This is a genomic window from Flavobacterium sp. MEB061 (genome assembly GCF_000834715.1).
Taxonomy (GTDB): Bacteria; Bacteroidota; Bacteroidia; order Flavobacteriales; family Flavobacteriaceae; genus Flavobacterium; species Flavobacterium pectinovorum.
In genome coordinates this window covers 1-57,671 of sequence record NZ_JXQR01000014.1, presented here as the reverse complement: position 1 = coordinate 57,671, position 57,671 = coordinate 1, and the positions used below count along the sequence as shown (strand labels likewise).

General features: G+C 33.3%; 53 protein-coding genes and 2 tRNA genes (1 of these 55 running past the window's edge). 26 read left to right on the top strand and 29 right to left on the bottom strand.

Annotation, left to right across the window (positions count from 1 at the left end):
- The 4 genes in view from RT99_RS05785 to RT99_RS05770 are tightly spaced (at most 13 nt apart) and all read right to left on the bottom strand, a layout consistent with a single transcriptional unit that may run on beyond the window.
- On the bottom strand, window positions 1-928 hold the beginning of the coding sequence (locus RT99_RS05785) for a penicillin-binding protein (protein ID WP_042563793.1). It extends 1,085 nt beyond the left edge of the window; the window shows 928 of its 2,013 coding nt (coding positions 1-928); it begins with the start codon at window positions 926-928; its stop codon lies beyond the left edge, outside the window.
- A complete protein-coding gene (locus tag RT99_RS05780) occupies window positions 919-1,266 on the bottom strand; it encodes an FtsL-like putative cell division protein (protein WP_042563792.1) in 348 nt (115 codons plus the stop codon). Before RT99_RS05780 ends, RT99_RS05785 begins: the two co-directional genes overlap by 10 nt.
- Window positions 1,267-1,279: 13 nt before the next feature.
- On the bottom strand, window positions 1,280-2,188 hold the full coding sequence (gene rsmH / locus RT99_RS05775) for a 16S rRNA (cytosine(1402)-N(4))-methyltransferase RsmH (protein ID WP_207384882.1): 909 nt from the start codon (window positions 2,186-2,188) through the stop codon (window positions 1,280-1,282).
- The gene (locus RT99_RS05770; protein ID WP_042563791.1) at window positions 2,163-2,636 is read right to left on the bottom strand and encodes a division/cell wall cluster transcriptional repressor MraZ; all 474 of its coding nucleotides are present in this window, start codon (window positions 2,634-2,636) and stop codon (window positions 2,163-2,165) included. The genes rsmH and RT99_RS05770 overlap by 26 nt, the downstream gene beginning before the upstream one ends.
- Window positions 2,637-3,013: 377 nt before the next feature.
- Between RT99_RS05770 and RT99_RS05765 the strand changes: the two genes are divergently transcribed.
- On the top strand, window positions 3,014-3,778 hold the full coding sequence (locus tag RT99_RS05765) for an alpha/beta fold hydrolase (RefSeq protein WP_042563790.1): 765 nt from the start codon (window positions 3,014-3,016) through the stop codon (window positions 3,776-3,778).
- 42 nt (window positions 3,779-3,820) lie between these two features.
- On the top strand, window positions 3,821-4,441 hold the full coding sequence (gene yihA / locus RT99_RS05760) for a ribosome biogenesis GTP-binding protein YihA/YsxC (protein ID WP_042563789.1): 621 nt from the start codon (window positions 3,821-3,823) through the stop codon (window positions 4,439-4,441).
- Window positions 4,442-4,654: 213 nt separating this feature from the next.
- Here yihA and gldC read toward each other — a convergent pair whose 3' ends face one another.
- Window positions 4,655-4,990 (bottom strand): gliding motility protein GldC, encoded by a 336-nt coding sequence (gene gldC / locus RT99_RS05755; protein WP_042563788.1) that lies wholly within the window; start codon window positions 4,988-4,990, stop codon window positions 4,655-4,657.
- Complete coding sequence (gene gldB / locus RT99_RS05750; protein ID WP_042563787.1) at window positions 4,990-5,946, bottom strand: gliding motility lipoprotein GldB; 957 nt, start codon at window positions 5,944-5,946, stop codon at window positions 4,990-4,992. Before gldB ends, gldC begins: the two co-directional genes overlap by 1 nt.
- A 99-nt stretch (window positions 5,947-6,045) precedes the next feature.
- Here gldB and nadE point away from each other — a divergent pair, with 99 nt between their 5' ends.
- Entirely contained in the window at window positions 6,046-6,852 is an 807-nt protein-coding gene (gene nadE, locus RT99_RS05745) for an NAD(+) synthase (RefSeq protein ID WP_042563786.1), read from the top strand.
- A 94-nt stretch (window positions 6,853-6,946) separates the two neighbouring features.
- A complete protein-coding gene (locus RT99_RS05740; protein ID WP_026730588.1) occupies window positions 6,947-7,576 on the top strand; it encodes a response regulator transcription factor in 630 nt (209 codons plus the stop codon).
- Window positions 7,577-7,679: 103 nt separating this feature from the next.
- Here the strand turns inward: RT99_RS05740 and dnaG are convergent, their stop codons facing one another.
- From dnaG to RT99_RS05715, 5 genes are all read right to left on the bottom strand, one after another.
- The gene (gene dnaG, locus RT99_RS05735) at window positions 7,680-9,737 is read right to left on the bottom strand and encodes a DNA primase (protein WP_042563785.1); all 2,058 of its coding nucleotides are present in this window, start codon (window positions 9,735-9,737) and stop codon (window positions 7,680-7,682) included.
- A 128-nt stretch (window positions 9,738-9,865) separates the two neighbouring features.
- Window positions 9,866-10,918, bottom strand: coding sequence for a hypothetical protein (locus RT99_RS05730; RefSeq protein WP_042563784.1), 1,053 nt, complete (start codon window positions 10,916-10,918; stop codon window positions 9,866-9,868).
- Between the two features lie 192 nt (window positions 10,919-11,110).
- Window positions 11,111-11,839 (bottom strand): hypothetical protein, encoded by a 729-nt coding sequence (locus RT99_RS05725; RefSeq protein ID WP_042563783.1) that lies wholly within the window; start codon window positions 11,837-11,839, stop codon window positions 11,111-11,113.
- Window positions 11,826-12,386 (bottom strand): RNA polymerase sigma factor, encoded by a 561-nt coding sequence (locus tag RT99_RS05720; protein ID WP_042563782.1) that lies wholly within the window; start codon window positions 12,384-12,386, stop codon window positions 11,826-11,828. The genes RT99_RS05725 and RT99_RS05720 overlap by 14 nt, the downstream gene beginning before the upstream one ends.
- Window positions 12,387-12,586: 200 nt before the next feature.
- Window positions 12,587-13,564 (bottom strand): polyprenyl synthetase family protein, encoded by a 978-nt coding sequence (locus RT99_RS05715; RefSeq protein WP_042563781.1) that lies wholly within the window; start codon window positions 13,562-13,564, stop codon window positions 12,587-12,589.
- Window positions 13,565-13,723: 159 nt separating this feature from the next.
- Between RT99_RS05715 and RT99_RS05710 the strand changes: the two genes are divergently transcribed.
- Entirely contained in the window at window positions 13,724-14,584 is an 861-nt protein-coding gene (locus RT99_RS05710; RefSeq protein WP_042563780.1) for a hypothetical protein, read from the top strand.
- Window positions 14,585-14,883: 299 nt separating this feature from the next.
- Here RT99_RS05710 and rlmN read toward each other — a convergent pair whose 3' ends face one another.
- Window positions 14,884-15,936 carry a 23S rRNA (adenine(2503)-C(2))-methyltransferase RlmN gene (gene rlmN, locus RT99_RS05705; RefSeq protein ID WP_042563779.1) on the bottom strand — a complete coding sequence of 351 codons (1,053 nt, stop codon included), beginning with the start codon at window positions 15,934-15,936 and terminating at the stop codon, window positions 14,884-14,886.
- 265 nt (window positions 15,937-16,201) lie between these two features.
- Between rlmN and RT99_RS05700 the strand changes: the two genes are divergently transcribed.
- The 6 genes from RT99_RS05700 to RT99_RS05675 all read left to right on the top strand — a co-directional run bounded on the left by RT99_RS05700 (window position 16,202) and on the right by RT99_RS05675 (window position 20,955).
- Window positions 16,202-16,792, top strand: coding sequence for a YceI family protein (locus RT99_RS05700; protein WP_042563778.1), 591 nt, complete (start codon window positions 16,202-16,204; stop codon window positions 16,790-16,792).
- 249 nt (window positions 16,793-17,041) lie between these two features.
- A complete protein-coding gene (locus RT99_RS05695) occupies window positions 17,042-17,611 on the top strand; it encodes a YceI family protein (RefSeq protein ID WP_242607168.1) in 570 nt (189 codons plus the stop codon).
- Between the two features lie 5 nt (window positions 17,612-17,616).
- A complete protein-coding gene (locus RT99_RS05690) occupies window positions 17,617-19,008 on the top strand; it encodes a hypothetical protein (protein ID WP_042563776.1) in 1,392 nt (463 codons plus the stop codon).
- A gap of 4 nt (window positions 19,009-19,012) precedes the next feature.
- The gene (locus tag RT99_RS05685; protein ID WP_042563775.1) at window positions 19,013-19,561 is read left to right on the top strand and encodes a hypothetical protein; all 549 of its coding nucleotides are present in this window, start codon (window positions 19,013-19,015) and stop codon (window positions 19,559-19,561) included.
- Between the two features lie 241 nt (window positions 19,562-19,802).
- Window positions 19,803-20,201 carry a hypothetical protein gene (locus RT99_RS05680; RefSeq protein ID WP_042563774.1) on the top strand — a complete coding sequence of 133 codons (399 nt, stop codon included), beginning with the start codon at window positions 19,803-19,805 and terminating at the stop codon, window positions 20,199-20,201.
- 112 nt (window positions 20,202-20,313) lie between these two features.
- Entirely contained in the window at window positions 20,314-20,955 is a 642-nt protein-coding gene (locus RT99_RS05675) for an O-methyltransferase (RefSeq protein WP_042564047.1), read from the top strand.
- A 100-nt stretch (window positions 20,956-21,055) separates the two neighbouring features.
- Here the strand turns inward: RT99_RS05675 and RT99_RS05670 are convergent, their stop codons facing one another.
- The 7 genes from RT99_RS05670 to RT99_RS05640 all read right to left on the bottom strand — a co-directional run bounded on the left by RT99_RS05670 (window position 21,056) and on the right by RT99_RS05640 (window position 27,122).
- The gene (locus RT99_RS05670) at window positions 21,056-21,619 is read right to left on the bottom strand and encodes a phosphatase PAP2 family protein (RefSeq protein WP_042563773.1); all 564 of its coding nucleotides are present in this window, start codon (window positions 21,617-21,619) and stop codon (window positions 21,056-21,058) included.
- Window positions 21,619-21,978: a twin-arginine translocase TatA/TatE family subunit gene (locus RT99_RS05665; RefSeq protein WP_042563772.1), complete on the bottom strand. Its 360-nt coding sequence runs from the start codon at window positions 21,976-21,978 to the stop codon at window positions 21,619-21,621. The genes RT99_RS05670 and RT99_RS05665 overlap by 1 nt, the downstream gene beginning before the upstream one ends.
- 105 nt (window positions 21,979-22,083) lie before the next feature.
- Window positions 22,084-24,330 (bottom strand): M1 family metallopeptidase, encoded by a 2,247-nt coding sequence (locus RT99_RS05660; RefSeq protein ID WP_042563771.1) that lies wholly within the window; start codon window positions 24,328-24,330, stop codon window positions 22,084-22,086.
- Between the two features lie 67 nt (window positions 24,331-24,397).
- On the bottom strand, window positions 24,398-24,904 hold the full coding sequence (locus tag RT99_RS05655) for a DUF6702 family protein (RefSeq protein ID WP_042563770.1): 507 nt from the start codon (window positions 24,902-24,904) through the stop codon (window positions 24,398-24,400).
- Window positions 24,901-25,653, bottom strand: a complete 753-nt coding sequence (locus tag RT99_RS05650) for a hypothetical protein (protein WP_042563769.1) — start codon at window positions 25,651-25,653, stop codon at window positions 24,901-24,903. The genes RT99_RS05655 and RT99_RS05650 overlap by 4 nt, the downstream gene beginning before the upstream one ends.
- Window positions 25,643-26,368 carry a carboxypeptidase-like regulatory domain-containing protein gene (locus tag RT99_RS05645; protein WP_042563768.1) on the bottom strand — a complete coding sequence of 242 codons (726 nt, stop codon included), beginning with the start codon at window positions 26,366-26,368 and terminating at the stop codon, window positions 25,643-25,645. Before RT99_RS05645 ends, RT99_RS05650 begins: the two co-directional genes overlap by 11 nt.
- Complete coding sequence (locus tag RT99_RS05640) at window positions 26,355-27,122, bottom strand: carboxypeptidase-like regulatory domain-containing protein (RefSeq protein WP_042563767.1); 768 nt, start codon at window positions 27,120-27,122, stop codon at window positions 26,355-26,357. The genes RT99_RS05645 and RT99_RS05640 overlap by 14 nt, the downstream gene beginning before the upstream one ends.
- A gap of 161 nt (window positions 27,123-27,283) precedes the next feature.
- Here RT99_RS05640 and pepE point away from each other — a divergent pair, with 161 nt between their 5' ends.
- A complete protein-coding gene (gene pepE, locus RT99_RS05635) occupies window positions 27,284-27,991 on the top strand; it encodes a dipeptidase PepE (RefSeq protein WP_042563766.1) in 708 nt (235 codons plus the stop codon).
- A 115-nt stretch (window positions 27,992-28,106) separates the two neighbouring features.
- On the opposite strand, the gene RT99_RS05630 is transcribed toward pepE, so the two are convergent.
- Together RT99_RS05630 and RT99_RS05625 are read right to left on the bottom strand one after the other, a co-directional pair.
- Window positions 28,107-28,179 (bottom strand) — tRNA-Gly (locus RT99_RS05630).
- Between the two features lie 106 nt (window positions 28,180-28,285).
- Window positions 28,286-28,358: transfer RNA gene (locus RT99_RS05625), tRNA-Gly, on the bottom strand.
- Between the two features lie 133 nt (window positions 28,359-28,491).
- Between RT99_RS05625 and RT99_RS05620 the strand changes: the two genes are divergently transcribed.
- Window positions 28,492-28,929 carry a GNAT family N-acetyltransferase gene (locus RT99_RS05620; protein WP_042563765.1) on the top strand — a complete coding sequence of 146 codons (438 nt, stop codon included), beginning with the start codon at window positions 28,492-28,494 and terminating at the stop codon, window positions 28,927-28,929.
- A gap of 1 nt (window position 28,930) precedes the next feature.
- Window positions 28,931-30,523 (top strand): murein L,D-transpeptidase, encoded by a 1,593-nt coding sequence (locus RT99_RS05615; protein ID WP_042563764.1) that lies wholly within the window; start codon window positions 28,931-28,933, stop codon window positions 30,521-30,523.
- Here RT99_RS05615 and RT99_RS05610 read toward each other — a convergent pair.
- The gene (locus tag RT99_RS05610; protein WP_042563763.1) at window positions 30,512-31,234 is read right to left on the bottom strand and encodes a murein L,D-transpeptidase catalytic domain family protein; all 723 of its coding nucleotides are present in this window, start codon (window positions 31,232-31,234) and stop codon (window positions 30,512-30,514) included. The two genes, RT99_RS05615 and RT99_RS05610, sit on opposite strands and share 12 nt — an antisense overlap.
- 294 nt (window positions 31,235-31,528) lie before the next feature.
- On the opposite strand from RT99_RS05610, the gene RT99_RS05605 reads away from it, so the two are divergent.
- Together RT99_RS05605 and gpmI are read left to right on the top strand one after the other, a co-directional pair.
- Window positions 31,529-33,958: a DUF5916 domain-containing protein gene (locus tag RT99_RS05605; protein ID WP_042563762.1), complete on the top strand. Its 2,430-nt coding sequence runs from the start codon at window positions 31,529-31,531 to the stop codon at window positions 33,956-33,958.
- 140 nt (window positions 33,959-34,098) lie between these two features.
- The gene (gpmI, locus tag RT99_RS05600) at window positions 34,099-35,616 is read left to right on the top strand and encodes a 2,3-bisphosphoglycerate-independent phosphoglycerate mutase (protein ID WP_042563761.1); all 1,518 of its coding nucleotides are present in this window, start codon (window positions 34,099-34,101) and stop codon (window positions 35,614-35,616) included.
- Between the two features lie 147 nt (window positions 35,617-35,763).
- Here gpmI and RT99_RS05595 read toward each other — a convergent pair whose 3' ends face one another.
- Window positions 35,764-37,020, bottom strand: coding sequence for a DUF445 domain-containing protein (locus RT99_RS05595; RefSeq protein WP_042563760.1), 1,257 nt, complete (start codon window positions 37,018-37,020; stop codon window positions 35,764-35,766).
- A gap of 286 nt (window positions 37,021-37,306) precedes the next feature.
- On the opposite strand from RT99_RS05595, the gene map reads away from it, so the two are divergent.
- The 6 genes from map (at window position 37,307) to apaG (ending at window position 44,249) form a co-directional block, all read left to right on the top strand.
- On the top strand, window positions 37,307-38,125 hold the full coding sequence (gene map / locus RT99_RS05590; protein ID WP_042564046.1) for a type I methionyl aminopeptidase: 819 nt from the start codon (window positions 37,307-37,309) through the stop codon (window positions 38,123-38,125).
- Window positions 38,126-38,186: 61 nt separating this feature from the next.
- On the top strand, window positions 38,187-38,561 hold the full coding sequence (locus RT99_RS05585; protein ID WP_042564045.1) for a GxxExxY protein: 375 nt from the start codon (window positions 38,187-38,189) through the stop codon (window positions 38,559-38,561).
- Between the two features lie 81 nt (window positions 38,562-38,642).
- Window positions 38,643-39,422 carry a class I SAM-dependent methyltransferase gene (locus RT99_RS05580; protein ID WP_042563759.1) on the top strand — a complete coding sequence of 260 codons (780 nt, stop codon included), beginning with the start codon at window positions 38,643-38,645 and terminating at the stop codon, window positions 39,420-39,422.
- Window positions 39,423-39,532: 110 nt separating this feature from the next.
- On the top strand, window positions 39,533-42,439 hold the full coding sequence (locus tag RT99_RS05575; RefSeq protein WP_042563758.1) for a DEAD/DEAH box helicase: 2,907 nt from the start codon (window positions 39,533-39,535) through the stop codon (window positions 42,437-42,439).
- A gap of 80 nt (window positions 42,440-42,519) precedes the next feature.
- Window positions 42,520-43,782 carry a DUF5103 domain-containing protein gene (locus tag RT99_RS05570; protein WP_042563757.1) on the top strand — a complete coding sequence of 421 codons (1,263 nt, stop codon included), beginning with the start codon at window positions 42,520-42,522 and terminating at the stop codon, window positions 43,780-43,782.
- An 80-nt stretch (window positions 43,783-43,862) separates the two neighbouring features.
- Window positions 43,863-44,249, top strand: coding sequence for a Co2+/Mg2+ efflux protein ApaG (gene apaG, locus RT99_RS05565; protein WP_042563756.1), 387 nt, complete (start codon window positions 43,863-43,865; stop codon window positions 44,247-44,249).
- On the opposite strand, the gene pdeM is transcribed toward apaG, so the two are convergent.
- From pdeM to RT99_RS05545, 4 genes are all read right to left on the bottom strand, one after another.
- Window positions 44,246-44,881 carry a ligase-associated DNA damage response endonuclease PdeM gene (gene pdeM / locus RT99_RS05560; RefSeq protein WP_042563755.1) on the bottom strand — a complete coding sequence of 212 codons (636 nt, stop codon included), beginning with the start codon at window positions 44,879-44,881 and terminating at the stop codon, window positions 44,246-44,248. The two genes, apaG and pdeM, sit on opposite strands and share 4 nt — an antisense overlap.
- Window positions 44,882-45,102: 221 nt before the next feature.
- Window positions 45,103-47,562 (bottom strand): ligase-associated DNA damage response DEXH box helicase, encoded by a 2,460-nt coding sequence (locus tag RT99_RS05555; protein ID WP_042563754.1) that lies wholly within the window; start codon window positions 47,560-47,562, stop codon window positions 45,103-45,105.
- A gap of 173 nt (window positions 47,563-47,735) precedes the next feature.
- Entirely contained in the window at window positions 47,736-49,337 is a 1,602-nt protein-coding gene (locus tag RT99_RS05550) for an ATP-dependent DNA ligase (RefSeq protein WP_042563753.1), read from the bottom strand.
- The gene (locus RT99_RS05545) at window positions 49,334-50,365 is read right to left on the bottom strand and encodes a ligase-associated DNA damage response exonuclease (protein WP_042563752.1); all 1,032 of its coding nucleotides are present in this window, start codon (window positions 50,363-50,365) and stop codon (window positions 49,334-49,336) included. Before RT99_RS05545 ends, RT99_RS05550 begins: the two co-directional genes overlap by 4 nt.
- Before the next feature lie 199 nt (window positions 50,366-50,564).
- Between RT99_RS05545 and pruA the strand changes: the two genes are divergently transcribed.
- On the top strand, window positions 50,565-52,190 hold the full coding sequence (gene pruA, locus RT99_RS05540) for an L-glutamate gamma-semialdehyde dehydrogenase (RefSeq protein ID WP_042563751.1): 1,626 nt from the start codon (window positions 50,565-50,567) through the stop codon (window positions 52,188-52,190).
- A gap of 294 nt (window positions 52,191-52,484) precedes the next feature.
- On the top strand, window positions 52,485-53,216 hold the full coding sequence (locus RT99_RS05535; RefSeq protein ID WP_042563750.1) for a hypothetical protein: 732 nt from the start codon (window positions 52,485-52,487) through the stop codon (window positions 53,214-53,216).
- A gap of 97 nt (window positions 53,217-53,313) precedes the next feature.
- Here RT99_RS05535 and rsmG read toward each other — a convergent pair whose 3' ends face one another.
- Window positions 53,314-53,943, bottom strand: coding sequence for a 16S rRNA (guanine(527)-N(7))-methyltransferase RsmG (gene rsmG, locus RT99_RS05530; protein WP_042563749.1), 630 nt, complete (start codon window positions 53,941-53,943; stop codon window positions 53,314-53,316).
- Between the two features lie 107 nt (window positions 53,944-54,050).
- On the opposite strand from rsmG, the gene RT99_RS05525 reads away from it, so the two are divergent.
- The gene (locus tag RT99_RS05525) at window positions 54,051-55,145 is read left to right on the top strand and encodes an acyl-CoA desaturase (RefSeq protein ID WP_042563748.1); all 1,095 of its coding nucleotides are present in this window, start codon (window positions 54,051-54,053) and stop codon (window positions 55,143-55,145) included.
- Window positions 55,146-55,215: 70 nt separating this feature from the next.
- Window positions 55,216-56,406, top strand: coding sequence for a pyridoxal phosphate-dependent aminotransferase (locus RT99_RS05520; RefSeq protein ID WP_042563747.1), 1,191 nt, complete (start codon window positions 55,216-55,218; stop codon window positions 56,404-56,406).
- A 56-nt stretch (window positions 56,407-56,462) separates the two neighbouring features.
- Here the strand turns inward: RT99_RS05520 and RT99_RS05515 are convergent, their stop codons facing one another.
- Window positions 56,463-57,521 carry a serine hydrolase gene (locus RT99_RS05515; protein ID WP_042563746.1) on the bottom strand — a complete coding sequence of 353 codons (1,059 nt, stop codon included), beginning with the start codon at window positions 57,519-57,521 and terminating at the stop codon, window positions 56,463-56,465.
- Window positions 57,522-57,671 lie beyond the last annotated feature (150 nt).

Here is a 57,671-nt window from a genome sequence, read left to right as displayed (position 1 = left end):
ATTTAAAAGTCGAACCAGGCTCATGAGATTCTGCAACAGCGTAATTTGTGGTTTCATAATACGATCCGTCTTCTGCTCTTCCTAAATTCGAAATTGCTTTTACGTGACCGGTTTCTGTTTCCATAACCACTACACAACCGTGATCTGCTTCGTAATCTTCCAATTGTTTCAACAAAGCGTGGTGCGCGATATCCTGAATAAAAACATCTATTGTCGAGATTACATCGTAACCGTCGATAGGATCAACTTCATTTAAATCACGAATTGGTTTCCACTGCCCTTTTGCAATTTTTTGTTTTAAAATTTTACCGTCTTTTCCGTTCAGGTAACTTTTAAAAGCCCATTCGATTCCTTTACCTACCTCTACTCCTGTCGCGGGATCAATTCGGTCATAACCAATGGTTCTTTCAGCAATTTTTCCTATTGGATGTTTTCTAACTGTTTCCTGCTCGATGATAATTCCGCCTTTAAACGGACCTAAATTAAACAATGGAAATCCTTTTATTTTTACATATTCGGTATAACTCAAATTGCGTCCTATTAAATAGTAGCGATTTTTATTTTCTCTGGCTTTTCTTAATTCTTTTTCATAATAACCTCCCGGTCTATCCAAAACCGTTGCTAATGAATCTGATAACGCTTTTACATACTTTTCAAAAGTTTCTGTTTTTGGCGCTTTTGCATCAAATCTAATTTCATAATTAGGTATAGATGTTGCCAGTAAACTTCCGTCTGCAGAATAGATATTTCCTTTATTGGCCGGAATTATAAAATTCTTAATGGTACGCTGTTTTGCCAGTTTTCTATAGTAATCTCCTTCAACCCATTGAATATTAGTTAATTTAACAACAATAGCAATTGCCATCAAAAAGATGAAAACTGCTACGAGGTAAATTCTGTAGGATATATGTTTATCGTCTACTGCCATATTCTTTTAAAGAAATTTTTTTCTTCTTCTTTTTTAACTTCTATTTTTACAGGAGGAACCGTTGACGGAAAAATTTGCTTTTCCTGCATTTTATCCGATATCGTCGACTCCATTTTTAACTTCATTAATTCTGATCTTCTGTCTACAAATTCTGATCGTAATTCTTTTACTTCATTATTCAGTTTTGCAATTTCAAAAACCTTTTGCTCGTATCGTTGCGTATTGGCAATCATTATTATGGCAAGCAAAATGAGAAAAACAATAAACCGCCAGTTTTTTACCGCGTCATCGTTTAATAGAAATCTTGCTTTTAATATGCTAAATACTCCGCCTTTCATTTTTATACCTTAATTATATCTTTTCAGCAATTCTTAATTTTGCGCTTCTTGCTCTGTTATTAATTTTAATTTCAGCATCATCAGGAACAATTAATTTTCCAATGGTTTTAAAAGGAACTGAGAAGTTTCCAAAAAAATCGCGCTCAGGCTCTCCTTCAAACATTCCATTTTTAATGAATCTTTTTACCAGTCTGTCTTCTAATGAATGATAAGAGATTACTGAAAATCTTCCGCCCGGTTTTAAAATTTCTAACGATTGCTCGATAAATTCTTTTAAAACATCCATTTCCTGATTTACCTCAATTCTAATCGCCTGATAAATCTGCGCTAATATTTTATTTTTAACTCGTTCCGGTAAATATTTTGCCAGAACTTCTTTTAATTCATCTGTTGTTTTAATTGGTCTATGCTCTCTGGCTTCTACAATTGTTCTTGCCAAAACGGGTGCGTTTTTCAACTCCCCATAATCAAAAAAAACACGACGTAAATCCTGTTCTTCATATTCGTTAACCACCCGATAAGCATTTAAATCACTTTTCTGATTCATCCGCATATCCAGATCGGCATCAAATCTGGTTGAGAAACCTCGCTCCGGAACATCAAACTGATGGGACGAAACTCCTAAATCTGCCAAAATTCCATCTACACTTTTTACTCCGTGAAAACGTAAAAATCTTTTTATAAATCTAAAGTTCTCATTAATTAAGGTAAACCTTTCATCCGGTAATGCATTTGCAAGCGCATCTTCATCCTGATCAAAAGCAAACAATTTTCCGTTTGGTCCCAATCGTTTCAAAATTTCTTTTGAATGACCTCCGCCACCAAATGTTACATCTACATATATTCCGTCTGGCTTAATATCTAAACCATCAACTGTAGGATGAAGTAAAACCGGATTATGATATTCCATTGTCGTCGTCATTAATATTTCCCATTACTTCTTCGGCTAAATCTGCAAAATCCATATCTTCGCCGCTTATTGATTTTTCATATAAATCCTTATCCCAAATCTCCACAATATTAACCGCAGATGAAAAAACCACATCTTTTGAAATACTTGAAAAAGCAACCAAATCCTTTGGAACCAATAACCTTCCTAATGCATCAATTTCTACCACTTTAACTCCTGCAGTAAATCTTCGAATAAAATCATTGTTTTTTTTTACAAAACGATTAAGCTTGTTGATTTTTTGCATCATCAAATTCCACTCGTCCATTGGATATAATTCTAAACACGGTTGAAAAACAGAGCGCTTCAAAACGAAACCGTCCTGAAGAGATGAAGCCAATTGCTTTTTTAAAGGTGCAGGCATCATTAGCCTTCCTTTAGCATCGACTTTACACTCGTATGTTCCTACAATTGTGTTCAAGAAAAATTCATTAACATGTTATACAGCAAAAATATAAAAAAAAATACCACATTTTACCACAATCTACCACTTTGTTAATAAGTTTAACCACTTTTACCACAACTCACTTAATTAATAGATAATCAATATGATAGATTATAATTATTGAATTGATAATTCTGTTTAACAATTGCAAAAAATACATAGACTTTCTCTTAAAAATTAGCCATAATATTAATTTTTTAACATTTGGCAATTATTCATTTTTAAACAATAAAACCTGATTTTTAACCACTTATAAATCCTACTGAAATTATCTAGTTAAAAAATGTCACCAAAAATTTATTTTTATTTATTAAACCCTATATTTGTCCAAATTGAAATTGGCATTAGATTAAATGGACAAAAACTACAAAAAAGAAGGCAAATACAGCTATTATGAAGCTGGAGAAGGAACTCCTATCGTAATTTTACACGGCTTAATGGGAGGTCTAAGTAACTTTGATGCTGTAGCAGAATATTTCCCAACAAAAGGATACAAAGTTGTTATCCCTGATTTGCCAATATATACCCAAAGTATTCTAAAAACGAACGTAAAAAGTTTTGCGAAATATGTAAAAGACTTTATCACTTTTAAAGGTTTTGATAAAGTAATTTTATTAGGTAATTCACTTGGAGGACATATTGCTCTTTACCATACAAAATTATATCCCGAAAAAGTCGCAGGTCTTGTAATTACCGGAAGTTCTGGTCTTTACGAAAGCGCAATGGGAGACAGTTATCCAAAAAGAGGTGATTATGAATACATCAGAAAGAAAGCTGAAGATGTTTTTTATGATCCAAAAATTGCTACTCCGGAATTGATAGATGAAGTTTATGCAACCGTAAATGACCGCATTAAATTAATCAAAACCTTAACGATTGCAAAGAGTGCTATTCGCCACAATATGGCCAAAGATTTACCAAAAATGACAGTGGAAACCTGTATTATTTGGGGTAAAAATGATGCTGTAACTCCACCAAATGTGGCCGAAGAATTTGATAAATTATTGCCTAATTCATCTTTATACTGGATAGACAAATGTGGACACGCTGCTATGATGGAACATCCTCAGGAATTTAATGCAATTCTTGAAGAATGGCTCGTTAAAAAGAATTTATAGCACTTAACTTTCGATTTTAAGGAGGTTTTAAAAACAAAACACATGAAAATTACAACCGCCGAATTTATTATCAGTAATTCTGAAGTTGCAAAATGTCCACAGGATTTTTTGCCGGAATATGCTTTTATCGGAAGATCAAATGTTGGTAAATCTTCGTTGATTAACATGATTACCAATCATAAAAATTTAGCAAAAACATCCGGAAGACCTGGAAAAACGCAACTTATAAATCACTTTAAAATTAACAACAATTGGTTTTTAGTCGATTTACCGGGTTATGGTTATGCTAAAGTATCAAAGAAAACAAAATCTGTTTTTCAACAATTTATTACCGATTATTTTGAAACGAGAGAACAGCTTGTATGCGCTTTTGTTTTGATTGATATTCGCCACGAAGCTCAAAATATTGACATTGAATTTATGTCATATATGGGCGAAAGCGAAATTCCGTTTTGCATTATTTTTACTAAAGCAGACAAAATCAGTAAAGTAAAAATAGATTCGCATGTTGCAGCTTACAAAAAACAAATGTTTGCTAATAACTGGGAAGAAATGCCTCGATATTTTGTAACCTCATCTACAGAATCCACAGGAAAAGAAGAACTTTTATCCTATATCGACGAAGTAAATCAGGAGGTTTTTAAGAACAATAGTCAATTTTAAAATTCCAAATTTAGAAATTCCAAATTCCAATAAAAGGAATAATCAAATAGAAAATCCCAAATTCCAATTATAAATTGGAATTTGGGATTTTTTTATTTGGAATTTCAATTCCTTGGGTTATTTTGTCAAACTTTGTGTAAAAAAAAACCTTTGCCTAAACTTTGACAAAGGTTTCCCGTATAGTTTGGAATTTGGAATTTAAAATATTGGGATTTATTTAGTAAGTTCCAGTTTCTCGGCAAAATAATCACAGAAATCTTTCATTGTATCTGCCATCTTTTCGTCGTCTGTGGCACGTTTAAACGTATCTGACATTGCTACTAATGTTTGGTGAAAGAAAATTTTCATTTCATCAACCGGCATATCTTTTGTCCACAAATCAATACGCATTGTTTCTTTAGCTTTGCTATCCCAAATAGATAACATTATTGCTTTTGCTTCTTCAGCTTGTACGCCACCGTCTTGCGCGCTCCATGTTAATTTTTCAGGAACACGGTTTTCGTCTAATTCTATATTGAATTTAATTTCTGAGTTTATTGTATCTGACATTATTTCTTAGGTTTATATTTGGACTTTTCGAAAATTTCTTTAGCATTTGTTTTTAATAATTCCGGCAGCGTTACATTATTATTTCTCATGAACGAACGTACTACTTGCCAGCCAATCCAGGCACCAACTCTTCCGGGAGAATCATTATCTATTTCAAGATAAAATTTAGAAAATGGTGCAGGAGCAATAAATCGGGTATTTAATTTAGGATCTTCACTATACAGCATTTCATTTTCAATAAAATGACGCCACATGTATTCTTCATTTTCTTCACACCATTTTATTTGTTCTGGCGTATAACCCATTTTTTCTGCATCTGTATAGTCTGGTAAAAGCAAATCTTTGGCATACAATTGTTTTCCTTCAAAAATCATTTGAGAAAGCAAAGTTCTATCCGCAGAAGCCGGAATTTTTCTAAAAGAAAAACTAGAAACTACATCAGGCATAATTTGCCTTTCCTCAAAATTCTCTTTCAGGTAATTTGGAAACTCATAAAACTTATGGTTTTTTCCCAAATACAATTCTAATGCAACAATAACCAGACTATCTGCGTAAATTGCTTTTGCATTATAATCCATTTCTCCAATTACCGTAATTACTTTTGGTATTTTAGTTTCAGGAAAATAATATTTTACGTGTTGGAAAAGCGCATTGAATTCTTCACGAACAGGTTCAAAATTGGAATATTTTTTTTCAACTTCTGTGTAAACTTCTCTCCAGATTGGATCCTGCATTTTATTCAGCCACACATTATCATCATTTCCGGCAGGGAAAAAGAAAGGATATTGTTTTTTTACTTTGGCTAAATCCTGAGGTTTTGTTTCAAAAAATACTTTATCGAAACGTTCTACTTTTACATCAACCGGAATTTCCTCAACAGCTTTTTCTACTTTACTTTTTTGATCACAAGACAAAAAAAACAAGCACAGAACCACTACAAAGCGATATAATTTCATTTTATTTTAATTAGATTTGTGTTGCATGAATTTAAGCACAACATGCACTTAAAAATATTTGTGCAAATATACATTCCAGTATCTTAAACTTGACCTATTATGACTAAAAAAAGCACAATTCAAGCAGAAAAAGTAAATACGCATATTGTTGAGTGGTTAAAAAATTACGCTAACAATGCAAAAGTAAATGGTTTTGTAATCGGAATTTCCGGTGGAGTTGACTCTGCTGTAACTTCTACTCTATGTGCCCAGACGGGTTTAAAAGTTCTATGTGTTGAAATGCCTATTCATCAGGCAGAAAGTCAGGTTTCGAGAGGAAGAGAACATATTGACCAATTGAAAAAGCGTTTTCCTAACGTTTCGGATGTAAAAACTGACTTAACATCAACTTTTGAAGCTTTTAAGGCTTCTGTGCCTTCTACAGAAGATTCAACAAAAGTTAATTTATCACTAGCCAACACACGTGCACGTATCCGTATGACGTCATTATATTATTTAGCCGGAATTCACGGCCTATTGGTTGCAGGAACTGGGAACAAGGTAGAAGACTTTGGTGTTGGTTTTTATACTAAATATGGAGACGGTGGAGTCGATTTAAGTCCAATTGCTGACTTAATGAAATCGGATGTTTATGCTCTTGGAGAATTTTTAACAATTCCAGCCTCAATTTTAACAGCAGCGCCTACAGACGGTTTATTTGGCGATAACAGAACCGATGAGGATCAATTGGGAGCAAGTTACGACGAACTTGAATGGGCAATGGAAGCCTCGGAGTCAGGAAAGACGCCAGCTGACTTCACTGGGAGAGAAAAATCTGTCTTTGAAATTTATAAACGTTTAAACACCAGCAACAAGCATAAAATGGATGCCATACCTGTCTGTTTAATACCAAAAACGTTAAAATAAAACTTTTTAACATTTGTCTGCGATTAATTACAGAATTTATTTATTAATTTTACAGCTCCAAAAAACATGATAATAATTCTAAAAAGGTAAAATTATGATTAAAGTATGTCTTGCAGACAATCATCCTGTGACTCACTTTGGCGTGAAATCTTATTTCAAAGACCACGATCAAATTTCAATTGTTGCTAACGTAGGCAATTTTTCAATGGTTAGAGATATTCTTCAGACGAAGGAGATCGATATTCTAATTCTGGATTTAGAATTAGAAGGTCTTTCGAGCATCTTCGAAGTGAAATCTATCCTAAAAAATTTCCCGAAAACAAAAATTGTAATCTTCAGTGATCTCGCTGAACAAATGTATGCTCCAAACGCGATTAAAGCGGGAGTTTCCGGGTACGTGCACAAAACAGAAAAACTTGAAACTTTAGGTCTTTCTATTATTAAAGTACACGAGGGGAAAATTATTATCAACGAAACTGTACGTAAAAACATGGCTCTTATTGCTAAACAAAGCAAAAGCGAACGCTTGTACAGAAAACTTTCGAACCGCGAAATTGAGGTTTTGCGTTACTTAAGCGATGGTAAAAAGAATAATGAAATCTCTAAAATTTTAAACCTGAACGAAAAAACGATCAGTACTTACAAATTGAGATTATTAACTAAATTAAACGTGACTAATTTAGTTGACTTAGTAAATAAAGCTAAGACATTAGAAATTATTTAATGGTGTAAAATTACTCTTGCTGATATCTTCCAAATATCAGTTGAATAATCCAAAAACCGTAAAAAAAAGCTCTATACTATTAAGTATAGAGCTTTTTAAGTTTTTAGTGATAAGGAACTACAACCCTGCCTAATTTTCTTGAAAAATTATTCAGCAGCTTAGAATAATCAACTACCATAGATAAAAGCTCTGAATTATCTTCTTGCGGATCTGACAATAAAGATTGTTTTAATTCCTGTATAATTTTTGAAACCAAATACCAGCGCATCGAGAAAATGGTGTCAGAAACATTTTGTTCTATTGTTACATTTTTATGTTTTGGAAAAATGTTTTGCCCTTCCCAATTGTGAATAGCCACTTTTTCATCTTCCATTAATATATTGGTCACTTCCTGAGCAAATTCCGGTGGTAAATGCATTAAATATTTATCTAAACTAAAACTTTCGTTTTGGTTGTAAAAATCAATCAAACCGTTAAAAATACTTTGGAATAAAGAATTGGAGAGTTCCACCTCATCTTCCTGAAGGCTTAAATATACTTTTTCGTAAACCTTATATTTTCTTTTTTCGCTTACTTCCTTAATAACTCCTTCTTCATCGGCTTTTAAATAAACATCTTCAAAATCTTCGAGTACACTTCCGTAAAGCAATAATATTTCGATTATTTTGCGTTCAAAACCATATAGAATATCTACTTTTTCTGCCTGCTGTGGATATCCCGATTCTCCAGGATAATCATCCGGAGGACCTGTTCTTGGATCATCTGGATCGCCGCCAGAATAACCGGTATTTGGATTTTGGTTTCTAACTACTTCAAAGGGCTTTTGTTGCTGCTTTTGCTTTTTATCAGCATCAGCAATATCTTTTTGAATCAACTGCGCCAGTGTACTTACCAAAACCTGCTCCGAAATATCCATAATTCGGGCACATTCCTGAAGATATACTTCTCGCTGAATACGGTCTGGTATTTTCGAAATACTCGTTACCATATCCCGAATCAAATCTGCTTTTTTGATTGGGTCGTTTTTGGCTTCGTTCATTAAAATCGAAGCTTTAAACTGTATAAAATCTTTGCTGTTTGCTTCTAAATAGGCTACTAAATCATCATGAGAATTTTTTCGTGCAAAACTATCCGGATCTTCCCCATCAGGAAAACCACAAACTCTTACATTCATTCCTTCTTCAAGAATCAAATCGATTCCTCGAATAGACGCGCGCAAACCTGCAGCATCTCCATCAAAAAGCACAGTAATGTTTTTCGTTAAACGATTGACCAAACGAATCTGATCTGGCGTTAAAGCTGTCCCTGAAGAAGCCACAACATTCTCGATTCCGGCCTGATGAAACTGGATTACATCGGTATAACCTTCAACCAAATAGCAATTGTTGAGTTTTGCGATCGATTGTTTGGCCTGAAAAATTCCGTAAAGCACTCTACTTTTATGGTAAATATCACTTTCGGGAGAATTTAAATATTTGGCTGCTTTTTTATCATTGGTTAAAATACGTCCTCCAAATCCCAAAACCCGTCCGGACATACTTTCTATAGGAAACATTACACGACCCTTAAAACGGTCAAAAGGGCGATCTTCTCTGGCAATTGTTAAACCTGTACTTTCCAGAAATTCAAGTTTGTATCCTTTCCCCAAAGCTTCCTTAGTCAATGCATCCCAGGTTTCCGGTGAATATCCTAAACTGAATTTCTTGATGGTTTCGTTGGTAAAACCTCTTTCTTTAAAATAGGAAAGTCCAATTGCTTTTCCTTCTTCTGAATGTAAAAGTGTATTATGAAAATATTCTTTTGCAAATTCTGAAACCAAGTACATACTTTCGCGAACATCCGTAATGGCTTTTTCAGCATCTGTCTGTTCAGTTTCTTCAATTTCAATATTGTATTTTCTGGCTAAATACCGAATGGCTTCCGGGTAGGTAAATTGTGAGTGTTCCATTAAAAATTTAACAGAGTTCCCTCCTTTTCCGGTACTAAAATCTTTCCAGATTCCTTTTGCCGGCGACACCATAAACGACGGAGAGCGCTCATCTGAGAACGGACTCAGACCTTTAAAATTACTTCCGGCGCGTTTTAAATTTACGAAATCACCTATAACCTCCTCTACACGAGCAGTTTCAAAAACAGTATCAATTGTATTTTGTGAGATCAAAACGTAAAATATTTTTAGAATTTAGAGCCTGTAAAAGTACACAAATCAATCTTGAAATTTTATCATTTTTTCATAAAAAAAGCACTTCTTTCAAAGTGCTTTTTTACTAACTAAACTTAACTCAATTTTTAATTTAAATCGAAACGCAATCCTAATGAAATATTTTTTTCGTCAACCAGATTATCCTGAAACAAAGGATTTAAATCATATTTTGCATACAAACTCAACGATTTGTAACCGATGTAAGAACTTAATCCGTAAATAAAATTATTTACATTATAATCGCCTTTTATGGTTGTTTTATATTTTAAATCTTCTTCTTCAAATTTTAAAATTTGTTTCGATTTTACGTTAATTCCGGCATAACCTCCAATTCCGAAACGGAAACTTTTATGTGTTTTAAAATACGCTTTTCCGTTACTTACTGTGGGTTTTGTAAAATCAAATTCTAAATGTACAGGCAATACTAAATACACATTTCTAAATCGGGATTCATTGAGATTTGTCGCATTAACCTCCAAATTTGTCTGATCTTGATTTACTACAAAACTGCGATTGTCTGTTGGGCGAATATTATTATACATTAATGACAGTCCGTATTTTGCATGCAATAAATTATCGTTTTTCAATAATCTTGAATTATAAGTAAAACCCCATTCATAAAAATGCGAACCTATAAAACTGTAATTCGAATCCTGAAGTTTGCCATCGACCATCATATTATTTAATCCCATTGCAAACACAAATTGCGAAGTGGTTCTTTTTTCGCCATGAATAGAATCTTTTACTTTTTTTCTTTCTTCCCAATTTCGGTCATTCCAGTGAATAACCAGCATGTGTTTTTTTGTTGAATCCTGCTCTTGGATTTTCCCATCTACTTTTTGCTGTACCAGGTCATTAAGTTCATTTTGAGCCAAAGTAACTTTTTCTTCGATTATTACGGCTCGGGCTTCAGCCAGTTCTTTCTTGCGTTTATCGGCTTGTTCCTGAGTTATTTTCCCTTCAGACAACTGAACATTTACAGCTTCAACTTCTTCCTTTAAAGCGGCTTTTTCTTCTTTTGTTATCTTTTCTATTTTGTCGGCAATTTGCTTTGCTCTTGATTCAAAAGTTTCCTGTCCCAGCACTTTGCTGACAAATAAGAAAACTAAAATTACGAGGTAAACGGTAAAATTTTTCATGATTGATTTTTTAATTTGATTGTTGATTGATGATGATTAATTGTGAATTGTAAATACTTTTATTCCATTTCCATCGGGTTAAAACCCGACGCTACAATATGGATCGTTCCTCCGGAACTAAAAATATCTATATTCTATTTTCTTTACTCTTTATTCTTTATTCTTTACTCTATTTTCTTTACTCTATTTTCTTTACTTTTCCTGATTTCTATTCGCCAATGCCACTTTTACGGTTTGATAATTTTTATTGACTTTTGTAATTACTTTTTCTCTAAACGAAGTTTCTAATTCTCCATCGACTTGATTAAGTAAATCATTGGCGTTGATTTTTATTTTCGATTTTGGCTTAGCCGAATGTTCTGCCACCACAGTTTTTTCGGCTGTGTTTAGCAATTGATCGACATTTTCATTTTTAGAAGTTTCGACAACTAAAGTTTGATTATTGATTGATTGTTTTTCCTGATTGTTTTTGATGATGACTGAAGACTCCGCTATTTGATTTTTTTCATTTTTTATAAGTTGATATGATTTTTGTTCTGAAACGTTATGATTAATTTTCTTTTCTCTTTTATTTGAAGTTTGAATTGACATTTTCTCTGAAACCGCAATTTCTGTTTTATTAGAATCTATTACATTCAAAGTTGGTTGTACAGCCGAATCTTTCTTAGCATTATCTTCTGTAACTACATTTACTTTTGGAGTTTCAACAACATTTTTCTTCTGATTAAAAAAGAAAGTTTCCACCAATAAAAAACCAACAATACTTGCCGCGATATACAACCATTTATAGTTCTTTTTAGGCTGCTTTTCTTCTGCAATGCTCAACATGGCATCTAATCGATCCCAGGCTTTGTCGCTTGGTTCAATCGTACGTTGGTTTAATTTTTCACGGAAATCCTTTTCAAAATTATTCGGTTCCATTATCTAGTTTTTTTAATGTATTAATTTGTGTCTGCAGCATTTTTCTGGCGTGCGATAATTGCGATTTTGATGTTCCTTCATTTATACCTAACATCTTGGCAATTTCATTGTGTTTGTAACCTTCAATCGCATATAAATTGAAAACCATTTTGTAACCATCTGGCAAAGCATCAATTAAAAACTGAATTTGTTCTATCGAAAACTGGCTGTCAATGGCGTTGAAACTTTCTTCGACATAAATTTCGTCTTCGGTAAATTTTACCTTTTTCTGAACTCTTAAATACGATATGCATTCATTAACCATAATTCGGCGAATCCAGCCTTCAAAACTTCCTTTGTGTTCAAATTTGTTCAGGTTGGTAAATACTTTCATGAAAGCGGTGATCATTACATCTTCTGCCAATTGAATGTCTTTTATATATTGCCGACAAACACTTAGCATTTTTGGAGAAAACCGCCCGTAAATTTGCTGTTGAGCTTGTCGATTATTTTCGACAGCCAACTTTATAATTTCAGTTTCTTCCTGATGTAAATGAATAATTTTCATTAATAAGCGCTCCGGTTTTGTTTTACTAACAGACTTCTATTAGCATAGACGAGTTTGGTTTTGAAATGGTTGCATGGAGTGAAAAAAATCAACAAAAAAATTCCAAATTCCAAAAGAAAATCCCAATATAAAAAACAAAATAAACTGATTTACAACAAAGTAAAACAATTATCTAATTTTCTAATTGACAAATTATCTAATTACTTCTTTCTCTCAATAACGTAATTCACCATCAGAATAAGGGCATCTTTAAACTCAGAATCGGGGTAATTCTCTAATAGTGAAAGTGCTTCCTGCTGGAATTCGATCATTTTATTTTCGGCGTAAGCCAAACCATTATTGTTTTTTACAAAAGCAATAACTTCTTTTACGCGTTTTTTGTCTTTGTTGTGGTTTTTGATGGAGTTTATCAGCCACTTTTTTTCTTGCGGAGTACAAGTATTTAAAACATGAATTAAAGGCAAAGTCATTTTTTGCTCCTTAATATCGATTCCGGTTGGTTTACCGATGGCTTCTTCGCTGTAATCGAATAAGTCGTCTTTGATTTGAAATGCCATTCCGATAAGTTCACCGAATTTGCGCATATTCTCGACCTGAATATCATCTTCAATTACCGATTTTGCACCAAGAGCGCAACAAGCCGCAATAAGTGTAGCGGTTTTTTTTCGGATAATTTCATAATAAACCTCTTCGGTAATATCGAGTCTTCTGGCTTTTTCTATCTGAAGCAATTCTCCTTCGCTCATTTCGCGAACAGCTACAGAAATAATTCTGAGTAAATCGAAATCCCCATTATCTATCGAAAGCAATAATCCTTTCGACAATAAATAATCACCAACCAAAACAGCAATTTTATTTTTCCAAAGTGCATTGATAGAAAAGAATCCGCGGCGGCGATTACTGTCATCAACCACATCATCGTGCACTAAAGTTGCGGTATGAATCAACTCAATAACAGAAGCTCCTCGATATGTTCTTTCATTTACAATACCCCCGGAAACCATTTTTGATGTCAGAAAAACAAACATCGGACGCATTTGTTTTCCTTTTCGATTTACAATATAATATGTAATTCTATTCAGCAACGCAACCTTTGAGGTCATCGATTCATGGAACTTTTTTTCGAAAAGTTCCATTTCGTTAAAAATGGGCTGTTTTATTTGAGAAGTAATGTTCATTTCGACTCCAAATATACTATTTTAAATAAAAAAACGTTGACTATTTTATGTTAGTATATGAACAATTTATGTACTAATTAAAAAATTAACCAAAAAAACATCTAATTCCAATTCCCAATTTGAATTCATTAATTAAAAGTAAAACCTAAACTATTTATTATGAAAACAAAATTTTTATTAATTGGAACTTGTATCACTTTATCATTTTTTATTAGCTGTAATTCTGATGAAAGTGGAAACGACGGAACGAATGCTAAAATTTCAAATGACGAAATTGTTACCAATTCTAAAATTGATGCATCGATAGAGGATGTAACTAATATTGCTGAAGATCAATTTGATGCTCAGCAAAACAGCACTAATAAACCTAGCGGCACAATCAAAAACTTTTTACCAAGCTGCGCCACAATTACTACTGTTTTAACCAATAATATCTGGACAAGAACAGTTGATTTTGGTATTGAAGGCTGTACACTAGACAATGGAAATTCGGTAAAAGGAAAAATGACTGTTTCGTTCTCTAATGACTTTTCTGCATCGACACAAACGATTAGTTATACTTTTGAAGGTTTTTATCACAATGGTAAAAAAATTGAGGGAAGCAAGAGCATTGTTCGGACAAAAAAAGCTACCGATTTGCTTGCAGAAGTGCATCCTGTTTTAACAGCAACAATTGACATGACTGTTACTTTTGATGATGGAAGCGTTTATACCCGAAAAGGAACTTTAACAAAAGAAACTATTTCCGGTTATGATACCTGGTTTAATTGGGATGATAATAAATCTGTTGTAACAGGAAGCGGAACCACGACTTTTCCGAATGGCGATACTTATTCGGCAGAAATTACAACTCCACTGGAATTTAATGCTGCGTGTAAAAAACCATTTGCCGTAAAAGGTGTTTTATCGTTAACTAAAAACGGCGCTAATGCGATTATTGATTATGGAAATGGAGATTGCAACACTTTGGTAACAGTTACTAAAGATGGTGTAACCGAAGAAATAGATTTGAAAAAATAATGCCTTTTTTGCCCAAACAAAAAGCATTAAAAACAGGTTTGATCTTGTCTTTAATGCTTTTTTATTTATATAATTAAATGTGTAGTCCCCAACGGGACATTTTATCGGTTATCGTTTTTTTCTACCAATATGTAATTCCTAACGGAATATTTTGCTGCTATTAAATGATTAGATTGGTATTATTCTGCTTTTTTGTAACTTAATTCTTTCAATAAATATCTCGGAGAGATTACATATTGGTAGAAATTAATTATTACGCGTGTGTTTTGTCCCGTAGGGACTACACAAATATTTCAAAATCAATTATCATTTCCTTCCTTGTTGGCCAATTGTCCACAAGCGGCATCAATATCTTTTCCGCGGCTGCGACGAACTTTTACTACTACTCCAATATTTTCCAAAGCTTTTATGTAGGCCATAATAGATTCTTCCGAAGCTTGTTGAAACTCTCCGTCGTCAATTGGATTGTATTCGATTAAATTAACTTTACAAGGCACATATTTGCAGAATTTAACCAAAGCATCAATCGAAGCTTTATCGTCGTTAATTCCTTTCCAAACCACGTATTCGTATGAAATTTTACTTTTTGTTTTTCTGTACCAATATTCAAGTGCTTCTCGTAAATCTTTTAAAGGAAAATTTTTACTGAAAGGCATAATCTTCGCACGAATTTCATCAATTGCCGAATGCAGGGAAACTGCCAATTTGAACTTCACATCATCATCGGCCATCTTCTTAATCATTTTCGGAATTCCTGATGTCGAAAGCATAATACGCTTTGGCGACATTCCCAGACCTTCCGACGACGTGATCATATCGATTGCTTTAATGACATTATTATAGTTCATTAAAGGCTCACCCATTCCCATAAAAACAATATTCGAAAGGGGATGATTGTGATACAAACGGCTTTCTTTATCGATTGCCATAATCTGGTCGTAAATTTCGCCCGGTTCCAGGTTTCGCATACGCTTTAATCTTGCCGTTGCGCAAAAATTGCAGTCTAAACTACAGCCAACCTGACTTGAAACGCAAGCTGTTGTTCTGGTATCTGTAGGAATCAAAACAGATTCTACCACTAAACCATCATGCAGACGAACGGCATTTTTTACAGTTCCGTCACTGCTGCGCTGCATTGTATCAACCTTAATATGGTTAATTACAAAATTATCTTCGAGCATAGAACGTGTTGTTTTGGCAACATTCGTCATATCCTCAAAACTGTGTGCTCCTTTGCTCCACAACCATTCGTAGACTTGATTTCCGCGAAAAGCTTTGTCATTATTTGCGACAAAAAAATCTCGTAATTGATCTTTTGATAAGGCTCTTATGTCTTTTTTCTCCAATTGCATGGTGCAAAGTTACTGTTTTTTTCTTAAAAAATTCTGACGCTATATTGTCGCTTATTACCTGCAAATACTTGTTTTTGTTTTTGGAACTACACTATTTTCTATTTTACAAATTATAATTATTTAATAAATTTCTAACTATGATTTTTATCATTCTCTGCTTTATGTATTCCGAATAATTTTGGTCTAAGAAATAACAGGAATTTTTAAAGATTAAAAATTCATTGAAGTTTCCTTTATTCCAAAAACAAACTAATACCATATCAAAATGAAAGTAATTAAATCAATTTTATTGACAGTGATTTTTACAACAATGTCATTACAGGTAAACGCACAAAAAAACTATACTATAGCAAGATCAACTTTTGAGGTTGCAGGAACTTCAAATGTACACGATTGGTCAATGAAATCTTCAGAAGGAAATGGAATTGCCAATTTAACAGTTATAGATTATAAATTGGTTGATATAAACAACTTAACTATTACACTATTAGCAGAGAGTATAAAAAGCACTAAAACGAGTATGGATGATGTGGCTTACGAAACCCTGGATACAAAAACATACAAAAACATTAAATATGTTTTAAAATCTGCCACTAAAATAAACGAAACAACCTGGAATTTAACCGGAACATATACAGTTTCAGGAATCAGTAAAGAGTTTAAAACTGTTGTAAACGTAACGTCTATAAATGGCAGCTTTATTTTGAGGGGATCAAACCAGATCACTTTTGCAGATTTTGGAATGTCAGCCCCAACAGCAGCACTTGGTGTAGTTAGAGCCGGAAAAGACCTAACTTTAATTTTCAATCTTATTTTTAGCGAACTAACTATGAAAGGATCTATAACACAAAATTGATTGCTATAATTTAAAACAACAAAACTTAAAAAGAGCTATTTGACAAAAATCAAATAGCTCTTTTTTTATGCATCAATTTTAATAAAAATAAAAACGTTGTAGTTCTTAAATATGAATTTAATAAAATTTTAACAATGATTATTGTCATAAAAATCCCGGAATAACAGGAATAAATTTGAACAAGAAAATAAAACACGTGGTTAAAATTGAATTCAAAAAATTGTCTCACTTCACTAAATAATAGTAAAAATGAAATCAAAAAAAATTAAATTATTCGCCTTTATCATTTCTTTTTTAGGAATGACAACATTTGCAATTGCTCAAAAAAATTATGCATTAGACGGTAAATCAGCATTTTCAGTTTCAGGCACTTCAACATTACATGACTGGGAGATGAAATCAAATTCAGGAACAGGAACAGGGAACTTTACAATAGCGAATTCAAAACTTACTGATATCGAATCTTTATCAATAAATCTTTTAGCAGAAAGCGTTAAAAGCGAGAAAAAAAGCATGGATAAAGTGGCTTATAAAACACTGAAAACTGATACGCAAAAAAACATAAAATATGTTCTTAAATCTGCTCAAAAAGTAAATGAAACAACTTGGGAACTAACAGGAACGTATACTATTGCAGGCGTGAGCAAAATCCTGAAAACTACTGTAAAAACAGCTATCACAAAAGATGTATTAAACATGCAGGGGTCTAACAAAATTACTTTTACAGAATTTGGAATGAAATCTCCAACGGCAATGTTAGGGACTATCACAACCGGTGAAGATTTGACTGTAAAATTCAACTTAAACTTTAATTTATAACCGCCATGAAAAAGATTTATGTATTCATTATTGCATTAGTCAGTACGTTTGCCGTCAATGCACAAGTTAGTTTTGGACATATTCAGAATCAAATTCCACGAAACCAAAAAGGAATTAATCAATTTGATGTTAAAAAAGATACTGTTGCCTTTAATGGTTTAAGTGTAGATATGGGAGCTGCATTCGCGCTTCAACTTCAGGCTTTGAATTCGTTTAATGATCAAAGAGGTTTGGCTACAGCACCGGGTTACAGATTGAATAATCTGGAGAATAATTTTAATTTACCGAATGCTAATTTCACCATTGGAGCTCAGTTATATGATGGTGTTCGTGTCAATTTAGATGTTTATCTGGCTTCAAGACACCACAACGAAACCTGGGTAAAAGGAGGTTATTTGCAAATTGACAAACTGGACTTCATTAAAAAAGATTTCCTGGCTGATTTTATGCAATATACAACGATCAAAATTGGTCAAATGGAGAATAACTATGGTGATGCACATTTTAGAAGATCAGATAACGGAAATGCCTTCATGAATCCGTTTGTTGGAAACAACATTATGGATGCGTTCATCACAGAAATGGGAGCAGAAGTTTATTATAACAGATCTGGTTTTGTAAGCATGATTGGAATCACCAATTCTAAACTAAATCAAAATGTTGCAGAGATTGTACCAACAACTCCAACGACTGCAAAACCAGATTCTAATACTACTATAAGCCCATCTATACTTGCGAAATTAGGCTGGGATAAACAAATCAACGAAGATTTGAGAATTAGACTTACAGGATCTTATTACCATACTGCAAATTCTAGTGGAAATTTATACGCTTCAGACAGAGCAGGAAGCCGTTTTTATGGTGTAATGAGTCATGCTGATTATAATATTATTGATCCCGCAACCGGAAATGTTGTTACAGCTGTAGCAAACAATTTTGATCCGACTGCTAATAAAGATACAGGAAGATTTAATCCCGGATACGGAAACTGGGCAACATCATACATGGTAAACCCTTTTATAAAATATAAAGGACTTGAATTTTTTGGAACTTTAGAATTTACTTCAGGAGGTGATTTTAAAGGTACCGACGACACTCGTAAAGTAAACCAATATGTTGGGGATTTAGTTTACCGTTTTGGTGAAGGAGAAAGATTTTATATAGGCGGAAAATATAATTTAGTTGATGGAAAATTAGCCAACGCAAATACTCAGAGTATTCAAATAAATAGATTTGAAGCGGCGGCGGGCTGGTTTATGACTAAAAATGTTTTGGCAAAATTAGAATATGTGGATCAAAACTATAAAAACTTCTCTCAATTTAACGGAGCAACTCCTAACGATCTTTTTGGCGGCAGTTTTAAAGGATTAATGTTCGAAGCAGTAATTTTATTCTAATGAAATGAAACGCCTGTTTTTAAATTTAATCTTGGGTTTAGTATTTTTTTCATTCTTAGGAAGTACTAAACCCGCTTTTTCAGGTGATCCTCTTTTAATGATTAATAAAATCAAAATAGAAATTACAGGAGTATCTACCGTTGGCAAATACAATTGTTCAAATACATTTTCTAAAACAGATACTGTTTATTTGAATTCTAAAAACAACAACTTCAATACCGAAATCAAAATGACAGATTTTGATTGTGGCAACAAAATAATGACTAAAGATTTACAGGGAACTGTAAAAGCAAAAAAATTTCCTAACAGCACTGTTTTTCTTACCGACATTAAACCTTGTGGAAAAAATTACAAATGCAATCTCACTTTTTTAATCACTAATAAAACACTTAAATACAAAGATTTTATTCTGTATAATGCTGAAGATAAAATTCACGGATCTTTAAACTTAAATTTTTCTGATATAGAACTTGTACCGCCCGTAAAAATGGCCGGTTTAATAAAAGTGAAAGATGAAATTGTGATTAATTTTAGTTTATACAAAACACCTTAAACAATAAAGCAAAATTATTGATCACATTGAATTGTACTTTTTACTTCCTACTATTCTTTAAAACCGATTTCAAAGGAATTTTTAAAATCTAAGTTTCAAAAACAAAAAATTTGGCACGAGAATTGTCTTGCTCTTAGCAGAAAAATAATCTTACGAAGAGCGCTTAATTTTAAAATTTGTATTTTTATTTTTTCAGCTTTATAACCTTTATATTTTATCAACTTTTAAAAATGAATTAATCATGAAAAAACAAATTTTAAGCTTAGCTGTTATTGCTCTATTGGCATTTTCCGTACAATCTTGCGGAGATAAAGAATTAAAACCTAAGGAAGACAATCTGACTCTTGGAAACAAAGTTGATTCTTTAACTACAGATATTGAAGAAGTAAAAGACAGTGCCGTTATTAAAGCCGAAGATGCTGCTGCAAAAGCAAAAGCAGCTTCAGAAAACGCTGTTCAGGATGTGAAAGATGCAACTAAAAAAACAGCTAATGAAGTTGAAACTGCTGCAAAGAAAACTGCTGCAGACGTAAAGGAAGCATCTAAAAAAGCTGCAGATAAAGCAGAAGCTGCTGCAAAAGCTGCCAAAGACGGAACAGTAAAAACTGCTAAAGACGTTAATGAAGCATTGAAAAAATAATTTCCTTTGAAATCAAACTTAGAACCATTCGTTACGGCGAATGGTTTTTTTTATGAAAAAAAGTGAGCCGATATTTTTTGTATTTTTGTCTTTAAATAAGAACTACAACAAAATGCATTTTATATCACAAGAACTAGAAGATTATATTGAACAACATTCTGAAAACGAACCGGAATTGTTAGCAAAACTAAATAAAGAAACCTACCAGAAAATACTTTTGCCAAGAATGTTAAGCGGACATTTTCAGGGTCGCGTTTTAAGTATGTTGTCTAAATTGATTCGTCCGGTAAATATCCTGGAAATAGGGACTTATACCGGTTATGCAGCTTTGTGTTTGTGCGAAGGAATGCAGGAAAACGGACAATTACATACTATCGATATTAAAGAAGAATTAGTCGATTTTCAGCGTAAATATTTTGATGCTTCGCCTTGGGGAAAACAAATTTTTCAGCATTTAGGAGAAGCTATAGATATTATTCCAACTTTGGATGTAAAATTTGATTTGGTTTTTATTGATGCCGATAAGGAAAATTACCTGAATTACTGGGAAATGATTGTTCCGAAAATGAATAAAGGCGGCATTATTTTATCTGATAATGTTTTATGGAGCGGAAAAATCCTCGAACCGGTTCACCCAAATGATGTAAGTACAAAAGTACTTTTAGAATACAATTTACTTTTGAAAAACGATCCAAGAGTGGAGACCGTTTTACTTCCAATTCGCGATGGATTAACGGTGAGCAGAGTACTTTAGAAAAGTTGCTAAGGTTCTGAGATACTAAGATCCTGAGTTTTCTTTAGAATGGAAAGACTTAGATCCTTAGTATCTCAGAAACTTAGAATCTTTAAAAAAATTATCCCGGAAAATATTGCGGTTTTAGTCGTTTATAAACCAAATAAAGCAACGATCCAAAAAGTGCTCCGAAGAAATACCCCGTAAGAATGTCTCCCGGATAATGCAATCCTAAATAGATTCGGCTATAAGCGAAAATTAAAGGCCATAAAAACAATAATCCGAAATACTTGAAATGGCGTTTTAAAATCCAGAACAAAAAGGTAGCAACCGCCATTGTATTTGCAGCATGTCCTGAGAAAAAACTATATGAATTACGAATCTGAACGGCACGAATAACACCTTTAAGATCAGGATTGTTACACGGACGCAAGCGCGCAAAAGTATGTTTAAAAAGATTTGTGGTCTGATCTGTAAAAGCGATCAAAACCGCAATAAAAAGCAATATATATAAAGTCTGCTTTACTCCTATTTTTTTGTAGATCAGAAAGAAAAGAAATAAAAAGAATGGTGTCCAATACAATTGATTGGTAATAATAAGCCAGAAGCCGTCAAATTTTTCAGAACCTAAACTATTAAGATATACCAATAAATTGATATCAAATTCTTTTATTTTTTCAAGCATTATTTTTGGCGTTTTACTGGTCCTGAGATTGTTTCTATGTCTTCTTTTACTTTGTCGATTTCTGCAGCAGTATCCCCTAACAAATTAGTAGATACACTAGTCGTATCGCCTAATAAATTAGTTTTTGCCTCGTTAATCTGCGCATTGATATTACCGGTGATATTCGTCAAAGTTTGAGAATCAAAACCATTGGCTTCTGCTCCTTTATGAATTTCACTTTTAATATCGTTGGTTGCGTTTTTTAACTGCGCCATTGCTTTACCCATAGTACGGGCAATTTCCGGCACTTTATCAGAACCAAAAAGCATTAAAACTATAAATAGTATGAAAACTAATTCTCCTCCTCCTATACCAAACATAACTTTTATTTTTGTGTGTCACAAAGATATTAAATTTTGTAGCTCATGAACTTTAAAATTTCCTTAAAAAAAAAGACTCTTTTCAGAGTCTTTTTAATTGTATGCTTAATCAAATTTTGATTTTTCTTCTACTTTTGGCCAGGAGTTGTTGGTTACATCAATATCTGCAGTCATCAATTTTGGATCTATCTGAATGCTTTTTATTGCTTTTTCTGTAGCGTAAACTTTTTTGGCAGTATCATTGCTTTTTCTCCAGATTTGAGCCGGATATTGGAAGTTTTGTTTCGAACCATCTTCATAAGTAATCTCCACAAGAATTGGCATAATCATTCCGCCTGGTTTGTTAAACTCAACTTCGTAGAAATATTTAGGTGATTTTAAACTTGCTTTTTCTTCTGCTGTAAAAGTTTGGTCAACATAATCAGATAATAATTTTACATCATCTACTTTCAATGCTTTTTTCTTCGAAGCATTTACCTCAGCGTTATCACTGGCTACTAAATATACAAACGGTCCTTTATCAAAACCAAAACGTCCTTTTCTAACTTTTACATCTTTAAGATCAGCTGTTGGAGTATCAGAAACGTAATATTGTTTCACCTCTTTAATTCCGATATCTACGAAATCAGTAGAGTAAAACCATCCTCTAAAAAACCAGTCCAAATCTACTGCAGAAGCATCTTCCATAGTTCTAAAGAAGTCTTCCGGAGTTGGATGCTTGAATTTCCATCTGTTTGCGTATGTTTTAAAAGCATAATCAAACAATTCTTTACCCATAACTACTTCTCTTAAAATATTAAGACCTGTAGCCGGTTTTCCGTATGCGTTATTTCCAAATTGGTGAATAGTTTCTGAGTTAGACATAATTGGCTCTAAAAACTTTTGGTCTCCACTCATGTAAGGAACAATATTTTTTGCAGGTCCGCGTCTTGAAGGGAAATTTGGATCTAATTCCTGCTCTGCCAAATATTCTAAAAATGAATTCAAACCTTCATCCATCCAAGTCCATTGACGCTCATCTGAATTTACAATCATTGGGAAGAAAGTGTGTCCAACTTCGTGAATTACAACACCAATCATTCCGTTTTTAACTTCTTTACTTGTTACTCCGTTTTCGTCAGGACGACCAAAATTCCAGCAAATCATTGGATATTCCATACCCTGATCTTCTGCAGAAACTGAAACCGCTTTTGGATAAGGATAATCAAAAGTATGAGAGGAATAGCTTTTCAAAGTATGCGCCACTGTCATTGTTGAAGTTTCTCCCCAAAGCGGATTTGCTTCTTTAGGATAAACAGACTCTGCCATAACGACTTTGCCGCCTAATTGTACAGCCATTGCATCGTAAATAAACTTTCTTGACGAAGCAATACCAAAATCACGTACGTTTTTAGCACTAAATTTCCAGGTTTTTTTCTTTTCAGAGAACCCCTTTTCAGCCGCTTCAGCCTCCGCTTGTGTTACAATTACAACAGGTTTATCAAATGATTTTTGAGCTTGTTCGTAACGTTTTACCTGTTCTGCAGTAAAAACTTCAGCTCTGTTTGTCAATTCTCCTGTTGCATCAATTACGTGATCTGCAGGAACTGTGATATTTACGTCAAAATTTCCAAAAGGAAGAGCAAACTCTCCGCTTCCCCAAAACTGCATGTTTTGCCATCCTTCAACGTCGTTATAAACAGCCATTCTTGGATAAAACTGCGCAATTACATACAATTTGTTTCCATCTTTTTCGAACAATTCATAACCAGAACGTCCACCTTCTTTTCTATAATTATTGATGTTATACCACCATTTTATGGCTAATGAAATTTTTTCACCCGGTTTTAAAGGAGTTGCCAGGTTAATACGCATCATCGTTTCGTTGATCGTATATGACATTGGATTTCCTTTAGCATCTTTTACCTGTTCGATATTAAAACCACGCTCTAAATCTTTTTTCAAATATTTGCTTGAAAAACCATCAAGCGGCAAAACCTGATTGATTTTTTCGCTTTCAGCCAAAGTCGACTGCGTATTGGCTTTTGCCTGATTTTGATCTAACTGAATCCATAAATATTCTAAACTATCCGGAGAATTGTTTGAATACGTAATAACCTCAGATCCTGTTATTTTTGATTTTTTATCATCTAATTCGATATCAATTTTATAATCTGCCTGTTGTTGGTAGTATGCAGGACCCGGCGCTCCGGAAGCTGTACGAAACATATTAGGCGTAGCTAATAAATCATACATCTGGCTGAACTTATTCGTATCGTATTTTCCTTGTTGTTTTGGAGCAACGACCGAAGTTGATTTTTCCTGAGCCATTAATAAAGCAGGAAAAATTAATAATAATGAAAGTTTTTTCATAAAAATGTAATAGGTAGTTTTGTCAGGGTGTGAAAATAATAATTATAATGGTAATTTTACTTATCCATTAATACTTTAACACTTCTTTCCTTGAAGATTCTGTAAAGAGAACACTCTTTTTAGTACCAAAAGCTGAAATATGTGTAATATTCTGCTGTTCAGCATTCCAATCAACTAAAATTGTATTCGAAATCTCAATTGTTTTAAACTTGTCAATATCTTTTATTCTGGAGTAACAAACCAAAACATCGCCGGCTTCGACTTCTTTAGACAAAAAAGTAATTGCTTTTAACTGTCCGTTTATTTTTATTGTGAAATTTTCTGAAAGGTATTTTTTCAAAAGATCTAAATCTTCCTGCGTTTCCTTCTCTGTTCCAACGAATGTTTTTTTATGGTATTTTTTTTCCATACCATTATTCAAATCATCAATAAAAATACGCGACGTAATTTGAATCATTTTTTTCTCAGCCACATAATTGACCTGATAAACGCCCATGTAAAACTTATGAAACGCAAAAGATGATAACGATATAAACAAGATTCCAATTAAGAAATAAACTAACTTTTTTTTCATTTCTGTTTCATTTCCACTTTTTTGAACTCCTTATTTTTATTAATCATAAAGTCCATTAATTCAAATTTTTCTTCTGGCTTTAAATATTTCTTAGATTCTGCATCATTAGAACAATACATTAAAAACAAGTCAATCTCATCTTCTTTTAACCCTAGTGTTTTAGTAAAAAAGTCGGGAGTAAAATTACCTTTAGAATATTCAACAAATGCAATATCACTTATCACTTCTTCCTTTACATCTTCATCTTTACGAAACAGCTTTTTTACGTCTTTAAATATTCTAACAAAATCAGTTCCGTATTTAATAGTCTGATCAGAATACATTGCTTTATTTTCAGGACTTGATAATTTATCATCTTCAAACTGCATATCAACAATTCCCTGCGATCCGCCTTGCAAAGATTTAACTTTTAATTCTTTATGAACCAAAACTTCTTTCAGCTCTATATTTACCAAATCCAGAGGTACCGTAAAAAGTACTTCTGCACAATCTTTCTCTGTCAACACCACTTTTTTAGATTGAAATGCAATTCCGGTAAAGAGCAAAGTGTCTTTAGGCCTTGCCATAATATCAAACAATCCATTTAAACCAATAAAAGTTCTAACATTGGCATTTATATTCATTACATACCCACTTTCTATGGTAAGTGACTTATTGGTAACTTGTCCATGTAATGGTTTCCTTGAGTTTTGTCCAAGCGCAATCTGACAAAATAAGCACACAACGAGTATTCTTAGGCTATTTTTCATTTTCGAGAATTTTTAGATATTTTCCGGCTAATTCAGTTATTAAAAACATACTCATTGTTTTGTTTTTACTATTCAAAGATACGGCAAATTCAGAATCTTCTATGCAATATAATTGAAATCCTTTAATATCTTCTACCGAAATTTTCAATCTTTCTGTATAATATTTCTCATCAAAAAGGTATTCTATTTTTCTAAAAAGCGCTTCTTTTTTCTCGACTTGCACTTCTTTTTTCAACATTGAAGTTCTCCCCGAAATTGCATTTAACAAAGCATCACCCGGAGTCGATGTTGCTGTGTACACTTTTCTTTCTGCAGGCGTATATTTTTTTTGTCCTGCCGAAATAATACCGAGATTTTCGGCATTAATATTTGCATTTTCGTTTACAACAACTTCTTTCAATTCAATTTCCTTAGCAACCATTTTTATCTGAAGCAGATTAGATTTTAAATCTTCAATTGTAATTCTTCGTTTAAAAGGCTCCAAATTAACTGATGAAAAAACCAACACATCGCCTTCTTTAGCAACAATCGAAAACATTCCGCTTGCATCAGAAACCGCTGTAACCTGCGTTTCATTATTGATAATATTAACTCCTTCAACAGAAGTTGATTGTTCGAATATTTGACCAAGAATTTCTTTGGCACCAGTAGTTTGCCCAAACGAAATTTGAGTTATCCAGAGAAAAAATATGAATAAGGTTTTATTTGTTTTCAACAGCAAGTATTTCTTTATATTTTACAGCTAATTCTCCTAAAAGAAATTCTGTCGAAGTTTTATTTTTAGAATTTAAAATTGTCGTAAACTTATCGTTTTCAACAGCATAATATTCAAATCCTTTTACATATTCATTTGGAATTTTTAGTCGGTTTACAAAATGATCCAGACTAAACATCTTCTCTAAAAGTTTCATAAAAAACTCTTTTTTCTCTACTGCAACTTCCTTTTTCAGCATTGCCGTGCGCCCTGATAAAAAATTCAATAACGGATCTGCAGAAATTGAACCTCCGGCAAGCGAACTCGTACTTGCAGTTGCATTTAATGCTGTAGCAGTGTGTAATTTTCTTTCCGCCTCAGTATATGTTTTTTGTCCTGCGGGTATAATTCCTAATGCCACAGCATTTATATTATCGTATCTTCTTATAATAACTTCCTGCAATTGATGCATTACAATATTAAGTTTTACTATAAAATTAAGTTCCGAAAAATTTTCAGGAGTAACTAAAACTCTCTTTTCTTTAAATTGAATAGAGGAAAAAACAAGTTCATCTCCTGCTTTCGCCAAAATCGAAAAAGCTCCTTCAGCATTTGTAGTTGTCATGACTTCTGTTTGCGCATTCACTACATAAACACCTTCCAAATCATTTGTATTAGAAACAATTTTTCCGCTTATTATAATGCGCTCTTCATTTTGAGTCCACGCAGTCTGACTCAAAACAACACATAAAACACATAAAACTTTGTTGATCAAAATGAAAAAATTAAAATTATTCTTAAAAGTGTAAAAATATCTTAATGTACTCCAAATTTAGTATTAACGGCTTGGTAAAAATATGTTAATTAAACTTTGAATTTTAAGTCTAAAAAAGGAGTTTTTAATATCTTTAACAGCACAATCTGAGATTAAATTTTATGAAAAATATTATTATTGCCAGCACTTCTACTTTGCACGAAGGGAGTTATTTAGAGTATTTATTACCTACTTTGCAAATTCATTTTAAAAACTGCAAAAGCATTTTATTTATTCCATATGCGCGTCCGGGAGGAATTTCACATGACGAATATACCGCAAAAGCTGCTCTGGCATTTTCAAAAATTAACATAGCTGTAAAAGGAATTCATGAATTTGAAAACGCAGAAGACGCCATAAAAAACGCAGAAGGAATATTTACCGGAGGCGGAAATACTTTTTTACTGGTAACAAAACTATACTACCATAATGTGATGCAGATTCTCTCTGAAACTGTAAAAAACGGAACTCCATATTTAGGAACAAGCGCCGGAAGTAATATTTGCGGATTATCGATGCAGACTACGAACGATATGCCAATTGTTTATCCGCCAAGTTTCCAGACCTTAGGATTAATTCCTTTCAACTTAAACCCACATTACTTAGATGCCGATTTACAATCGAAACATATGGGCGAAACGCGTGAAACCAGAATCAAAGAATTTCATGCCTTTAATTCAATTCCGGTTTTAGGATTAAGAGAAGGAAGCTGGCTTGAAGTAAAAGGAGATAAAATTACTTTAAAAGGAAATTTAAAAGCCCGTTTGTTTCTGCAAAACCAAACTCCTCAGGAATTAGAAGCCGAAAATGATTTGAGCAATTTAAAATAAAGTTTTTTTTACCATTAAGATATTAAGTTTATTAAGTTTTGAGCTTAATTTATCTTAATATCTTAATGGCAAAAAACAAAAAAGCCTCAAACTAATAGTTTAAGGCTTTTTGAAGAGCGAAAGACGAGGCTCGAACTCGCGACAACCAGCTTGGAAGGCTGGAGCTCTACCAACTGAGCTACTTTCGCATTAACAGGGTGCAAATATAAACAATTAAATCATTTTAAAAAATAAAAATCAAAAATTATTCAACTTTGATAAAAAAACCGAAATAATAAAATTTCGGTTTTTTAGAGCGAAAGACGAGGCTCGAACTCGCGACAACCAGCTTGGAAGGCTGGAGCTCTACCAACTGAGCTACTTTCGCATTACTGGTGCAAATATAAAAAATAAGTTCAGTTCAAAACAAGCTTTTTTGCAAAAAAATTAATTAAAAAACAACGATTCCTTATAACCTATTTAAAACTAAAAAGTTATACTTTTATTATTTTTTACACATTATGACTATTATCAAAGAAATTCCATCAAAAGACACTTATATCGTTCGCCAACCAGTACTCAGAAAAGGAAAACCTATCAAAAGCTGCATCTTTGAAGGAGACGATTTAAATACTACACATCATTTTGGGTTATTCGAAAACGACGACTTAATAGGTATTATTTCATTATTCTCCCAAACCAACACTATATTTGCCAACAAAAATCAAGCTCAGATTCGAGGCATGGCTATTTTGGAAAATCATCAAAAAAAAGGATTTGGTGAAGCTCTCGTAAAACATTGCGAAGATTATTGCAAGACTCAAAACGTTGATTTAATTTGGTTTAATGCCAGAACAGCTGCTGTTGGGTTTTACAAAAAAATGAATTACCAAATAATTGGCCAGCCTTTTGATATAAAAGATGTCGGCGAACACTATTTAATGTTTAAAAAATTATAAAATGAATAAACTCTACTTTCTGATTGTAATATGTTTTTTTATTAACTGCAAAAAAGAGGAACCAAAAGTTATTCGTGTAAAAAAAACTCCTCCACCGGCAATTATACTTACTGACGAAAGAAAAGTAGCTGTCGATACTGCATTAATAAATGTTTTTAAAAGTGAAACTCTGAAACAATTTTACATTGCTTCAGAAAATAAAAGCGTTTGGGGAAACCTTAAAAAAAGAACTTACGTTTTATCCCAATTAAAAAAAGCGGAAGAATTAGGTTTAAATCCCGAAGATTACAAAGCCGCAACACTCGAAAAATTTGAGAAAAGAATCAGTTCTTTAAATGATAAAGAATTGGCTACTTATGACATATTACTGACTTATAATTTTGAATTATACTTAACTCATTTATATAAAGGAAAACTCGATCCTAAAAAATTATATACTGATTGGGATTTGGAAGAAAAAACATTTGATCCAAATAACACTCTTATTAAAGCTTTTAATAAAAACAAATTAGATAGCATTGTTGATAATATTCAACCAAAACATCAAACCTATAAAGAGCTTTTAAAAGCACTTGAAATCATCAATACTTATCCGGAAGAAGAAGTTACAGACACTATAAGATCTGCGGATAAAATGACATTGAATGACACTAACAATGCTTTAATAGATATTAAAAAGAAACTTTTATTCTGGGAAGATCTGACCGGAAAAGACAGTCTGACTAATAAATACGATAAAAAAACATTTGAAGCTGTAAAAAGATTTCAGGAAAGGCACGGTTTAGCCGCCGATGGCGTTATTGGTGCAGGAACCCTGAGTGCTTTAAACTTTACTAAAGAAAAAAGAAAACAACAAATTATTGCCAATCTCGAAAGATGGAGATGGTATAATAATGATTTTGCTGAAAATTATTTTATCATTAATATTCCTAATTACAGTTTGAATGTTATTGAAAATCAAGACACCACTTTGGTTCGAAATATTGTTGTAGGAACAAGCAAAAGAAAAACACCTATTATTACATCAAAGCTAAAAACGGTCGTTTTTAACCCAACATGGACAGTTCCTCCCACTATCCTAAAAGAAGACATTATCCCTGAGATGAAAAAGAACAGGAACTATTTAGCCAAAAAAAGAATCACCATATTTGATTCTGCCGGGCGCGAAGTTGATCCTAAGGCATGGAATGAGGACAAACCTAATAGTTACCGTTATGTACAAAGTCCGGGTTATAACAACTCTTTGGGATTAATGAAAATTTTATTTCCAAATCACCATAGCGTTTATTTACATGATACCAATCATCGTAATTATTTTGGAAGAAACAATCGTTCTTTAAGTTCAGGATGTGTGCGTATTGAAAATCCATTAGAATTGGCAGAACATATTTTGAATGATACCATTGCAACAAACTGGCCAAAAGAAAAAATCGATTCTATTATTGAAACCAAGAAGACAATAAACATCAGAATCACAAAAAAATACGCTTTATACCAATGGTATTGGACAGCATGGAGCAAAAAAAATCAGCTCATTTTCAGAGCTGATATTTATAATCTTGATTCGGATTTGTATAGTAAACTAAGAAATTAGTTTTTCTTCCATTGTAAAACTTCTTGAAGGATGGTAGATATACAAACACGATTTATCTTTTATTGTTTGGATGATTTCATTTGTTAATTCAAATGGAATCGCCGGACAACCCTGACTTCTGCCTAATCTTTTGTTATTTCTGATAAAAGATTCAGAAACATAATCGGCTCCGTGCATAACAACCGCTCTTTCACGGGCATTATCGTTTACACCTTTTTCTAACCCGTCTAATTTTAATGAAGCACCATGTTTTCCCTGGTAAATTTCGCCAGTTGCATAAAACCCTAAACTGCTTTTAAAAGATGAGTTTGAGTTTGAAAATGCCGAAGCAAATTCTTCTCCTGTATTTCTTCCGTGGGCAACCAAAGAATGAAATAAGATTTTATTTGAATCTAAATCAATTACCCAAAGGCGTTTGATGTTTGATGACAAACTAAAATCAATCAGCGTTAAAATATCTTTTTTGATAATTCCTTTTTCTTTCAATAAGTAAAAGCCTTTTAATGCTTCAGAAAAAGTTTTAAGTTCTGGTAACTCAAAATGGTTAGAATTTAATGTATTATAAACATTTTCAATTTTAGCATCTACAGACAGTTTTTCAACTTTTGCAATGCTTCTGGCAGTTACTTCTTTTAATTCTGGAGTGTTTTTTGTGTCTTTTCCAAAAGACAATAGCAAAAACACCAACAAGGGATAAATTTTGTAAATCATTGAAATTCTTTAGGTTAATAATAAATTTGGGTTCAGCAAAAGTATAAAAAAAATATAGCGCACAAAATAAATCACTGTAAATCAGGCCTGTTTTGTTTAAAATTTAACAGATAGAAAAGAAAATTTTAGCATATCGACGGAAAAAACTTATTTTTACTGATTATTTTAGATTTAAATATGTAATCATAAACTTACATCTGTTGAAAAGATATAATTATTGAATATTAAAGTGTAACAATTAACAAAAACGACTGTCTATTTACAGGCAATCATATTCGTTATTTTTATTCAAAAATGAAAAAAATATTTTTTTTAAGTTTTTTACTATCAACATGCTTCGTTTTTAGCCAAAAGAAAACTTTACAGGCACAGCCTATTTCCCAATCTGTTGTGATTGATGGAAAATTAGACGAAGTCGCATGGGAAAATGTTCCTGTAGCTACAGACTTTGTTATGTTTGAACCTGATAATGGCAAACCTATTCCTAATACTAAAAGATCTGAAATCAAGGTTTTATACAATAATGACGCCCTTTATATTGGTGCAATGCTATATGATGATGAGCCAGATAAGATTTTAAAAGAAATCTCTCAACGTGATAATTTTGGAACTGCAGATATTTTTGGTGTTTTCATTAATGGTTTTAACGATGGTCAGCAAAATTTTGAGTTTTTTGTTTCTGCTTCTGACGTACAAGGCGATTGTATTATGACAGATGCAAATGGTGAAGATTTTACCTGGGATGCGGTCTGGATTAGCAAAGCCAGATTAAGCGATAAAGGCTGGATTGTTGAAATTAAAATTCCGTATGCAGCTTTGCGTTTTTCTGCAGAAAATAAACAAACGTGGGGAATTAATTTTTTCAGGGAAATAAAAAGAGAACGTAAAAAATATACCTGGAATTTAATCGATACCAAAATTGGCACTTTTACTCAGCAAAACGGTAACCTGAAAGGAATTGAAAACATCAAACCTCCTACCCGATTGTTTTTTATGCCTTACGCTTCTTATTATTTAAATGCCGGTGAGGGACAAAAAACGTACGGAACAATGAAAGGCGGAATGGATATTAAATATGGTATAAACGATGCTTTTACACTCGATGCCATTTTAATTCCTGATTTTGGACAAACAAAATACGATGATCAAATTCTGAATTTGGGTCCGTTTGAGCAGCAATTTAACGAAAACAGAGCCTTTTTTACCGAAGGAACTGATTTGTTCAACAAAGGAAATATGTTTTATTCGAGAAGAATTGGAGGAGCACCGTCCATTGATCCGGATTTAAATGATGATGAAAAAATCATCGAAAATGTTCAGAACGTAAATCTTATAAATGCGCTAAAAGTTTCGGGAAGAACTAAAAATGGTCTTGGAATCGGGGTTTTAAACGCTGTTACCGAAAAAACATTTGCTGTAATACAAGATACAATAACCGGCGCAACGAGACGCGAAGTTGTAGAACCTTTGACAAATTATAATGTTTTGGTTTTAGATCAGCGCTTTCGCAAAAATTCATCAGTAACCTTAATCAATACCAATGTTTCCAGAAATACACATTACAGAGACGCCAACGTAACCGGTCTGGCGTGGGATTTAAATACAAAAGCGAATACCTATAATTTATCCGGAAATGTAAAATACAGTTTAATTAATGCCGAAGAAGATAAAAAAGGAATTTATTCAACTATTGGCTTTGCCGAAACAAGCGGAAATTATCGTTACAGTTTTGGTTCTGATTTTGTTTCTAAAGATTTCGATCCGAATGATTTGGGAATTAATTTCTATACTAATTATTACAACTTTTACGGAAATGCCAATTACAGAATTCTAAACCCGACAAAGCTTTTTAATAGTTTCAAGATTAACCTGAATATGTATTCAGAATTTAATAAAGAATCCGGAAAAGTACAAGACAATAGCATCAATGCAAATGTGAACCTGACAACCGTAAAAAATAATTATTACGGAACAGGAATTACGTTTTATCCTTTAGAATCATACGATTATTATGAGCCAAGGGCAGACAACAGATATGTCGCGCTTCCGCAAAGGATAGAATGGTGGGGCAGTATCTCGACGAATTACAATTATAAATTTGCCTTAGATTTAAATCCTACTTTATTACTTTTTAATCAATCAGGGCGACTGAATTATGGCATTGACATTGGCCCAAGATATCGTTTTAATGATAAACTATTGTTGACATACACTTTTAGCTATTTAAGAAAAGACAACAACAAAGGGTATATCGACAGTGTGGATGAAGATGATAATGAAAGCACACCTAAAGCTATTGTTTTTGCAAATAGAAATGTAATTACCTACGCTAACACTTTAAGTGGAAAATATGCCATAAACAGTGCGATGACGCTTAATTTAGCCGTTCGCCAATATTGGTCGTATGCAGAAAACAAAGATATTCTTGAACTGGAACAAGACGGAACTTTATCTCCACATCCGCAATATACCGAAAACAAAAATTCGAGTTTTTATTCCTGGAATGCTGATCTTTCTTATTCCTGGTGGTTTGCTCCAGGTAGTCAGGTTTCGGTTTTATACCGAAACAGCGCAGCTAATTTTGAACGTACAATTGACAAAGAATTCAAATCGAATGTAGCCGACTTATTAACTAATACGGCATTAAAACATGTTTTTTCTGTAAGCGTAAAATACTTTATTGACTATAATGCGGTCAAAAATAAAATTAGAAAGCGAGCGTAGTCTGAATTAATTTTAAAAAATAAAGACTTATATAATTAATTTAATATTTTTCATAACAATTCATTTTATTAAACATAAATTATGACATTGCTTTCTTGCTCATTTTATAAATGGTTTATCTTTGTAAAAAACTAAAAATGATGAACAAAAAAGTAATACTTATGATTTTAGACGGTTGGGGAAAATCTCCTGACCCTAAAGTATCTGCAATAGACAATGCAAACGTTCCTTTTATAAACAGTCTTTACCGAAATTACCCAAGTGCACAACTTAGAACTGATGGTCTAAACGTAGGTTTACCAGAAGGTCAAATGGGAAACAGTGAAGTAGGTCACATGAATCTTGGTGCCGGAAGAATCGTATATCAGGATTTAGCCAAAATAAATCTGGCAGTAGCACACAAAACGCTTGCAAAAGAGCAAGTATTGGTTGATGCTTTTAAATATGCCAAAGAAAACAATAAAAAAGTTCACTTTTTAGGATTAGTTTCTGATGGAGGTGTTCACTCTCACACTTCACATTTACGCGGATTAATTGACGCTTCTCAGGAATATGGTTTAGATAATGTTTTTATCCATGCTTTTACAGATGGTCGTGATGTTGACCCAAAATCGGGAGCTAAATACATTCATGATTTAGAAGAATATATTAAAGAAACTCCTGTAAAAATTGCTTCAATCATTGGTCGTTATTATGCAATGGATCGTGACAAACGCTGGGAAAGAGTTAAACTTGCTTACGATTTATTAGTAAATGCAAAAGGAACTCATTCTCAAAATGCAGTTGCCAGCGTTCTTGACAGTTATGCAAATCACGTTACCGATGAGTTTATCGAACCAATTGTTATGGTTGATGAGAAAGAAAATCCATTGGCTACGATTATCGAAGGCGATGTTGTCATTTTCTTCAATTTTAGAACAGACAGAGGTCGTGAGCTTACAGAAGCGCTTTCTCAACAAGATTTTCACGAGCAAAACATGCACAAAATAAACTTGTACTATGTTACGCTTACCAACTACGACGAAACATACCAAAATGTAAAAGTTGTTTACAATAAAGATAATATTACTGAAACTCTTGGTGAGGTTTTAGAAAAAGCTGGTAAAAAGCAAATTCGTATTGCCGAAACCGAGAAATATCCACATGTAACTTTCTTCTTTTCCGGCGGAAGAGAAACTCCATTTGAAGGAGAAAGCAGAATTTTAAGAAACTCTCCAAAAGTGGCGACTTACGATTTACAGCCAGAAATGAGTGCTTTCGAATTGAAAGACGCGCTTATTCCTGAATTAAACAAAGGCGAAGTTGATTTTGTTTGTTTAAATTTTGCAAACGGTGATATGGTTGGTCATACCGGAATCATGAGCGCTGCAATTCTTGCTTGTGAAGCTGTTGATGCCTGCGTAAAAGGTGTTATCGAAGCAGCTCTTGCAAACGATTATACTACAATTGTAATTGCAGATCACGGAAATTGCGAAACTATGATTAATCCTGACGGAAGTCCAAATACTGCACACACAACAAACCCAGTGCCTATTATTTTGGTTGACAAACAATTAAAAAACATAAACGATGGTGTTTTAGGCGACATCGCTCCTACTATTTTAGAATTAATGGGCGTTCAGCAACCAGCAGCAATGACTTGTCATTCGTTGTTGTAGAAAACATCTTAGGTTAAATTTTTAAACCATATAAGTTATATAAGTTCATTTAAAAAACTTACTATACTTATATGGTTTTATTTTTCCAAAAAAAACAAATCACGCTGATTTATATTTACTTATATAACTTATATGGTTTAAAAAGCATCACACTATAAAAAAGTGATAAATCTGTTCTACGCCATAAATCACAAGTCCGATCATTCCTCCTACCAACGTTCCGTTGATTCTGATGTATTGGAGATCTTTACCGATTTCCAGTTCTAATTTTTCAGAAACTTCCTTTCCGTCCCAGCTTTTTACCGTAGAGGAAATTAAATCGCCTATCACTTTTTTATTATTTAAAAGCACTGATAATAAATCAATTTTGATAAAATTATTGATTTTGTCGATCATTATTGGATCATCTTTTATTCCGGTTCCGAAACCCTGAATTAAATTTGAGATACTATTTTTGATGGAAGATTGATCCCCTTTTTCCAAATCATTAGTAATAGACAATTTTATCTCATCCCAAATTCCGTTTACATAATCCTGAACTTCTTTTTTGCCAGCAAAACCAAGAATTAAATTATTGATTTTCACTCGCATTTCTTCTGAATTTTTTACCTGATCCAGAAAATTATAAACATATTCGTCTATTTTAATTCTCACGGTGCTGTCGGGATTTTTGGCTTCATCTAAAAATTCGGCCAAACCATTAAAAATTCCTTCTGAAATGCTTTTATCGGCTAAGCCAAAACTCAAAAATGGCGTTGATTCTTTTACTTTTTTGCGAATCAAATCTTTATTATTTGCCAATTCGGTGCTCATAACTTCCATCAAATTGGTTAGCAATTGATCTTTAACGTTTCCTTTCTGCAAAGGTTCTAACGCCAACGCGACCCAATCTCCAAAATTAATTCCTTCCAATTTTTCCTTAAACTGAACCTGAATTAATCGTTTTACATCTTCATCTTTTATAGTTTTTAAAACACCCGGAATAATATTTACAACAACCAAATTAGCAATTTTATTGGCATTTTCTCCCTGTGAAAGCCAATCTGAAGCTTTAGTTGCAAAATTGAATTCTTCTATTTTAATTTCCAGTTTTTCACGATCCAGAAATTCTTCGGAAACAAAACTGCCCAGATTTTCGCCAATTTCATTTTTCTTTGTTGGAATAATCGCCGTATGCCAAATCGGGATTCCCATCGGATGACGAAATAAAGCCACAACTGCAAACCAATCTGCGATTCCACCCACCATTGCTGCTTCGCTAAACGCCTGCAATATCGGAATCTTAAAATAAATCGCAATTATAAATAAAAGGACCGCAAAACCTAAAAGTGCCAAAGCGTTTCCTTTCATTTTTCGTAAAGCTTTTTCTTTGGATATATTTTCCTGGACTATCGGAGTTTTCATGATTTAAACGTTTTTACTACTAATTTACGGTTTTTCTGTCAAATATTAAATTGAAAGGCTTTGAGTTTTTAAGAAATTAATGAGAATTAAAAAGGTTTGCCGCGAATTTCACTAATTTTCACTAATTAATTTTTGTGTGAATTTTAAAAACGATGAATTCCTAAAATTCAATTTTTGTATTAATTTTTAATTTGTGCTAATTCGTGAAATTCGTGGCGAAAAAAACAATTCGTGGCGAAAAATTTATATTAAAATTGTACTTTTGCGAACTGAAAATCTGAAAAATATGATTATCCAAAAAAGTAGAGAAGAAATTGAATTAATGCGCGAAAGTGCTTTGATCGTATCTAAAACATTAGGAATGATTGCTTCTGAAATTAAAGAAGGAGTCACCACATTATATCTTGACAAGTTAGCCGAAGAATTTATTCGTGATCATGGCGCAGTTCCTAGTTTTTTGGGATTGTATGATTTTCCGAATTCGCTTTGCATGAGTCCAAACGCACAGGTTGTACACGGAATTCCAAATAATACACCTTTGAAAAATGGTGATGTTATATCCGTAGATTGTGGTGCATTCAAAAACGGTTATCACGGTGATCACGCTTACAGTTTTGAAATTGGTGAAGTTGCTCCGGAAGTTAAAAAACTTCTGAAAATCACTAAGGAATCTCTATATGTTGGGATTCGTGAATTTAAAGCAGGAAATCGCGTTGAAGATGTTGGAAATGCGATTCAAAAATATACTGAAGCTCACGGTTACGGTGTTGTTCGCGAATTAGTTGGGCACGGTGTTGGACAGAAAATGCACGAAGAACCGGAAATGCCAAACTACGGAAAACGCGGCCGCGGAAAACTTTTTGTAGAAGGAATGGTCGTTGCTATCGAGCCAATGATCAATATGGGAACAAGAAACATCAAACAACTTAAAGACGGCTGGACTATATTAACTGCTGATGGAAAACCAAGTGCGCATTTCGAACATGACGTTGCCTTAATTGACGGAAAACCAGAATTATTATCGACTTTTCAATACATCTATAAAGCGTTAGGAATTGAGAGTAATGAAGAAGATGATTTTAGACAAGTGCCGCTTATATTATAACACGAATTTCACATATTTGCACGAATTAATATATTGCTGAAAATTTCACTGATTGATGATGATGAATGAGTTATATTTAAAAGAAGAGTCCTATAAAATTATTGGGATTTGTATGGAAGTCCATAAAATTTTAGGAAAAGGACATAGTGAAAAAGTGTATGGTGATGCATTAGAATATGAATTTCAAAGAAATGAAATCCCTTACAACAGAGAATTAAAATATAATATCGCTTATAAGGATATAATACTGTCGAGTTATTACTTTGCAGATTTTGTGATTTTCAATGAAATCATTTTAGAATTAAAAGCAATTGCAGCACTGTCAACAAGCGAAATTAAACAAACATTAAATTATCTGGCTGCATCAAAAAACAAACTAGGTTTACTAGTAAATTTTGGAGAGGATAGCCTTAAATATAAAAGAATAGTACTTTAACCCAAATCAAGGTTCGTGAAATTTCACCACAAACATTAATCCGTGTTAATTTGTGAAATTCGTGTTCAAATCTATTAAACTGTGAAAAAACTTTTTAAACTAATACTTAATACAATCCCGCGCCCATTATTAATTCGTTTGAGTTATGTGGCGCGTCCGATTTTGGCTTTATCATTAAAAGGAGATAAATTTACCGATCCTATTGACGGGAAAAGTTTTAAATCGTTTTTACCTTACGGATACGGAAAACAACGTAACAATGTACTTTCGCCAAGTACTCTTTCATTAGAAAGACACCGCTTACTTTGGTTGTATTTAAACGATCAGACTGATTTTTTTACAGCACCAAAAAAAGTATTGCATTTTGCTCCGGAACAGGCTTTTTACAAAAGATTCCGCAAGCAGAAAAATCTTGATTACACCACAACCGATTTGTTTTCGCCTTTGGCAGATGTAAAAGCAGATATTTGTAATTTACCTTTTAAAGACAACGAATACGATGTGATTTTGTGTAATCACGTTTTAGAACATATTCCGGATGACACAAAAGCGATGCAGGAATTATTTCGCGTATTAAAACCAGGCGGAATGGCTGTTTTACAGATTCCTCAGGATTTATCGAGAGAAAAAACCTTTGCTGATGATACAATTACCGATCAAAAAGAACGTGCTAAAATATTTGGACAATATGATCACGTTCGTATTTACGGACGCGATTATTTCGACAAATTAAGAAGTATCGGCTTTATCGTAATAGAAGAAGATTATACGAATAAAATTGCCCCAGAATTGGTAGAAAAATATTGTTTGGCAAAAGGAGAAATTATTCCTCTTTGTTTCAAACAGGAAATTAAACAGTAGATTTTTCACCATATAATTGATTTATAGTTCATTTAAAAAGTTTTCAAAATAGCAATATTTGAAAACTTTTTAAATTTTAGCTCAAACCCTAATACAACCCAACCCTAATTTTGAAACCTTCAAAATCATTTCAATTTTGTTTTGACGTCAGTTTTGACAAAAACCTGAACACTTATCTTCCAACTTCTTATGTCGTTGAAGGTATGAATGACATTAAATATTTAGACAAAAAAGCAACTTCCGGAATTCTTAAAAGCTTCGGAATTATATTTGATGATTTAGATTCTAATTCAAAAAAAATACTGACAGCTTGCGAATCATTAAAGCCTGAGTTTATTTTCAAAAAGTTCAGCGCAAAAATCAAGTCGGCAAAAACAATTGCTGATTTACAGAAAGACTCTAAAATTGAATTTGCGATTCGCCAGCATTTGCAATTAAATCTGGATTGCTTTTATACTTTAATTGTAAAAGAGCAATTTCCGCTGTCTATCAATATGAGCGCTGAAAAAGATTTTTTTCGTTCAAGAGTCAATATTGACCCCCGCTCTTTCGAACCTCAAATTCAATTTGACAAACACGACGCCGGCATTACTTATAGTTTATCTTTAAAAGAAAACGAAACTACCTTTTTACCCATGAATAGTAGCGTAGATGTTCTTTTAGACGAGCCGGGCTGGTTAATTATCGATAAGAAATTAGGACAGTTAAAAGATCTCAATTCTAAAAAACTTTCGCCTTTTTTAACTAAAAAATCAATCGAAATACCTTCAAAATTAGTTGATAATTACTTTAAAAATTTCATTCCAGAAATTGCTAAAAAAATTGATATCCAGGCAACCGGTTTTGAAATTGAACTTCGTGATACCATTATTTCATGCACAATTCAGCCTGTTTACGATTTCTTCAAAAACTGTTATTATCTCAATTTATTTTTTGATTATAATGGCTATTCATTTGATTCAGGCAAAACGAAAAAAACACATTCGTTTGTTGATTTCAGCATTATAAATGAACCTAAAATAATTCAGTTTAAACGAAGTGCCGATGAGATTTTATATACAAATAAATTAGTTGAAATTGGTTTAACAAAAATCAAAAACGAATTATTGGGATTGAATTCTGAAACAGAAATTAGTGATCCTTACACCAATATTCAATTTGTTATTGATCGTAAAGAAGAACTTGAAAATCTGGGATTTACAATTCAGAATTTAAAACTCGAAAGCAAAGAAATCATTACAGAAAACCATACGGTTACAGCTTCAAAAGAAACAACCGGAGATTGGTTTGACATTAAAATAATCATTACAGTTGGAACTTATACGATTAACTTCAGTGAAATAATTCCTAATATAAAAAGTAAAGAAAGACTGTTTTTATTGCCAGACGGAAATTATTTTTTGATTCCCTTAGAATGGTTCAGTAAATATAGTTCGCTGGCAAAACTGGCGAAAACAGAAGACGGAAATCTTCTTTTGCGTAAAAGTAATTTTACTGCTTTGGATGCAATACCGGAAATCAAAAATGACATTGAACCCATTTACGAAGCTGAATATGTAGCTTCTGATTTGCTAAAAGCTACTTTGAGACCCTATCAAATTGATGGTGTAAAATGGCTTTTGGGTCATTTTAACTCAAATCTTGGTGCTTGTCTGGCTGATGATATGGGACTTGGTAAGACTTTACAAACCCTGGCCGTTCTGGTTGCTGTTCAGGAACAATTGGGTTTTACAACAAAAACCACGAATTTTGATTTGTTTCAAAATGAAACTACCGTACAAAGAGAACCATTAAAAACACTGATTGTTTTACCTTCTTCATTGGTTTTTAACTGGTACAATGAAGCTGCGAAATTTACACCGCACTTTTCGAAAATGCAATATGTGGGTAACGACAGAAAATTATTAGCAAGCAGATTAGATTCTTGTGATTTAATTTTTACAAGTTATAGCATTGTGCATCGCGATATTTCAATTTTAGAAAAATACAATTTTCGCTATTTAATTTTAGACGAAAGTCAATACATTAAAAACAAGAATTCTAAAATTTTTAAAGCGATTAATAAAATAAAGACTTATAATAAAATTGCGTTGAGTGGTACGCCGATAGAAAATTCGCTTGATGATTTATGGTCGCAAATGGAATTTATAAATCCAGAAATTTTAGGCAGTTATAATTTTTTCGCAGAAAATTTTAAAATTCCGATTGAGAAAAAGCAAGACGAAAACAGTTTATCTGAATTAAAAAACCTGATTCAGCCTTACATATTAAGAAGAACCAAAGAACAGGTTTTAAAAGACTTACCAGAATTAACAGAACAGATTTATTACTGTGACATGGATCCTGAACAGGAAAAATTATACGAGCAGGAAAAATCAAAAGCTCGTAATTTTTTATTGAAAACAGACGGATCAAGTCCTGACAAAATTAGCATTATCAATACGTTGATGAAGTTAAGACAGTTGAGTAATCATCCAAAAATGGTCGATCAGGAATCTGAAATTGATTCCGGAAAATATATTGCGGTTACTAATTATCTCGAAACTTTAGTAAAAGAGAAACAAAAAACGATCATTTTTAGTTCGTTTGTTACTAATTTGAATTTTTACACGACTTGGTGTAAAGAAAATAAAATAACATTCTGTGAAATTACGGGTGAAACTCCGGCAAGTAAAAGAGAACAGCAAGTAAAACTTTTTCAGGAAAAAGAAGAGCCTCTATTGTTTTTTATTTCGCTTAAAGCGGGCGGCGTTGGTTTAAATATTACCAAAGCTTCTTATGTTTTATTTCTTGATCCGTGGTGGAACCCTTTTGCTGAAAAACAAGGAGTTGGACGAGCACACAGGATTGGACAATTAAATAAGGTAAATGTTATTCGCTTCATTTCAAAAAATACGGTAGAAGAAAAAATAATCAAATTGCAGGAAAACAAAAAGCTGTTATCGGATTCCCTTTTAGAAGAAAGTTTTGTTAACGATGAAATCGAAGTTAATCTGGATTACATTTTGGGTTCTTGATAAATTGTTTTTAAAACCAATAAAACGTACTATTTTTCGTTATATAAATTGTTATATTTACAATCTTACAACGCAATAAGATGTCAAAATTTTTGTTTCAGAACTTTCTTTTGTTTTTCATTTTTACTTTCGCGACAGCGCAGGAAGTACAAACAGAAGTAATTCCTCCTTATAATATAAAAACAGTTTCGTTTGTTCAAAACGGAAATAATGTTGTGCCAATATTTGAATTAGGCTCCACGTTTGAATTGCAATTTGATGATTTATTTGGTAACGAAGCCAATTATTATTTTGATATTACGCATTGCGATTACAACTGGAAACCAACCGATATTCCTAAAACAGATTTCATTCGTGGTTTTGATAATCAAAGAATTACAGATTATGTAAATTCTTTTAACACGCTTCAGGTTTATTCACATTACCGGCTTGCTTTTCCTAATCAGTTTACAACGCAATTACGACTTTCAGGAAATTATATTTTAAAAATTCTGAACGAAGATAAAGAAGTGGTTTTCTCGAGAAAATTTATTTTATATGAAGAACATTCGACTGTTGCGGCCCAGGTAAAAAGAAGCCGAAACCTCAGCAATATAGACTATATGCAAAATCTTGAATTTACGATACTTTCTAATGATATTGCTTTTCAAACGCCTTTGCAAAATGTGAGGGTGCTTTTGCTGCAAAATGGAGATTTTAATACCGCAATTAAAAACATTCCTCCTCAATATACTATTGGCAATCAGTTAGTTTATAAATATGGACAGGAAACTTTGTTTTGGGGTGGAAATGAATTTTTATATTTTGAAAATAAAGACATTCGGGCCGCTAATAATAATGTAGGGAAAGTAGGATCTAATAATGATATTTATAACTCTTATTTGTATACCAATGCCGCAAGAGCCAATCAAATTTATACCAATTATGAAGATGTAAACGGTAATTTTGTAGTTAAAAACATCAACGGTTCTAACAATGAAATTGAAGCCGATTATGCCTGGGTTTATTTTACACTTTCTGCACCAACATTCAGATCAAATAATAAGGATATTTATGTTACCGGAATGTTTAATAATTACAGCTTATCGGCAGAAAATAAAATGGATTACAACCAGGATAAGGGAGTTTTTGAAAAAGCAATTATGATCAAACAGGGTTTTACCAATTTTCAATATAAAATCGCCGATAAAAAAGGCATTGTTGATTATGAAAATGCTATTGATGGCAACTTCTATCAAACCGAAAATGAATACACAATATTGGTATATTATAAGCAAAGTTCTGATCGATATGAAAGAGTTATCGGAAAGGGGAATGCTAACTCTATCAATATCACCAATTAAAACATTGTTAAAGGATTTCGGGTAAACGAATTTTTTTCGTAAGTTTGCCACTATAACACTCACATATATACGACGTTAGTATGGTTTCTCAGATTACAAGAGGCATAAAAATATCTGTTTTAACTAGTTTTGAAGGTACTTACTTCAAGAACTACAAGATTCATTTTGCCTTTAGTTATGTAATTACAATCGAAAATCATAGTAAAGATTCGGTTCAGTTAACTTCTCGTCACTGGGAAATTTTCGACTCTCTTAACGATCTAGAAGTTGTTGATGGTGAAGGAGTTATCGGTAAAAAACCAGTTTTAAAACCTGGTGAAAATCACACTTATAGCTCTGGTTGTTTGCTTTCATCTCCATACGGAGCCATGAAAGGTCATTTTAATATGATCAATTTTACCACAACAAAAACATTCAAAGTAATTGTTCCTACTTTTAGAATGTGCGCTCCTTTTGCACTGAATTAATTTATTGCAACTTCTATTATTCCCTCTTTTGTAATCGCATAAACTTTGTCTTTTTCTGTTGGAATTAGATATGAATTTCCTGTAAATTCTCCAAAAGCCGGAAAAATCAACTGATTTGGTTTGTGAAAAAAGCAAGATAAACTTAAAAATTGTCGCCCTAATCCTCGTAATTGTATTCCGGGATGAATGTGTCCGCAAAAATTAAAGAAGTTTTCTTTTTCTGTGGGATGATGGGTTAATAAAAAATTGCCTATTTCTAATTCATTAAAAATTTCAATATTTAAATCTGAATAGTTTTGTTTAGAAATAATATCGTGATTTCCTTCCACCAAAATTATTTTCTGCGAATGTTCTTTAGTCCATTGCACAAAAAGATCCCATTCGTTATTGATTTTACTATGAAACAAATCGCCCAAAAAAACGATTGTTTTTGGATTAAATAATTCTAAAACTGTTTTTAATCGGGTAAAATTTTCAAAAATGGCATTGTTTGGAATTCCGATTCCGTGTTTTCTAAAATGTGCCACTTTTCCTAAATGCACATCTGAGATTAAAAGTATTTTTTCTTTTTCCCAAAAAACAGCACCAGATTGATGCAGAATGAAATCCTGATTGTTTATTATTATGTTCATTTACGCTGTTGTAATTATTTTTAACACATAGAACCATAGCATTTGGAATGTTTTGAAAAGAAGTTTCCCTTTTTATATCAACATATAGCTATGTGAAAAACGAGTTTTCTTAAATAATATTTCTTAGTTAAATAGAATCTATGTTTCTGTGTTAAATTAGATTTTTAGAATCAGCCAAAAAAGTGTGATTCAAGAGGTTTTATCCAAAAATCAGTCCAAAATTATTTCATGTAACTGGCTGTCATTTTTTTAATTCTTTCTGACAATGTTTCACTTGATAATTTTTCCCGAAGTCGGTCTGTAATTATTGGAAAACTAAAAGGTGTTGGTTTTTTGCATTGTTTCCATTCGATAGTTTGCCCGTTAATTCGTTCTAAAGCCTGAATCAAACGTCCTTCTTCTAACTGATGTTCGAATGTTTCGATATAAGCTTGCTGGAGCAATAAATTGTCGGGTTCATAATCTCTGAAAACTTCAAAAAGCAATTGCGAACCGCTTTGCAAATGTTTAGTTTTAACTGGTTTTCCGGGCATTCCGGTAAATACCAAACCGGCAATTACAGAAATATCCCTGAATTTTCGTCGTGCCATTTCTGTCGAATTCAAACTTTTTTGTAAATCGTGATGTACGTATTCTGTTGAAAATAAATTATTATCAAAAACACTTTCCATATCAATTTCCTGATCAGAAAGTAATTCAAATCCATAATCATTATAAGCTAATGAAAAAGTGATTGGCGACAATAAGCTGATGCGATACGAAATAATACTAGCCAAAGCTTCGTGTACAAATCGGCCTTCAAAAGGATAAAAAACAGCATGAAACCCCTCACGGGTTTTAAAGGTTTCTATTAAAAATTGATTGGTATCCGGAACGATGCTTTCTTTTCTTTGTCTTGCAAAAAGAGGCTGCAATGCAATTAGTTCCGGCGTTAACTTATCAGTATTTGCGGTATATAATTCTTCTCTCAATAATTCACTCATTTGTACCGATAAAGCCATACGGCCACCCATCCAGCTTACTACTCTTGATGCTTTTTTAGGATCTGCTTTTCGCACTAAAACCTGCATATTTTTTACGCGGAATAATTCAAGTCTTTTTCCGGCAAACGTAAAGACATCTCCAGGCTGTAGTTTTGAGGCAAACCATTCCTCAATAGAACCTATATAGCCTCCGCTTAAAAACTTAACATTTAACGACGCATCGCCAACAATAGTTCCAATCTGCATTCTGTGATGCATAGCAATCATTCGGCTGTGGATTTTAAAGCGTCCGTCTTCTTCAACTTCAACTTTTTTGAATTCGTCATACGCTTGTAAACTCTGGCTTCCATTGGTAATAAAATTCAGAATCCAGTTCCAGTTTTCTTTTGTCATGTTTTGATAACAAAAGGTATTTTTGACTTCTTCAAAAATTTCATCGGGATAAAATCCATCAGAAACTGCCAACGTATTTAAGTATTGCACCAAAACATCCCAACTGTTCAAGTACGGAATCCGATCTTCGACAATTGTTTTTTCAGCTGCTTTTTTTAATGCCGATGCTTCAATTAACTCTATAGCGTGCGTGGCAAGAAAATAAATCACACTTTCTTTCCCGGGCTGATGTCCGCTTCGTCCGGCTCTCTGCAGAAAACGCGCAACGCCTTTTGGTCCGCCAACCTGTATAATAGTTTCAACAGGTGCAAAATCAACACCCAAATCCAGACTTGATGTACAAACTACTACTTTTAAGTCTTCATTTCGAATCGCATTTTCAACCCACAATCTGGTTTCTCTACTTATGCTTCCGTGGTGCATGGCCATATCTCCGGCAAATTCAGGATATTTTTCTAATATCGCCTGAAACCACATTTCGCAGGCAGAACGTACATTGGTAAAAATTAAAGTCGTTTTACTTCTTCTGATGATTTTCGCAACCTCATCAATTAAGTGCAAACCCATATGACCTCGCCACGGGTAACTGTCCATTTTTTCAGGCAGAATCGAAAGCACTTTTATTTTCTTATTGATGTTGGCCTTTATTAAAACTGAATTTTGATAGGCTTCAGAATTTAATCCTAATAAAACCTGTTGTGCTAATTCAAGATTTCCAATTGTAGCTGAAATTCCCCAAATACGCATTTTGGGCGCCACTATTTTTAATCTTGACAAAGCCAATTCCATTTGAACACCACGTTTTGTGCCTAATAATTCGTGCCATTCATCAACCACAATAGAGGAACAATTGGCAAAAGTTTTCGCAAATTCTTTTGATGCAAGAAGCAATTGTAAACTTTCAGGCGTTGTTATCAGCAAATCCGGCATTTTTTTGCTTTGCTTCGCTCTTTCACTTTGAGAAGTGTCTCCAGAGCGGATTCCGACTGTTAATGGCAACTCTAAATCTTCGACAATTCGTTCTGCTGCTTGTTTTATTTCTACCGAAAGTGCTCGCAAAGGTGTAATCCAAATAGCTTTTAATCCCGGTTTATGTTTTGTTTTATAATTCGGGTTTTTCTTCATGTAATCAAGAACTATCGGAAACCATAAAGCATAGGTTTTTCCGCTTCCGGTTGGTGCGTTTAATAAACCGTTTTTGCCTTGTAAAAAAGCCGTCCAGGTTTGAGTTTGAAACGGAAATGATTTCCAACCCTGATCCTGAAACCAATTTTCTGCAATAGCGTATAATTCTTCTCGATTCATTATGATATTTGATTTATAGTGCAAGTAATTTTAACACATAGAAACATAGTTTTTTGAAAACGCATAAAGTCGTTTCACTTGCATTAATGGACATAGCTATGTGTGGAAACTTGTTTCTTTTGTATTCTTTTTATACACATTTTAACCTATGTTTCTATATGTTAAATTTTTTTTTACGAAATCATACTTTTTAAGTCTTCAATCGAATTTGCTTCGTCAATTTTTTTGTCGTGTCGCCATCTCAAGATTCTTGGAAAACGTGTTGCAACGCCGCTTTTGTGTCTTTTTGAAAGTGCGATTCCCTCAAAACCAATTTCGAAAACCAATTGTGGCGTAACGCTTCGAACCGGACCAAAACGTTCTAATGTATTTTTCTTTATAAAATCATCTACTCTTCTAAATTCAGCATCGGTTAAACCGGAATAGGCTTTTGCAAATGTCACCAGTTCTTTTTCCCCATTATCATTGGTTTGCCAGAGCGCAAAAGTATAATCGGTAAATAAGTTCGATCTTCGCCCGTGACCTCGCATGGCGTAGGTTAAAACGGCATCGATTACCAAAGGTTCAATTTTCCATTTCCACCAATCGCCTTTTTTTCTTCCCACCAAATACGCCGAATCATTTCGTTTTAACATCAAACCTTCGCTTTTCATTTCGCGGGCACGCATTCTTTCATTTGTCACATCTTCCCAGGAATGGAGCAAAACCCTTTCTGATAATTGAAAAGAAGCCGTTTTATCTTTAATTGAATCGTATAATTGTTCTAATAATAATCTTCTTTCGGCATAAGGCAAATGGCGAATATCCTGCCCTTCCCATTCTAAAATATCGTAGGCTTTTAAAATTACGGGGACTTTTTCGAGTAAACTTGCTGAAATGGCTTTACGTCCGATTCTGGTTTGCAAATCATTAAAAGTTCCGATTTCACCTTCTGGAAAAGCTAAAATTTCGGCATCAATTACGGTTCCATCCGGAATTAAACCAACGAAAGATTTAAACTCAGGATATTTATCCGTAACCAACTCCTCACCTCTTGACCAGACATAAATTTCGCTTTCGCGGATGATGGTTTGCGACCTGATTCCATCCCATTTATGTTCTATAGACCAATCTTCGGGATTTCCCAAATTCTCAACTTCTCCTTCAATCGGATATGCTAGATAAAACGGATAGGGTTTTGATAAATAATCACTGTTTTGTTCATCCAAAATCAATTCCTGAAAAGTGATCGTATTCGGATCCCAATTTCCCATTAATTTATACGCCAAAGCATCTTCATCAACATCTTCTGCTTTAGAAAGTGCTCTTGTCATTAATTTTTGGCTTACGCCGATTCTAAAACTTCCGGTGATTAATTTGGTAAAAACAAAGCGTTCGTAATAATTGAGCGCGAGCCAGTTTTGCTGCAAATATTCTTTTTTATCAGGATCTGATTTCTTTTTTAAAGCGATGATTTCCTGAAGATATTCAGTTAAACTTTTGTCTGAATGTTCTTTTGTGGTTGGAATTATTAAGGCAATGGTTTCGGCTAAATCTCCCACGATATGATAACTTTCTTCAAAAAGCCATAGCGGAATATTAGCGATTTCATTTGCCCAATTTCGCAATAAAGTGGTATTGACAGGTCTCGGCGGACGACGATGTGAAAGAATGGCAATGGTCCAAACTTTATCTTCCGGTGATGCATTTTTAAAATACATCGTCAGCGCATCGACTTTTACATTCGTTTTATTCGAACTATCAAGGACTTTTATGAGTTGGGCGAAATTTTTCATTCTCGAATTTCTTTTTCGGTTTCAACTTCTCTTTCCATTTCTGCCGTTTCGCCTTCATATTGGGTTTTCTCGGTTCTGGCGTCGTATCCTATTTCTCTTAAATATTTAGAAAAAATATCGGTATAACCATGCGTGCAAATTACTTTTTCTGCGCCTGTTGCTTTTATGCTATCCAAAAGAGAATACCAATCGCAGTGATCACTCAAAACAAAACCTTTATCAATCGCACGTCGGCGTCTGGCTCCGCGAAAAGCCATCCACCCACTTGCTGAACCTGTAACGAAAGGTGTCATTTTCCTGATCCACGTACTTCCGTGTGCGCTTGGCGGTGCGAGTACAATGTTGCCTAATAAATCTTCTTTCTTAGTTTCATAAGTCACCAATTTTGTTGGCGGAAGATCAATTAACGGACGAACTACGTTGGTCATATTTTCGATAGCGCCGTGTGTATAAATGGTTCCGAGATCTGTATCTAAGTATTTTAAAAGTCGTTGTGCTTTTCCTAAAGAATATCCGAACAAAATCGAAGTTTTTTCTTCTGCTTTATTTTCTGCCCACCAATTGTTGATTTCTGTAATCACTTCGGCTTGCGGAGTCCAGTTAAAAGCGGGTAATCCAAAAGTGCATTCGGTTATAAAAGTGTGGCATTTCACCACTTCATACGGAACAGATATTCCGTCATCTTCAGTTTTATAATCTCCTGTAAAAACCCAAACTTCGCCTTTATGTTCTACTCGAATTTGTGCGCTTCCAATAATATGTCCGGCGGGATGAAAAGAAAATTTCACATTATTGATTACAAAGGTTTCGTTCCAGTCTTTTCCCGTAACATTTATTTCGCCCAAACGATGGCGAATAATTGGAATATTGGTATGATGTGTAATATAATTTTGATGCCCCCAGCGTGCATGATCAGAATGTCCGTGTGTAATAATGGCGTTTTTCACCGGTCGCCACGGGTCGAGATAAACATCGGCCTGCTGGCAATAAATTCCATTATCATTAAAAGCTAAAAGGGGAATTTTCATTTCGTTACTATTTAAATATTTTAAAAATATTTGGCGTATTTGTATCAAATTTAATTATTAAACAGCTGATGCTCTTTACAATTTAGCCCGATTTGTTTATTTAATTACAACTTTTAATATTGTGTTATGATATAATCAAAATATCCTTTGTACTTTTGTGAAAATTTAAATAATTCGTAATTTTAAATACTTACAACCCATGTTAAAAGGATTCTTTCATGTACCAAAAGCGGTAAACGAACCAGTAAAAGGTTACGCACCGAACTCACCAGAAAAAGCAGCTGTTCAGGCAGCATACACTTCAATGTGGAACTCTAAAATCGATGTTCCATTATACATTGGTAGTGAAGAAATCAAAACCGGAAATACAAAAACTATTTCAGCACCTCACGATCACAAACATATCGTAGGAACGTATCATTTAGCTGAAAAACAACATATCGAAAAAGCAATTGCAAATGCGCTTGAATCAAGAAAAGCATGGGCAAATATGGCATGGGAACAACGTGCTGCTATTTTCTTAAAAGCTGCTGAACTTATTGCAGGTCCATACAGAGCGCGTATCAACGCTGCTACTATGATTGGACAATCTAAAAACATTCATCAGGCAGAAATTGATGCTTCTTGCGAATTGATCGACTTTTTACGTTACAACGTAGAATTTATGACTCAAATATACAACGATCAGCCAAAATCTGATTCTACAGTTTGGAACCGTTTAGAATACAGACCTCTTGAAGGTTTTGTTTACGCGATTACTCCATTCAACTTTACTGCTATTGCTGCAAATCTTCCTGCAAGTGCTGCTATGATGGGTAACGTTGTTATTTGGAAACCAAGTGACAGCCAAGTATTTTCGGCAAAAGTTATTATTGATGTTTTCAAAGAAGCAGGTGTTCCTGATGGCGTTATCAACGTTGTTTTTGGAGATGCCTTAATGATTACTGATACTGTTTTGGCAAGTCGTGATTTCGCCGGAGTTCACTTTACAGGATCTACTCATGTATTTAAAGATATCTGGGCAAAAATTGGCGCCAATATTAACAATTATAAAACTTACCCAAGAATCGTTGGTGAAACTGGTGGTAAAGATTTTATCATTGCGCACCCAAGTGCTAACGTAAAACAAGTTGCAACAGGAATTACTCGTGGAGCATTTGAATTTCAAGGGCAAAAATGTTCTGCAGCTTCAAGAGCTTATATTCCGCAAAGTTTATGGCCAGCTGTAAAAGAACAATTAATTGCTGATGCAAAATCAATGAAAATGGGTTCTCCGGAAGATTTCGGAAACTTTATTACAGCAGTTATTCACGAAGGTTCTTTTGATAAATTGGCGAGTTATATCGATCAGGCTAAAAAAGATGCTGATGCTGAAATCATCATTGGAGGAAACTACGATAAATCTGTAGGATACTTTATTGAGCCAACCGTTATTGTAACTACAAATCCAAAATATACTACAATGGAAACCGAATTATTCGGACCAGTTATTACTATATATGTTTACGAAGATGCAAAATGGGAAGAAACTTTAGAATTAGTTGATACTACTTCTGAATATGCTTTAACAGGAGCTGTATTTAGCCAGGATCGTTATGCTATTGAAGTAGCAACTACGAAATTGCAAAATGCTGCAGGTAACTTCTACATTAATGATAAACCAACCGGGGCAGTTGTAGGAATGCAGCCTTTTGGTGGAGCAAGAGCTTCCGGAACTAACGATAAAGCTGGTTCTGCATTGAACTTATTACGTTGGGCTTCTCCTAGAACTATTAAAGAAACTTTTGTAACTCCTGAAGATTACAGATACCCATTTTTAGGATAATACATTAGATCATCTAATTTATATAACCCACAGTTGTCTTTTGATAATTGTGGGTTTCTTTTTTAAACAACTCATTTTTAAATAATTGTAAAATTTGTAGTACTTTTCTTATGTTACTAGAAATCAGTCACTTACCTTCTAAAAAATCCTAATTTATCATTCAAAAAACTTATAGTATCAGGTTAAAAATAAGCTAACATATAATTTTGTCAAAGTTTTAAATCACAAAGAAACAAATAGAAGAAACAGTTTTACTGATATAAAACATGACACTAATTCTAAATTAAAAAGCTTATGAAAAATTTAAAAAATGTTCCTGAAATCATTGTAAAATCAAAATGTATTGGTCACCCAATTAATTTTAAATGGACAAAAAAGAAAATAGATGCGATTTTAGATCCTTTGGAAGGAAATGAAGAACTAGAAATTGCATTAACCCAAATTAACCATAAAGCTGCTATAGGTTTAACAGCAGCTCTTTTAGAATGGGTAAATTGGCGCTTTACAGGATATACAAAAGCAGCAAATGATATCGACAGACGTATCGAAGCACTTTGGGCTTCAATTGTTAATCCTGAATATTCAAGTCCTCTTGATTTTGATACAGATTTAAACATTCCTGCAACAAATTCTGTAAACGGACCAATTTGGGTTGCTCTTATGAATGTAAAAATGGTAGATGTAAGATATAGAAAAGGATCATACTATCTTCAAAACGAACTTGTTGGTTTAGTTTTACTTGCACGTCATATTTCTCCAAAAAAGAAAGTATTTGATAAATGGTTTAGTAGTAGAATAATAGAATTAGCCCGTTTGCTTCCTTGCCAATATAGTGATGAGAATCTTGACGAAACAGACGAAGCAATTTATGATTCATCAAATGAACCTGTAATTTGCAGAGAGTTTTTCTTCGATCCTAAATTCAAATATTCTCCTGAAGCAGCAACACAATCTCTTAATGAGTTTATAGATCATTTAGATCAAAAAAGAAATTCATTTTTACAAATACAAGAAATGGCTTATTAGTTTAAATAATTTCAATTAAAAAAAACCGAATCTAAAATTTTAGATTCGGTTTTTTTTAATTGAAGATTTTCAAAGCTGAAACTTTTGAAACAAAATTTTAAGGTTGAAACTTCAATGGCAAATGCACGACTTTTTTAGTCTCAAAAAACTCATCTTCAAAAATATCTGCCAAATCATATAATGTTGCTTTTGGAAAATCTTTTAATTCTTCTGCCAAATCTCCACCTTTAAGATATAAAATTCCGTTTTTCAATGCATGCTTGTGTTGCTTTTTGATTTTATCTTTTATCCAAGAAACAAAATCCGGCATATTGGTAACGGCACGACTTACAATAAAATCGAAATCTCCTTTTACCAATTCGGCACGCTTTTGTTCTGCTTTTACATTTTTCAATTCTAAAGCATCAACAACGCCCTGAACGACTTTTATTTTCTTGGCTATAACATCGATTAAATAAAAACGGGTTTCAGGAAAAAGAATCGCTAACGGAATCCCTGGAAATCCTCCACCGGTTCCAACATCAAGAACAGTTGCTCCAGGTTCAAACTTCATGATTTTTGCAATTCCAAGTGAGTGCAAAATATGTTTTGTATATAAGGCATCAATATCTTTTCGCGAAATAACATTGATTTTTTCGTTCCAATCGTGGTATAAAAAGTCTAATTTTTGAAATTGTTCGATTTGAATGTCGGTCAAATCAGGAAAATATTTCAATATCTCATCCATTGCTCTAATTTTTTAACAAAAGTACTACTTTACGATTGAAATATTTAACTCAATTTTGCAAATTGAAAATTTATAATAATTACCTTTGAAAACTATTTAAATTAATTATGAATAACACTGCGCCTACATTTGCTAAGCAAGACAATCTGAAGTTCTTCAGAACACTTAACTCACGAGTAAACAATTACTTCAAAGAGAACAACATTCAGAAAACCGGAAACTGGAAGCTGCACTTAAAAGCCATTATTCTGTTTGCCGTTTTTTTAACGCCATACTTTTTGATATTAACTCTTGACATGCCTTTTTGGGCACAATTGTTATTAAACATTCTTATGGGAGTTGGAATGGCTGGAATAGGTATGAACGTAATGCACGATGGAAACCATGGGTCTTACTCTTCTAAATCCTGGATCAATAAAATTATGGGCGGAAGCATTTATGTTTTGGCCGGAAATGTACACAATTGGCAAGTACAACACAATGTACTTCATCATACGTATACTAATATTCACGGTCATGATGAAGATCTTGATGCCGGAAGAATTATTCGTTTTACAAAAAATGCTGAATGGCACAAATTTCATAAATTTCAACATTATTATTCTTTTTTCTTATACGGACTTTTGACTTTCAATTGGGCTTTAACGACTGATTTTAAACAAATGAAAAACTATCTGAAGAGAAAATTATCATACGGAACACCGCAAAGTCCGGCTAAATTATGGACCGTTTTAGTAATAACAAAAATAATTTATGTTTTAATCTGGATGGTTTTACCAATGGTTTTAGGTGTAACATGGTGGAAAGTTGTTATTGGCTTTTTCGTAATGCATTATGTTGCGGGATTAATTTTAAGTGTCGTTTTTCAATTAGCACACGTAATTGAGGAAACTTCAAATCCGGTTCCAAATGAAAACGGCGAAATGGAAAATACATGGGCCATTCACCAATTATATACAACGGCTAATTTTGCTCCAAAAAACAAAATAATCAACTGGTTTACCGGTGGTTTAAATCATCAGATAGAGCATCATATTTTTCCAAATATCAGTCACATTCACTACGGAAAAATTGCTGAAATTGTAAAACAAACTGCAAAAGAATGCAACTTGCCTTATCATGAATTCAGAACCATGAGAGGAGCTGTTATAGCACATTACAAGCACTTAAAAGATCTTGGAATGAAACCGGAACTAGCATAAAAATCAAAAATCTATTAATAATTAACCTTCCTTAATTAAGTTGAAATTAAGGACATTCAAAATTTTTATAATGAATCATATTCTTTCAGACAGAATTAACAACTTAGCGACATCACAAACCTTAGCAATGGCTGCTTTAGCACGTGAATTAAAATCGCAGGGAAAAGACATTATCAGTTTAAGTTTAGGTGAGCCAGACTTTAATACGCCAGATTTTATTAAAGAAGCTGTTAAAAAAGCAGTTGACGAAAATTACAGCACCTATTCTCCGGTAGAAGGTTATTTAGAATTGAGAGAAGCTATTTGCAGAAAATTCAAAAGAGATAATAATTTAGAGTACAAACCAACTCAAATTGTAGTTTCTACAGGAGCAAAACAATCTTTATATAATATTGCACAAGTAATGTTAAATGATGGTGACGAGGTTATTTTACCGGCACCTTACTGGGTTTCTTATTTCGAAATTGTAAAATTGTCTGGCGGAGTTCCTGTTGAGGTTCCAACGTCTGTAGATACTGATTTTAAAATTACACCAGCACAATTAGAAGCTGCCATTACACCAAAAACAAAAATGATGTGGTTCAGTTCTCCTTGTAACCCATCTGGATCTGTGTACAGCAGAGAAGAGTTAACAGCTCTTGCAAAAGTTTTAGAAAAACACCCAAATATATATGTTGTTGCCGATGAAATTTATGAGCACATTAATTTCTCAGGAACTTTCTGCAGTATCGGTTCAATTCCTGGAATGTTTGAAAGAACAATTACTGTAAACGGAGTAGCAAAAGCATTTGCTATGACAGGATACAGAATTGGTTACATCGGTGCGCCGGAATTCATTGCAAAAGCGTGTACAAAAATTCAGGGACAAGTAACTTCAGGAGCAAACTCTGTGGCGCAACGTGCTACAATTACTGCTGTTGATGCAGATGCTAGCGTATTAAACCACATGGTTAAGGCTTTTCACGAACGCAGAGATTTGGTTGTTGGTTTATTAAAAGAAATTCCGGGAGTAAAAATCAACGTTCCTGAAGGAGCATTTTATGTTTTCCCAGACGTTTCTTCTTTCTTCGGAAAAACATTAAAAGGAACAGAAATTAAAGATGCAAACGATTTATCAATGTATCTTTTAGGTGAAGCAAACGTAGCAACCGTAACAGGAGACGCTTTTGGAAATCCAAACTGTATCCGTTTCTCTTACGCAACAAGTAACGACATATTAAAAGAAGCTTTACGCAGAATCAAAGAAGCTTTGGCTGTGTAATTCTTATAATTAATTATACAAAAAGGGTGCTTCACAGCACCCTTTTTTATTACCCGTTATTGCAATACTAAAGCAGCAATATCTCTCGTAAGCGCGGTTGGCGAATTACAATCGCAATTGCTCAATCCTATTACATAAACCTGTTCACTAGGTTCATAAACTCCCATTGATTTAAAACCGAAAATACTGCCTCCGTGCTCACGTACCAATTTCCCGTTTAAATCTTTTATATGCCAGCCATATCCATAATCAATTTTACTGCCATCCTTTAAAGTATAATTTGCAAACGCTTTTTCAGCAATTTTTGAACTAATTAATTTATTAGAATCAATTGCATTTTGCCATTTTAACATATCATCTACATTAGACATAATTGAACCAGAGGCATATGGTATTGAAAAACTAATATAATTTGCATTCACAACTCCGTCCCTGTTACGATAACCAGAAACCCTGTTTTTTATTATTTTATCATGACTTGCATAATAACTGTTGTTCATCCCGATTTTTTCGAAAATATGATTCCGTATAAAATCTTCATAAGTTTGACCAGATACAATTTCAAGAATATATCCTAAAACAACATATCCTGAATTACAATACTTAAACTGTTCTCCTGGTTTAAAATCAATAGGCTCATTTTTAAAAAAATCAACCAATTCTTTTGGAGACAAATCCTCTCTGGCAATATTTTTTATAGCTTTCATGCTCGTAAAATCTTTAATTCCAGAAGTGTGTATCAATAAATGATGTATCGTAATAACATTTCCATTGGTTGGGTAATCCGGAATAAATTTCGTGATATCATCATCCAGCTTAATCTTGCCTTGTTCAACCAGCATTAGGATTGAAACAGCCGTGAATTGTTTGGTCATAGATCCAATTTCAAAAACAAACTCAGGCTGCATTTTAATATTGATTTCTAAATTTGCCTTTCCAACAGCTTTCCTGTAAACCACTTTTCCTTTCTTAGCAACTAAAAAAACTGCTCCCGGACCGTCGGGTTTAAATTTCTCGTTTACCAGCTTATCTATTTTAGATTCTAAATTTTGACTAAAAGCAGCCGAATAAAATATTAGAAAAAACACCATGTACACTTTAAAAATTGATTTCATATTTACTATTAATTAATGATTGATCTACTTTTGACGACATCATGATCTGCTTGGTTACAAAAACAATAGCACTCAAATATTTTGGGCGTGTCCCTCCGGGTCGGGCTATTCGCTGCAAGTCCTCGCACTTCCTTCGTCAGGCTGTGGGCT

Excerpts from the sequence above, each read along its gene's own strand:
- RT99_RS05780 (WP_042563792.1), bottom strand. The coding sequence starts at position 1,266 with ATGAAAGGCGGAGTATTTAGCATATTAAAAGCAAGATTTCTATTAAAC.
- rsmH (WP_207384882.1), bottom strand. The coding sequence starts at position 2,188 with ATGACGACGACAATGGAATATCATAATCCGGTTTTACTTCATCCTACA.
- RT99_RS05765 (WP_042563790.1), top strand. The coding sequence starts at position 3,014 with ATGGACAAAAACTACAAAAAAGAAGGCAAATACAGCTATTATGAAGCT.
- yihA (WP_042563789.1), top strand. The coding sequence starts at position 3,821 with ATGAAAATTACAACCGCCGAATTTATTATCAGTAATTCTGAAGTTGCA.
- gldC (WP_042563788.1), bottom strand. The coding sequence starts at position 4,990 with ATGTCAGATACAATAAACTCAGAAATTAAATTCAATATAGAATTAGAC.
- gldB (WP_042563787.1), bottom strand. The coding sequence starts at position 5,946 with ATGAAATTATATCGCTTTGTAGTGGTTCTGTGCTTGTTTTTTTTGTCT.
- nadE (WP_042563786.1), top strand. The coding sequence starts at position 6,046 with ATGACTAAAAAAAGCACAATTCAAGCAGAAAAAGTAAATACGCATATT.
- RT99_RS05740 (WP_026730588.1), top strand. The coding sequence starts at position 6,947 with ATGATTAAAGTATGTCTTGCAGACAATCATCCTGTGACTCACTTTGGC.
- RT99_RS05730 (WP_042563784.1), bottom strand. The coding sequence starts at position 10,918 with ATGAAAAATTTTACCGTTTACCTCGTAATTTTAGTTTTCTTATTTGTC.
- RT99_RS05725 (WP_042563783.1), bottom strand. The coding sequence starts at position 11,839 with ATGGAACCGAATAATTTTGAAAAGGATTTCCGTGAAAAATTAAACCAA.
- RT99_RS05720 (WP_042563782.1), bottom strand. The coding sequence starts at position 12,386 with ATGAAAATTATTCATTTACATCAGGAAGAAACTGAAATTATAAAGTTG.
- RT99_RS05715 (WP_042563781.1), bottom strand. The coding sequence starts at position 13,564 with ATGAACATTACTTCTCAAATAAAACAGCCCATTTTTAACGAAATGGAA.
- RT99_RS05710 (WP_042563780.1), top strand. The coding sequence starts at position 13,724 with ATGAAAACAAAATTTTTATTAATTGGAACTTGTATCACTTTATCATTT.
- rlmN (WP_042563779.1), bottom strand. The coding sequence starts at position 15,936 with ATGCAATTGGAGAAAAAAGACATAAGAGCCTTATCAAAAGATCAATTA.
- RT99_RS05700 (WP_042563778.1), top strand. The coding sequence starts at position 16,202 with ATGAAAGTAATTAAATCAATTTTATTGACAGTGATTTTTACAACAATG.
- RT99_RS05695 (WP_242607168.1), top strand. The coding sequence starts at position 17,042 with ATGAAATCAAAAAAAATTAAATTATTCGCCTTTATCATTTCTTTTTTA.
- RT99_RS05690 (WP_042563776.1), top strand. The coding sequence starts at position 17,617 with ATGAAAAAGATTTATGTATTCATTATTGCATTAGTCAGTACGTTTGCC.
- RT99_RS05685 (WP_042563775.1), top strand. The coding sequence starts at position 19,013 with ATGAAACGCCTGTTTTTAAATTTAATCTTGGGTTTAGTATTTTTTTCA.
- RT99_RS05680 (WP_042563774.1), top strand. The coding sequence starts at position 19,803 with ATGAAAAAACAAATTTTAAGCTTAGCTGTTATTGCTCTATTGGCATTT.
- RT99_RS05675 (WP_042564047.1), top strand. The coding sequence starts at position 20,314 with ATGCATTTTATATCACAAGAACTAGAAGATTATATTGAACAACATTCT.
- RT99_RS05670 (WP_042563773.1), bottom strand. The coding sequence starts at position 21,619 with ATGCTTGAAAAAATAAAAGAATTTGATATCAATTTATTGGTATATCTT.
- RT99_RS05665 (WP_042563772.1), bottom strand. The coding sequence starts at position 21,978 with ATGTTTGGTATAGGAGGAGGAGAATTAGTTTTCATACTATTTATAGTT.
- RT99_RS05660 (WP_042563771.1), bottom strand. The coding sequence starts at position 24,330 with ATGAAAAAACTTTCATTATTATTAATTTTTCCTGCTTTATTAATGGCT.
- RT99_RS05655 (WP_042563770.1), bottom strand. The coding sequence starts at position 24,904 with ATGAAAAAAAAGTTAGTTTATTTCTTAATTGGAATCTTGTTTATATCG.
- RT99_RS05650 (WP_042563769.1), bottom strand. The coding sequence starts at position 25,653 with ATGAAAAATAGCCTAAGAATACTCGTTGTGTGCTTATTTTGTCAGATT.
- pepE (WP_042563766.1), top strand. The coding sequence starts at position 27,284 with ATGAAAAATATTATTATTGCCAGCACTTCTACTTTGCACGAAGGGAGT.
- RT99_RS05620 (WP_042563765.1), top strand. The coding sequence starts at position 28,492 with ATGACTATTATCAAAGAAATTCCATCAAAAGACACTTATATCGTTCGC.
- RT99_RS05615 (WP_042563764.1), top strand. The coding sequence starts at position 28,931 with ATGAATAAACTCTACTTTCTGATTGTAATATGTTTTTTTATTAACTGC.
- RT99_RS05610 (WP_042563763.1), bottom strand. The coding sequence starts at position 31,234 with ATGATTTACAAAATTTATCCCTTGTTGGTGTTTTTGCTATTGTCTTTT.
- RT99_RS05605 (WP_042563762.1), top strand. The coding sequence starts at position 31,529 with ATGAAAAAAATATTTTTTTTAAGTTTTTTACTATCAACATGCTTCGTT.
- gpmI (WP_042563761.1), top strand. The coding sequence starts at position 34,099 with ATGAACAAAAAAGTAATACTTATGATTTTAGACGGTTGGGGAAAATCT.
- RT99_RS05595 (WP_042563760.1), bottom strand. The coding sequence starts at position 37,020 with ATGAAAACTCCGATAGTCCAGGAAAATATATCCAAAGAAAAAGCTTTA.
- map (WP_042564046.1), top strand. The coding sequence starts at position 37,307 with ATGATTATCCAAAAAAGTAGAGAAGAAATTGAATTAATGCGCGAAAGT.
- RT99_RS05585 (WP_042564045.1), top strand. The coding sequence starts at position 38,187 with ATGAATGAGTTATATTTAAAAGAAGAGTCCTATAAAATTATTGGGATT.
- RT99_RS05570 (WP_042563757.1), top strand. The coding sequence starts at position 42,520 with ATGTCAAAATTTTTGTTTCAGAACTTTCTTTTGTTTTTCATTTTTACT.
- apaG (WP_042563756.1), top strand. The coding sequence starts at position 43,863 with ATGGTTTCTCAGATTACAAGAGGCATAAAAATATCTGTTTTAACTAGT.
- pdeM (WP_042563755.1), bottom strand. The coding sequence starts at position 44,881 with ATGAACATAATAATAAACAATCAGGATTTCATTCTGCATCAATCTGGT.
- RT99_RS05555 (WP_042563754.1), bottom strand. The coding sequence starts at position 47,562 with ATGAATCGAGAAGAATTATACGCTATTGCAGAAAATTGGTTTCAGGAT.
- RT99_RS05550 (WP_042563753.1), bottom strand. The coding sequence starts at position 49,337 with ATGAAAAATTTCGCCCAACTCATAAAAGTCCTTGATAGTTCGAATAAA.
- RT99_RS05545 (WP_042563752.1), bottom strand. The coding sequence starts at position 50,365 with ATGAAAATTCCCCTTTTAGCTTTTAATGATAATGGAATTTATTGCCAG.
- pruA (WP_042563751.1), top strand. The coding sequence starts at position 50,565 with ATGTTAAAAGGATTCTTTCATGTACCAAAAGCGGTAAACGAACCAGTA.
- RT99_RS05535 (WP_042563750.1), top strand. The coding sequence starts at position 52,485 with ATGAAAAATTTAAAAAATGTTCCTGAAATCATTGTAAAATCAAAATGT.
- rsmG (WP_042563749.1), bottom strand. The coding sequence starts at position 53,943 with ATGGATGAGATATTGAAATATTTTCCTGATTTGACCGACATTCAAATC.
- RT99_RS05525 (WP_042563748.1), top strand. The coding sequence starts at position 54,051 with ATGAATAACACTGCGCCTACATTTGCTAAGCAAGACAATCTGAAGTTC.
- RT99_RS05520 (WP_042563747.1), top strand. The coding sequence starts at position 55,216 with ATGAATCATATTCTTTCAGACAGAATTAACAACTTAGCGACATCACAA.
- RT99_RS05515 (WP_042563746.1), bottom strand. The coding sequence starts at position 57,521 with ATGAAATCAATTTTTAAAGTGTACATGGTGTTTTTTCTAATATTTTAT.